51 protein-coding genes (1 of these 51 cut by a window edge) are annotated in these 57329 nt (G+C 63.2%); 24 read left to right on the plus strand and 27 right to left on the minus strand.

The genetic code is table 11. The annotated features are described in order from the left end of the window. Nucleotides 1-308: 308 nt before the first annotated feature. A complete protein-coding gene (locus AC0L2H_RS08065; protein ID WP_473589729.1) occupies nt 309-938 on the minus strand; it encodes a DUF1638 domain-containing protein in 630 nt (209 codons plus the stop codon). A 63-nt stretch (nt 939-1001) separates the two neighbouring features. Here AC0L2H_RS08065 and AC0L2H_RS08070 point away from each other — a divergent pair, with 63 nt between their 5' ends. Continuing rightward, a complete protein-coding gene (locus AC0L2H_RS08070) occupies nt 1002-1142 on the plus strand; it encodes an entericidin A/B family lipoprotein (protein ID WP_097577119.1) in 141 nt (46 codons plus the stop codon). Between the two features lie 82 nt (nt 1143-1224). Here AC0L2H_RS08070 and AC0L2H_RS08075 read toward each other — a convergent pair whose 3' ends face one another. Further along, nucleotides 1225-1923 (minus strand): corrinoid protein, encoded by a 699-nt coding sequence (locus AC0L2H_RS08075; RefSeq protein ID WP_008876431.1) that lies wholly within the window; start codon nt 1921-1923, stop codon nt 1225-1227. 264 nt (nt 1924-2187) lie between these two features. On the opposite strand from AC0L2H_RS08075, the gene AC0L2H_RS08080 reads away from it, so the two are divergent. From AC0L2H_RS08080 to AC0L2H_RS08100, 5 genes are all read left to right on the plus strand, one after another. Next, nucleotides 2188-3762: a trimethylamine methyltransferase family protein gene (locus AC0L2H_RS08080; protein ID WP_473589730.1), complete on the plus strand. Its 1575-nt coding sequence runs from the start codon at nt 2188-2190 to the stop codon at nt 3760-3762. Nucleotides 3763-3858: 96 nt separating this feature from the next. Continuing rightward, nucleotides 3859-4533, plus strand: a complete 675-nt coding sequence (locus AC0L2H_RS08085) for a hypothetical protein (RefSeq protein ID WP_473589731.1) — start codon at nt 3859-3861, stop codon at nt 4531-4533. Between the two features lie 99 nt (nt 4534-4632). After that, entirely contained in the window at nt 4633-5364 is a 732-nt protein-coding gene (locus tag AC0L2H_RS08090) for a dienelactone hydrolase family protein (protein ID WP_473589732.1), read from the plus strand. A gap of 88 nt (nt 5365-5452) precedes the next feature. Further along, a complete protein-coding gene (locus AC0L2H_RS08095) occupies nt 5453-6013 on the plus strand; it encodes an RNA polymerase sigma factor (RefSeq protein WP_473589733.1) in 561 nt (186 codons plus the stop codon). Nucleotides 6014-6015: 2 nt separating this feature from the next. After that, nucleotides 6016-8178 (plus strand): vWA domain-containing protein, encoded by a 2163-nt coding sequence (locus AC0L2H_RS08100; protein ID WP_473589734.1) that lies wholly within the window; start codon nt 6016-6018, stop codon nt 8176-8178. A 120-nt stretch (nt 8179-8298) separates the two neighbouring features. On the opposite strand, the gene bmt is transcribed toward AC0L2H_RS08100, so the two are convergent. Next, entirely contained in the window at nt 8299-9315 is a 1017-nt protein-coding gene (bmt, locus tag AC0L2H_RS08105) for a betaine--homocysteine S-methyltransferase (RefSeq protein WP_473589735.1), read from the minus strand. A gap of 108 nt (nt 9316-9423) precedes the next feature. After that, a complete protein-coding gene (locus AC0L2H_RS08110; RefSeq protein WP_107650272.1) occupies nt 9424-10266 on the minus strand; it encodes a helix-turn-helix domain-containing protein in 843 nt (280 codons plus the stop codon). A gap of 228 nt (nt 10267-10494) precedes the next feature. Here AC0L2H_RS08110 and AC0L2H_RS08115 point away from each other — a divergent pair, with 228 nt between their 5' ends. Together AC0L2H_RS08115 and AC0L2H_RS08120 are read left to right on the plus strand one after the other, a co-directional pair. Next, nucleotides 10495-11505 carry a fatty acid desaturase gene (locus AC0L2H_RS08115; RefSeq protein WP_473589736.1) on the plus strand — a complete coding sequence of 337 codons (1011 nt, stop codon included), beginning with the start codon at nt 10495-10497 and terminating at the stop codon, nt 11503-11505. 95 nt (nt 11506-11600) lie between these two features. Beyond that, a complete protein-coding gene (locus AC0L2H_RS08120) occupies nt 11601-12401 on the plus strand; it encodes a phosphate/phosphite/phosphonate ABC transporter substrate-binding protein (RefSeq protein ID WP_473589737.1) in 801 nt (266 codons plus the stop codon). A 12-nt stretch (nt 12402-12413) separates the two neighbouring features. On the opposite strand, the gene AC0L2H_RS08125 is transcribed toward AC0L2H_RS08120, so the two are convergent. From AC0L2H_RS08125 to AC0L2H_RS08140, 4 genes are all read right to left on the minus strand, one after another. After that, on the minus strand, nt 12414-13781 hold the full coding sequence (locus tag AC0L2H_RS08125) for a M24 family metallopeptidase (RefSeq protein WP_473589738.1): 1368 nt from the start codon (nt 13779-13781) through the stop codon (nt 12414-12416). Continuing rightward, entirely contained in the window at nt 13778-15310 is a 1533-nt protein-coding gene (locus tag AC0L2H_RS08130; RefSeq protein WP_473589739.1) for a glycosyltransferase family 39 protein, read from the minus strand. Before AC0L2H_RS08130 ends, AC0L2H_RS08125 begins: the two co-directional genes overlap by 4 nt. A 70-nt stretch (nt 15311-15380) precedes the next feature. Then, complete coding sequence (locus AC0L2H_RS08135) at nt 15381-17963, minus strand: GcvT family protein (RefSeq protein ID WP_473589740.1); 2583 nt, start codon at nt 17961-17963, stop codon at nt 15381-15383. 95 nt (nt 17964-18058) lie between these two features. Beyond that, nucleotides 18059-19636, minus strand: a complete 1578-nt coding sequence (locus AC0L2H_RS08140) for a trimethylamine methyltransferase family protein (RefSeq protein ID WP_473589741.1) — start codon at nt 19634-19636, stop codon at nt 18059-18061. Nucleotides 19637-19843: 207 nt separating this feature from the next. Here AC0L2H_RS08140 and AC0L2H_RS08145 point away from each other — a divergent pair, with 207 nt between their 5' ends. The 7 genes from AC0L2H_RS08145 to AC0L2H_RS08175 all read left to right on the plus strand — a co-directional run bounded on the left by AC0L2H_RS08145 (nt 19844) and on the right by AC0L2H_RS08175 (nt 28870). Further along, nucleotides 19844-21751, plus strand: a complete 1908-nt coding sequence (locus tag AC0L2H_RS08145; protein ID WP_473589742.1) for a phospholipase D-like domain-containing protein — start codon at nt 19844-19846, stop codon at nt 21749-21751. Between the two features lie 150 nt (nt 21752-21901). After that, the gene (locus tag AC0L2H_RS08150; RefSeq protein WP_473589743.1) at nt 21902-23077 is read left to right on the plus strand and encodes an MFS transporter; all 1176 of its coding nucleotides are present in this window, start codon (nt 21902-21904) and stop codon (nt 23075-23077) included. A 96-nt stretch (nt 23078-23173) separates the two neighbouring features. Continuing rightward, nucleotides 23174-24331 (plus strand): MFS transporter, encoded by a 1158-nt coding sequence (locus AC0L2H_RS08155; RefSeq protein WP_473589744.1) that lies wholly within the window; start codon nt 23174-23176, stop codon nt 24329-24331. Between the two features lie 81 nt (nt 24332-24412). Continuing rightward, nucleotides 24413-26482 (plus strand): prolyl oligopeptidase family serine peptidase, encoded by a 2070-nt coding sequence (locus AC0L2H_RS08160; RefSeq protein ID WP_473589745.1) that lies wholly within the window; start codon nt 24413-24415, stop codon nt 26480-26482. Between the two features lie 32 nt (nt 26483-26514). Further along, nucleotides 26515-26637 (plus strand): capsid protein, encoded by a 123-nt coding sequence (locus AC0L2H_RS08165; protein ID WP_263788696.1) that lies wholly within the window; start codon nt 26515-26517, stop codon nt 26635-26637. A gap of 49 nt (nt 26638-26686) precedes the next feature. Continuing rightward, nucleotides 26687-28066, plus strand: coding sequence for an aspartate aminotransferase family protein (locus AC0L2H_RS08170; RefSeq protein ID WP_473589746.1), 1380 nt, complete (start codon nt 26687-26689; stop codon nt 28064-28066). Between the two features lie 159 nt (nt 28067-28225). Beyond that, entirely contained in the window at nt 28226-28870 is a 645-nt protein-coding gene (locus AC0L2H_RS08175; RefSeq protein ID WP_473589747.1) for a cytochrome c oxidase assembly factor Coa1 family protein, read from the plus strand. Nucleotides 28871-29133: 263 nt separating this feature from the next. Here the strand turns inward: AC0L2H_RS08175 and mmsB are convergent, their stop codons facing one another. Together mmsB and AC0L2H_RS08185 are read right to left on the minus strand one after the other, a co-directional pair. Beyond that, entirely contained in the window at nt 29134-30018 is an 885-nt protein-coding gene (mmsB, locus tag AC0L2H_RS08180) for a 3-hydroxyisobutyrate dehydrogenase (protein ID WP_473589748.1), read from the minus strand. A gap of 179 nt (nt 30019-30197) precedes the next feature. Beyond that, on the minus strand, nt 30198-31364 hold the full coding sequence (locus AC0L2H_RS08185) for an isobutyryl-CoA dehydrogenase (RefSeq protein ID WP_473589749.1): 1167 nt from the start codon (nt 31362-31364) through the stop codon (nt 30198-30200). 135 nt (nt 31365-31499) lie between these two features. Here AC0L2H_RS08185 and AC0L2H_RS08190 point away from each other — a divergent pair, with 135 nt between their 5' ends. Beyond that, on the plus strand, nt 31500-32114 hold the full coding sequence (locus AC0L2H_RS08190; protein WP_473589750.1) for a dimethylsulfonioproprionate lyase family protein: 615 nt from the start codon (nt 31500-31502) through the stop codon (nt 32112-32114). Between the two features lie 3 nt (nt 32115-32117). After that, on the plus strand, nt 32118-33593 hold the full coding sequence (locus tag AC0L2H_RS08195) for a cobyric acid synthase (RefSeq protein ID WP_473589751.1): 1476 nt from the start codon (nt 32118-32120) through the stop codon (nt 33591-33593). 388 nt (nt 33594-33981) lie between these two features. Here AC0L2H_RS08195 and AC0L2H_RS08200 read toward each other — a convergent pair whose 3' ends face one another. The 3 genes from AC0L2H_RS08200 to AC0L2H_RS08210 form a co-directional block, all read right to left on the minus strand. Then, nucleotides 33982-34395: a VOC family protein gene (locus AC0L2H_RS08200; RefSeq protein ID WP_473589752.1), complete on the minus strand. Its 414-nt coding sequence runs from the start codon at nt 34393-34395 to the stop codon at nt 33982-33984. A 71-nt stretch (nt 34396-34466) separates the two neighbouring features. Continuing rightward, nucleotides 34467-35291, minus strand: a complete 825-nt coding sequence (locus AC0L2H_RS08205; protein ID WP_473589753.1) for a helix-turn-helix domain-containing protein — start codon at nt 35289-35291, stop codon at nt 34467-34469. Between the two features lie 201 nt (nt 35292-35492). After that, nucleotides 35493-35663 carry a hypothetical protein gene (locus tag AC0L2H_RS08210; RefSeq protein ID WP_107650412.1) on the minus strand — a complete coding sequence of 57 codons (171 nt, stop codon included), beginning with the start codon at nt 35661-35663 and terminating at the stop codon, nt 35493-35495. A gap of 174 nt (nt 35664-35837) precedes the next feature. Here AC0L2H_RS08210 and AC0L2H_RS08215 point away from each other — a divergent pair, with 174 nt between their 5' ends. Next, nucleotides 35838-36269 (plus strand): TerB family tellurite resistance protein, encoded by a 432-nt coding sequence (locus AC0L2H_RS08215; RefSeq protein WP_473589754.1) that lies wholly within the window; start codon nt 35838-35840, stop codon nt 36267-36269. Nucleotides 36270-36286: 17 nt separating this feature from the next. On the opposite strand, the gene AC0L2H_RS08220 is transcribed toward AC0L2H_RS08215, so the two are convergent. The 5 genes from AC0L2H_RS08220 to AC0L2H_RS08240 form a co-directional block, all read right to left on the minus strand. Next, the gene (locus AC0L2H_RS08220; protein WP_473589755.1) at nt 36287-37909 is read right to left on the minus strand and encodes an ABC transporter ATP-binding protein; all 1623 of its coding nucleotides are present in this window, start codon (nt 37907-37909) and stop codon (nt 36287-36289) included. Further along, on the minus strand, nt 37906-38775 hold the full coding sequence (locus tag AC0L2H_RS08225; RefSeq protein WP_473589756.1) for an ABC transporter permease: 870 nt from the start codon (nt 38773-38775) through the stop codon (nt 37906-37908). The genes AC0L2H_RS08220 and AC0L2H_RS08225 overlap by 4 nt, the downstream gene beginning before the upstream one ends. Beyond that, the gene (locus AC0L2H_RS08230) at nt 38772-39719 is read right to left on the minus strand and encodes an ABC transporter permease (protein WP_473589757.1); all 948 of its coding nucleotides are present in this window, start codon (nt 39717-39719) and stop codon (nt 38772-38774) included. Before AC0L2H_RS08230 ends, AC0L2H_RS08225 begins: the two co-directional genes overlap by 4 nt. Nucleotides 39720-39963: 244 nt before the next feature. Next, on the minus strand, nt 39964-41442 hold the full coding sequence (locus AC0L2H_RS08235; protein ID WP_473589758.1) for an ABC transporter substrate-binding protein: 1479 nt from the start codon (nt 41440-41442) through the stop codon (nt 39964-39966). Between the two features lie 148 nt (nt 41443-41590). Continuing rightward, the gene (locus tag AC0L2H_RS08240) at nt 41591-42871 is read right to left on the minus strand and encodes an acetylornithine deacetylase/succinyl-diaminopimelate desuccinylase family protein (protein ID WP_473589759.1); all 1281 of its coding nucleotides are present in this window, start codon (nt 42869-42871) and stop codon (nt 41591-41593) included. Between the two features lie 222 nt (nt 42872-43093). Here AC0L2H_RS08240 and AC0L2H_RS08245 point away from each other — a divergent pair, with 222 nt between their 5' ends. Continuing rightward, on the plus strand, nt 43094-43522 hold the full coding sequence (locus AC0L2H_RS08245; protein WP_473589760.1) for a L,D-transpeptidase: 429 nt from the start codon (nt 43094-43096) through the stop codon (nt 43520-43522). A 153-nt stretch (nt 43523-43675) separates the two neighbouring features. Here AC0L2H_RS08245 and AC0L2H_RS08250 read toward each other — a convergent pair whose 3' ends face one another. From AC0L2H_RS08250 to AC0L2H_RS08275, 6 genes are all read right to left on the minus strand, one after another. Beyond that, the gene (locus tag AC0L2H_RS08250) at nt 43676-44674 is read right to left on the minus strand and encodes a lipid A biosynthesis lauroyl acyltransferase (RefSeq protein ID WP_473589761.1); all 999 of its coding nucleotides are present in this window, start codon (nt 44672-44674) and stop codon (nt 43676-43678) included. 2 nt (nt 44675-44676) lie between these two features. Further along, on the minus strand, nt 44677-45705 hold the full coding sequence (locus tag AC0L2H_RS08255) for a zinc-binding dehydrogenase (RefSeq protein ID WP_473589762.1): 1029 nt from the start codon (nt 45703-45705) through the stop codon (nt 44677-44679). A 138-nt stretch (nt 45706-45843) separates the two neighbouring features. Further along, nucleotides 45844-47115 carry a beta-ketoacyl-ACP synthase gene (locus AC0L2H_RS08260; RefSeq protein ID WP_473589763.1) on the minus strand — a complete coding sequence of 424 codons (1272 nt, stop codon included), beginning with the start codon at nt 47113-47115 and terminating at the stop codon, nt 45844-45846. An 18-nt stretch (nt 47116-47133) separates the two neighbouring features. Beyond that, on the minus strand, nt 47134-48327 hold the full coding sequence (locus AC0L2H_RS08265) for a beta-ketoacyl-ACP synthase (RefSeq protein ID WP_473589764.1): 1194 nt from the start codon (nt 48325-48327) through the stop codon (nt 47134-47136). Nucleotides 48328-48445: 118 nt separating this feature from the next. Continuing rightward, the gene (locus AC0L2H_RS08270) at nt 48446-48727 is read right to left on the minus strand and encodes an acyl carrier protein (RefSeq protein ID WP_006335407.1); all 282 of its coding nucleotides are present in this window, start codon (nt 48725-48727) and stop codon (nt 48446-48448) included. A 237-nt stretch (nt 48728-48964) separates the two neighbouring features. Next, nucleotides 48965-49513, minus strand: a complete 549-nt coding sequence (locus AC0L2H_RS08275) for a histidine phosphatase family protein (protein ID WP_473589765.1) — start codon at nt 49511-49513, stop codon at nt 48965-48967. 180 nt (nt 49514-49693) lie between these two features. On the opposite strand from AC0L2H_RS08275, the gene AC0L2H_RS08280 reads away from it, so the two are divergent. The 3 genes from AC0L2H_RS08280 to AC0L2H_RS08290 all read left to right on the plus strand — a co-directional run bounded on the left by AC0L2H_RS08280 (nt 49694) and on the right by AC0L2H_RS08290 (nt 53407). Beyond that, nucleotides 49694-50641 carry an AEC family transporter gene (locus AC0L2H_RS08280; protein WP_473589766.1) on the plus strand — a complete coding sequence of 316 codons (948 nt, stop codon included), beginning with the start codon at nt 49694-49696 and terminating at the stop codon, nt 50639-50641. 163 nt (nt 50642-50804) lie between these two features. After that, nucleotides 50805-52262, plus strand: a complete 1458-nt coding sequence (locus AC0L2H_RS08285) for an NAD-dependent succinate-semialdehyde dehydrogenase (protein ID WP_473589767.1) — start codon at nt 50805-50807, stop codon at nt 52260-52262. A 119-nt stretch (nt 52263-52381) separates the two neighbouring features. Continuing rightward, complete coding sequence (locus AC0L2H_RS08290; RefSeq protein ID WP_473589768.1) at nt 52382-53407, plus strand: aldose epimerase family protein; 1026 nt, start codon at nt 52382-52384, stop codon at nt 53405-53407. Between the two features lie 32 nt (nt 53408-53439). Here AC0L2H_RS08290 and AC0L2H_RS08295 read toward each other — a convergent pair whose 3' ends face one another. Further along, on the minus strand, nt 53440-54360 hold the full coding sequence (locus tag AC0L2H_RS08295) for a sugar kinase (protein WP_473589769.1): 921 nt from the start codon (nt 54358-54360) through the stop codon (nt 53440-53442). A gap of 193 nt (nt 54361-54553) precedes the next feature. On the opposite strand from AC0L2H_RS08295, the gene AC0L2H_RS08300 reads away from it, so the two are divergent. Together AC0L2H_RS08300 and AC0L2H_RS08305 are read left to right on the plus strand one after the other, a co-directional pair. Continuing rightward, nucleotides 54554-55003 carry a FixH family protein gene (locus AC0L2H_RS08300; RefSeq protein WP_473589770.1) on the plus strand — a complete coding sequence of 150 codons (450 nt, stop codon included), beginning with the start codon at nt 54554-54556 and terminating at the stop codon, nt 55001-55003. A 32-nt stretch (nt 55004-55035) separates the two neighbouring features. Further along, the gene (locus tag AC0L2H_RS08305; protein ID WP_473589918.1) at nt 55036-56199 is read left to right on the plus strand and encodes a cytochrome-c peroxidase; all 1164 of its coding nucleotides are present in this window, start codon (nt 55036-55038) and stop codon (nt 56197-56199) included. Between the two features lie 215 nt (nt 56200-56414). Here the strand turns inward: AC0L2H_RS08305 and AC0L2H_RS08310 are convergent, their stop codons facing one another. Beyond that, entirely contained in the window at nt 56415-56702 is a 288-nt protein-coding gene (locus tag AC0L2H_RS08310; protein WP_473589771.1) for a GIY-YIG nuclease family protein, read from the minus strand. A gap of 230 nt (nt 56703-56932) precedes the next feature. Then, on the minus strand, nt 56933-57329 hold the 3' portion of the coding sequence (locus tag AC0L2H_RS08315; protein WP_107650411.1) for an Lrp/AsnC family transcriptional regulator. The gene runs 56 nt beyond the window's last position; 397 of the gene's 453 nt are visible here — the last part of the coding sequence; its start codon lies beyond the right edge, outside the window; it ends in the stop codon at nt 56933-56935.

Consider the following 57329-nt stretch of genomic DNA (forward strand, 5'->3'; position numbering starts at 1 on the left):
GGCTTAACAGCGTCAGTCAAAAATCATGGTCTGATCGATGCGGATCTTGCTGACAGGATCGTCGGGCTGGGCAGCGCGCTGGCGCCGCGGCTGCGGGCGCTTGGCCATGACGCGCCGTCGGTCGTTGCGCGCTGCTTTCGGGATTATCCGGCGCTTTACGCCCACAAGGGCTGGACGATGTTTGCCTCGATCGACCGCGTCTATGACGCCACGCGGGTGAAGGACAGGTGTGGCTTCATCTGCAAGACCAGCTTTGCCGATGTGCTTGCTGCGCTCGCGGCGGAGGAGGGAACTGCCTACAACAATCTTCAGGCGTGCACCGCGGCGCCGGCCAGCTCCGCCGTCAGGTCGCCATAGCCGGTCGAGCGGCGCTCATAGGCAAGACCGAGCATCTTCGCGGCTTTCTCGGCGACCTTGTCGAGTTCGGGATCGTCGGTTTGGGCAAGATAGACCAGCTTCTCATAATTGCCGAAATAGTCCTTGATCAGCTCTGGGTGCCTGTCGAGGCCGAGCGGCTTCATGAAGAAGGCGTCGAACTGCCGGCACAGGAAGTCGGTCATGTAGAACGACATCATGTCGTCTTCGGCGACTTTGGCATAGGCATCCATGCCCTGGTAGAAGGCAAAGCAGTGTGGCCCTGCCATGCGCTCGACGCCATGCTTCTCGCAGACGCGGTCGAGCAGGCCGCCAGTGCCGCAATCGGCATAGCCGACGAAGATGTTGACGTAGCCGTTCGCCCTGGCTTTCACGATCGCCTTGTCCATGGCCGGCGCGATGCGGTCGGGATAAAAATGAAACTCCGCCGGCAGGCAGGTCAGCTCGATATGGTCAAGCCCGAGCTGCTGCTTGACGGCCAGAACTTCGCGCGCGATCATCCCGCAGGCGATGACCAGCAGCCTGTCCGCTTGATTCGGTTTCGTTTTCTGCCTCTTGGCCATGGAACCAGTCAAACCGGCCTTCGTTGCTTGGGGCGAATCTATCGAGAGAGGGATAAACCGTCCATGAAACTGTTACGCACTGCGCCGATAGCGATCCTTGCTTGCGCCTTGGCCCTTTCGGCCTGCGCCAACACAGTTCGCGGCGTCGGCAAGGATGTCAAATCCACCGCGAATGCTGTTGAGGATACCGTCAACAACCCCTGAGCCGTTCGCGGCCGCCTCCAACATCTGGTAACAAAAAAGCCGCGCTGCAAGGCGCGGCTTTTGGCAGGCGCCTTGCTAAAGGTCAGGCTGAAGCGCGCACATTGTGCTTGCGCTTCATGAAATCCTTGGCGGTCTCGACCGCCACCGCCGCGTCGCGGCAATAGGCGTCGGCGCCGACCGCCTTGCCGAATTCCTCGTTGAGCGGTGCACCGCCGACCAGCACGACATAGTCGTCGCGGATGCCCTTTTCCTTCATCGTGTCGATGACGACCTTCATGTAGGGCATGGTCGTGGTCAGCAGCGCCGACATGCCGATGATGTCGGGCTGATGCTGCTCGATGGCGTCCAGGTATTTCTCGACCGCATTGTTGATGCCGAGGTCGATGACGTCGAAGCCTGCCCCCTCCATCATCATGCCGACGAGGTTCTTGCCGATGTCGTGGATGTCGCCCTTGACGGTGCCGATCACCATCTTGCCCTGCTTCGGCGCGCCGGTGGCGGCGAGCAGCGGACGCAGGATGAACATGCCGGCCTTCATCGCGTTGGCGGACAATAGCACTTCGGGAACGAACAGGATGCCGTCACGAAAATCCTCGCCGACGATGCGCATGCCCTCGACCAGCGCCTCGGTCAGCACCTTGTAGGGCGCCCAGCCGCGCTCGAGCAGGATTTGCGTTCCCTCCTCGATCTCTTCCTTCAGCCCGTCATAAAGGTCGTCGTGCATCTGCTGCACGAGTTCGTCGTCGGAAAGCTCGGAAAGGATGATCTCGTCGTCGGCCATTTTTTCTCGGGCTCCTTGCCGCGTGGGACAATCACGGCAGCTCAAAAATATTGCGTCAATACCTAACCCGCCGGGGCTGCTTGTCCATAGCTGATTTGCGACTTCCCGCAAAAGGAAAGCGACCGCAAATCTATTGGAATTCTTGTCGATTTTGCGACAGGCGTTGGCGCTGGCGGGCCGTTTCGAATAGGGTGCATGGCTACGATCCGGCCAGAAGCTGCGGTATGCGGCCGCAACGATTTCAGGTTTCAGGGAAGAAACATCATGAGTGAGAACGCGCCAGTCGATCAGGAAGCGTCAAACGCCAGACGTGGCCGCGCTGCCAGTGGTGGCGCTGCTGCCCGGCGGGCGGCGCGCTCGGGCGGCGGCCCCGGCACCCAGCTCACCTACATCAAGCGCAAGATCAACGTCTATGAAGTGCTTGATGAAGAAGGGCTGGCGCTGATCGAGAAGAACACCGACACGGTGCTGGAAGAGATCGGCATCATCTTTCGCGACGACGCCGAGGCGTTGCAGCTCTGGAAAGAGGCGGGCGCCGACGTCAAGGGCGAGCGCGTGCATTTTCCGAAGGGCCTCTGCCGCTCGCTGCTGAAGACCGCGCCGTCCGTCTACACCCAGCATGCGCGCAATGCGGACCGCTCGGTGCAGGTTGGCGGCAACGCCACGGTGTTCGCGCCGGTTTATGGCCCGCCCTTCGTGCGCGATCTCGACGGTGTCAGGCGCTATGCGACGATCGAGGATTTCCGCAATTTCGTGAAGCTCGCCTATATGGCGCCGTCGATCCACCATTCGGGCGGCACGGTGTGCGAACCGGTCGACGTGCCGGTCAACAAGCGCCATCTCGATATGGTCTACAGCCACATCAAATATTCGGACAAGCCGTTCATGGGCTCGGTCACCGCACCCGAGCGGGCCGAAGACACGGTGGCGATGGCCAAGATCGTGTTCGGGGACGATTTCGTCGAAAACAACACGGTGCTGACAAGCCTGATCAACGCCAATTCGCCGATGGTGTTCGACGAGACCATGCTGGGGGCGCTGAAAGTCTATTCGCGGCACAACCAGGCCTGCATCGTCACGCCGTTCATCCTCGCCGGGGCGATGAGTCCGGTGACGGTCGCCGGCACGCTGACGCAGGTTCTGGCAGAAGTGCTGGCTGGCGCGTCTTTCACGCAGCTGATCCGGCCCGGCGCGCCGGTGCTGTTCGGCACCTTCGCCTCGTCGATCTCGATGCAGTCGGGCGCGCCGACCTTCGGCACGCCGGAGCCCTCTCTCGTTTCTTATGGCGCGGCGCAACTCGCGCGCCGGCTTGGCCTGCCGTTCCGTACCGGCGGCTCGCTGTGCGCGTCGAAGATACCGGATGCGCAGGCGGCCTATGAGAGCGCCAACACGCTGAACTCGACGATCCTTGCCGGCGCCAATTTCGTGCTGCACGCGGCTGGCTGGCTCGAGGGCGGGCTCGCCTCCTGCTACGAAAAATTCATGATGGATATCGACCAGCTCGGTATGCAGCAGAAGTTCTCCGAAGGCGTCGACCTGTCGGAGAACGGCCAGGCGATGGATGCCATCCGTCAGGTCGGCCCAGGCAGCCACTATCTCGGCTGCGACCATACCCAGGCCAATTTCCAGACCGCCTTCTACCGCTCCAATATCGCCGACAACAATTCCTATGAGCAGTGGTTGGCCGAGGGCGAGAAGACCGCGCCGCAGCGGGCTAACGAACTCGCCCGCCGCTGGCTGGAAAGCTACGAGGCGCCGCCTCTCGATCCGGGCATCGATGACGGTCTGAAGGACTTCATCGCCAGGAAGAAGGCGTCGATGGCCGACGCCTTCACGTGAAAGGAGCCCGAGTCAGGCGGGGCTAAAGTCGCCAACATCATCCACAAGGAAGTCTGGCGGAGCGCCTTCTCCGACCCGGACAAGAAGGGATGATTTGTGCGCGGCTTGATCGAAAGCATCGCGGCAGCGCTGGCGCGTGACGGGCTGATCCTTCGCGGCGGCTTCAATTTTGCCGATGGAGAGGAGGCAACTCCCGGCCTCTCCGGCGCAAAATCCGTGCTGCTGGTGGGGCAGGCGGGCGCAACCCCTTGGCCGCACTTCCTGCGTTGGCGTGAGCAGCAACCACAGCCGATCGCCAATCCGCTCGATACCTGGTCCCGCGAAGTGATCGGCACGGTGGCGAAGACATTCGGCGCGCGCGCCGTCTCACCTTCGGACAAGCCCTATCTGCCGTTCCAGCAATGGGCGATGCGGGCGGAAGGGCTGAAGCCGTCGCCGCTCGGCATCCTGATGCACCCGCGATACGGGCTTTGGCATGCCTATCGCGGCGCTCTGCTGTTCGAGAACGAGATCGCTTTTTCGAAACCTCGCGAGGCGACTCACCTTTGCGATGCATGCGTCGAAAAACCTTGCATGAAATCCTGCCCGGTCGATGCTTATTCCGCGGATGGCTTCGCTTATGAATCCTGTCTGGGACATGTGCGCGGGACGCCAGGCGAGCCTTGCCGCACTGGCGGGTGTCTTGACCGCAACGCCTGCCCTTATGGCACGGACTACCGCTATCCCCCGGAGATTCAGGTCTTTCACATGGCAGCCTTCGCTGGTCTGTAGCGCGCCGGCCACGAAATGTTGAAGACGAGGCCCGGGAAAGCGCCTTGCCCTGTCGACTCGTGCGGATATGTATCGCACGAGACTTGAACGGAGCGGACCATGGCGAAGCGGGACATTCAGATCAAAACCGGTGACGGCTCGGCAAAAGCCGGCCTGTTTCGCTCGGCGGCCCCGGTCAAGGCCGGGATCATCCTCTACATGGACGCGTTCGGTCCGCGCGCCGCGCTCGATCGGATGGCGGAGCGGCTCGCGGGCGACAATTACGCGGTGCTGGTGCCGGACCTTTTCTACCGCAATGCGCCCTACGGTCCTTTCGATGCCAGGACCGCCTTCAACGAGGAGAAGAGCAAGGCAGCGTTGATGGCGCTTATTGGCGGCACCACGCAGGAGATGACCATTCGCGATAGCGGTGCCTTTCTCGATGCGCTGGCTGCCGAGGGCGTCACCGGCCCGGTCGGCACCGTCGGCTATTGCATGGGCGGCGCAAGGGCGCTGAATGCCGCCGCTTCCTATCCCGACCGCATCGTTGCCGTGGCCAGTTTGCATGGCGGCAATCTCGCCAGCGATGCTCCCGATAGCCCGCATCGCAAGGCGGCGTCGATCAAGGCGCGTGTCTATGTCGGCACGGCGGGTGTGGACAGAAGTTTCCCGCCAGAGCAGTCCGCGCGGCTGGCCGAAGCACTCAGGGTGGCGGAAGTCGACCACACGATCGAGAATTATGTCGGCATGGCGCATGGCTGGTGCGTGCCGGACCACAGCGTCTTCGATGCGACCGGCGCCGAGCGTCACTGGAAGCGGCTGACGACGCTGTTTTCGGAAACTCTAGGCTGAAGCCCTGACGGCCGCCATTCGGCCGGCTGTAAAAAAATCTTCCCATCGCCCAAGGAATCGCCACTAGCCTTCGTCCAACAGGCAAATGATGGCGATGATGCTGGATGAAAGCGAAGCCTCCGACGCCGAGTTGATCGGGCGGGCGAAGGGCGGAGACAGAGGGGCTTTCGGCAAATTGCTCGAAAGGCACTATGGTTTCGTCTATCGCGCCGCCTATCGCTGGTGCGGAAAAAAGGCCGACGCAGAGGACATTGCCCAGGAAGTCTGCGTCCGGCTCGGCCGGGCGATCCGCGACTATCATGGCAGCGGCGCTTTCACGACCTGGCTCTACACCATGACGCTGAACGCGGCGCGCGACATGATGCGCAAGACAGCCCGAGAGACGGTCAAGACCGAAGCCTATGGCGCCTACGCGCTGATCTCGGGAGAGGCGCAGGCTGAGCCGGAAGACCCGGCAGAGGCGCTTTGGGCGGCGGTGCGAAAGCTGCCGGACAAGCAGCGCGACGCGGTGCTTCTGGTCTATGGCGAAGGGCTCAGCCACGCGGCCGCCGCCGAGGCGATGGCGATCTCGGAGACGACGGTTTCCTGGCACATCCATGAAGCGAAGAAACGGCTGAAGACGCTGATGCGTTCAGCCGGGGAAGTGTGACCATGGTCGACGACAACGAACTCAACAGGCTGCGTGGTGCAGCTGTACCGGCGCCGGATGCCGACGCGAAGGCGCGTGCCTTCGAGGCCGCGATGCGCGCCTATGACATGGACGAAAAAACTGACACCGCCGCCCAAGGATCGGCGAGCGGTCTTCGTCTCACAGAGCGAGCACAAAAGCTCTGGAGCGAAATCATGCCAAAGAAACTCTTCGCCACGCCGGCCATTGCCGGGCTCGTTGCCCTGCCGATAGCCGGATACGCCGCCATTTACATGCTGCAGGAGCAGCAATTCCGTTCCGGAGGGAACGAAAGAATCACTGAAACGCTGGCCGACAAACCAGCAACGGTGAAGCCGCTGACGGTGGCCGAGCCGGACAAGCAGAAGAAAACCGACGTCGACAGCGAAAGCCGCGACGCGACCGAGGCGCTTGTCGAGCCGGCTTCCCCGCCGAAATCCGAATCGACCGCCGCCGGCGGCCTGGTGCAGCAGGATCCGTCGGCAGCGCCGGTTTTGTCGCCGAGGTTTGACCTAAAGACGTACAAAAATACCAAAGATATGCAGCACGGCACTTTGCCGGCCGCGCCCGCGCCCAGTGATGAATTTTCCCGGGAGAGTGCCGGGCTCATGCCGAGCGCGCCCAATGCAGCCCGGGTCGGCCGCATGCCCGGCGCCGAATCCAAGCTGATGGTGCAGCCACAGGCCATGCCGGCCGACCAGATGCTGCCGCCGGAGCAAAACCGCGACCGCGTCGAGGATTTCAAGACCAATCCGGTGCGCGCAGCGCTTGAAGACCCGGTCTCGACCTTCTCGATCGACGTCGACACGGCCTCCTATTCCTTCGTGCGGCGCTCGCTGAAGGAAGGTGCTTTGCCGCAGGCCGACACGGTCCGCGTCGAGGAGATGATCAACTACTTCCCCTATGACTGGAAGGGTCCGGACGCTGCCACGACACCGTTCAACTCAACCGTCAGCGTCATGCCGACGCCGTGGAACGAGCACACCAAGCTGATGCATGTCGCCATCAAGGGTTTTGACGTGAAGCCGGCCGAGCAGCCCAAGGCCAATCTGGTGTTCCTGATCGACGTGTCGGGTTCGATGAACGAGCAGGACAAGCTGCCGCTGCTGCAGTCGGCCTTCCGCCTGCTGGTCAGCAAGCTGAAGCCGGACGATACCGTCTCGATCGTCACCTATGCGGGCGATGCCGGCACCGTGCTCGAACCGACCAAGGTCTCGGAGAAGGACAAGATCCTCAATGCCATCGATACTTTGAGGCCTGGCGGCTCGACAGCCGGCGAGGCGGGCATCAGGCAAGCCTACCGGCTGGCGCAAAAGTCCTTCGTCAAGGACGGTGTCAACCGGGTGATGCTGGCCACGGATGGCGACTTCAATGTCGGCCAGACCGATGATGACGATTTGAAGCGGCTGATCGAGCAGGAGCGCAAGACCGGCGTGTTCCTGTCGGTGTTCGGCTTCGGCCGCGGCAATCTGAACGACCAGATGATGCAGACCATTGCCCAGAACGGCAACGGCACGGCCGCCTATATCGACACTTTGGCCGAGGCCGAGAAGGTGCTGGTCGAGGATGCGTCCTCGACACTGTTCACCATCGCCAAGGACGTGAAGATCCAGGTCGAGTTCAACCCGAACAGGGTCTCGGAATACCGGCTGATCGGCTACGAGACCCGTGGCTTGAACCGCGAGGATTTCAACAACGACCGCGTCGATGCCGGCGAGATCGGCTCCGGCCATTCGGTCACCGCGATCTACGAGATCACGCCGAAAGGCAGCGGCGGCGAACAGATCGATCCGCTGCGCTACGGCCAGGCTTCAGTGAACAATGGCGGTGTTGCCAACGCCGACGAATATGCCTTCGTCAAGATCCGCTACAAGCTGCCGAACGAGGATGTCTCCAAGCTGATCACCACGCCGGTGACATCGGCCAACGAAGTGTCGTCCTTCGACCAGGCCAGCACCGATCAGCGCTTCTCCGTCGCGGTCGCGGCCTTTGGCCAGAAACTGCGCGACGAGGATGCGACCGCGAAGTTCGGCTACGACAGGATCATGGAGATTGCCACCGCCGCCCGGGGAGCCGACCCGTTCGGATACAGGTCCGAGTTCCTCTCGCTTGTGCGCCTTGCCTCGGCGCTGGGCGGCAATCGGTAGTGGCGATGACGGCCGGTTTCGTTCAGGTGGATCGTTCTGAATGCCGGCCCACGGGCGGGTGAGGCAGGCCGGCGACGGATTTTTCCCTCGCCGGCCTTTTTCTACGCGCGGGGAACCGCGTCAGGCGCGGCTGCGCCGGCGCTCGCGACGGGCCTCGCTGGTCTCGGCGGTGTTTTCCGTCGCCTGCTTGTTGCGCATCGGGCCGATCCGCTCGACGATCGTCTCGACGGTCGGGCGGTCCGACCTGGTGTGCGCATCGAGCGCCTTGCGCATGGCGGCAAGGTGCTGGAACGAGGTGCCGCAGCAGCCGCCGACGATCCTGGCGCCGGCATCGACGGCGAGCCTGACATAGTCGGCCATCAGTTCGGGCGTGCCGGAATAGTGGATCTCGGTGCCGCGAAATTCCGGAATGCCGCAATTGCCCTTGACGATCACCGTCGCCTCCGGCTTCGGCTCGGTCATGTCGAGCAGCGAGGCGAGAATGTCGGAGGCGCCGACACCGCAATTGGCGCCGACACCGAGCGGTGCCTGCGACAGCCCGTCGACAACGCCGTGGATATCCTTCGGCAGCAGGCCCATCATGGTGCGGCCGGCGGTGTCGAAGGAGCCGGTATAGGTGTAGGGCAGGCCGACGCGGATGGCGGCTTGCGCCGCGGCGCGGATTTCGTCCGGCGCCGACATGGTTTCGATCCATGCGACTTCGGCGCCGCCGGCCTTGAGTCCTTCGATCTGTTCGGCAAAGGCGTCGACCGCCTCGTCATAGGTCATGGCGCCGAGCGGCACCAGCAATTCGCCGGTCGGGCCGACCGAGCCGGCGACGATGACCTTGCGGCCGGCTTTGTCGGCGACGGCGCGGGCGATCTCGGCGGCACGCTGGTTCAGCGCATGCACGCGGTCTTGCGCATGATGCAGCTTCAAGCGATGGCGGGTGCCGCCGAAGGAATTGGTCAGGATGATGTCGGCGCCGGCATCGACAAAGTTCTGGTGCAGGCTGGTGATGGTGTCGGGCGCGGTCTCGTTCAACAACTCGGGAGCCTCGCCGGCCTCCAGCCCCATGGCGAACAGATTGGTGCCGGTGGCGCCATCGGCGAGCAGAACGCCCTTTTCGGCAAGCAGCGCGTCGATCGGGTTGGTCATGGTGAGATACGCCTTCCGGTATTTCTTTGGGCCGGGGGAATTTTCTTTGGATAAGGATATAAAGAACTCTTTATATGGCGTCAATGTCGAGAGGCGTGCTGCCGCCTGTCAAAATCGCATCTCGGCCAGCCTTTGCGTGAAGCTGGCGGCCTCATGCGCGTTGACATCCGCGGCACGGATCAGATTGTCGAAATGGCTGGTCAGGGTGCGGACCGGCTGGGTCGCGTTGAGCACCAGATACATGTCACCGACATAGATGGCGGCGCGATAGGGGCCGAAGATGGTGTAGGGGATCGAATAGCGCATCCGCCCGTCATAGAGAAACAGGCGGAAGGTCGGATAAAGGTCGTCGAGCAGCGTTGCCATGTGGAGAAGCTGCTGGCGGCGTTCGGCCTCCGGGAAACGATCCCACACGCCCAGCCCGCGCGCAAAGATCTCCAGCGTGTGGCGCGGCATACAGACTTCCATGTCGGTTTCCGGCCGCCGATTGTAGTCGATGCGGTACTGCGTCTCGCCGGCCTGCGCCTCGCGGCTCTTGTTGGCGATGCCCGCTTCGTAGTCGACCAACGCCTCGGTGCGCAGGAGGTCGGGAATGCCGGCCGGCACATAGCGGATTTTCGTGCCCGCGGCCTCGGCATGCCATTTGGCCAGCAGCGTGCGGTCGAAGCCGTCGGGCGCCTCCTCGATCTCGAGGCTTTCGCGGATTTCGCCGGTGACGCCCTCGTCCTGGCTGAGGCCGAGCAGCCAGTCGAGCGACACCTTGAATTCGGCGGCGATGTTGAGCAGCGTTTCGGCGCGGGGCAGGCGGGTCGAGGCGCCTGAGAGAAGCTGCGAAAGCGCTGAACGGTCGATGCCCACCGCCATGGCGAAAGCGGACTGGTTCAAGTCCGACCGTGTCAAGAGCATTTTCAGGCGCTCGCGAAAGATCGTCGACAGGTCGCGCTTGTCCATCATTTCCGCTCCGGCTCCTGGAGGAAAAATTTCCGCTGAGACCGACGAGCCCACGCCTCAGGCGTAAATGAATCCTCTGAGTTGTTTACTAAACATAACATGTGCGGCTTTAAATGCGCAATCGCAACATTTTGTGCACTTTGTCGCGTTGCGGCAACCTAACACTCCTGACACAATGTTGTCAGGAATCAGAGGGGTTCCGGCGACTGAGAGGCAGTGGTCGATAACATGACGAACACGGGCAATGGACGACGCAGTGCAACGGCCATCGAATGGCCGACCGTGTTTCTGGCATTTTTCTGCTACGGCATCTGGATCGTCACCGGCTTTCTGATCTGGCCGTCCTACCCGATCCTGGCCCTCGCCTTACTGTCCTTCACCGCCGCGCTGCAATCATCGATCATGCACGAAGTGCTGCACGGTCATCCGACCCGCAACGCGCGGGTCAACGAAGCTTTCGTCTTCCTGCCGATCGGTCTCGTCTGGCCCTACCGCCGTTTCAAGACCATTCACCTGCGTCATCACGCCGACGAACGGCTGACCGACCCGCTCGACGACCCCGAGAGCTACTACAAGGCGCTGTGGCATCATGACGAATTGCCGCCGGCGATGAAGTTCGTGCTCAGGATCAACAACACCATGGTCGGCCGCTTCGTGCTCGGCCCATGGCTTTCCTGCATCGGCTTCTTCATCGACGACGCCAAGCAGATGGTCGCCGGCGACAGGACGATCCGCAAGGCATGGCTGCTGCACGCGATCGGCCTCGCAGTGGTGCTGCCCATCGTGCAGTTCGGCTTCGGCATCCCGCTGTGGCTCTACATCCTGGTGCCGGTGTGGCTCGGCCAGTCACTGATCTCGATCCGCACCTTCGCCGAGCACCAGTGGTCCGAGCATCCGGAAGGCCGCACGGTGATCGTCGAGCGTTCGCCGCTGTCCTTTCTGTTCCTCAACAACAATTTGCATTTCGTCCATCACAAGAGCCCGACAGTGGCCTGGTACCGGCTGCCCAAGCTGTTTGCCGACCGCCGTGACGAATGGCTGCGAATGAACAATGGCTACGCCTATCCGAATTATTTCGCGCTGCTCAGGGCATACGCCTTCAAGGCGAAGGAGCCGATCGTCCATCCTGTGCTCAGGCGTACGCCGGAGCCGGGCAGGGCCTTCAAGCCGCGTGTCAGGGCGCGCAGCCTCAATGGGCTTGGCAGTGCGCCGGTTCCGGCCGAGCCGCCGAAAGAATGAGGTTTGCGACTTTGTCGCGCTGGCGGCTATGGTCGTCACGGGCACCTGGCGTCCAAGATCTCATCAATCCTCTGGCATAACGGTCGATTCCCGGCATGAGCGAATTCGTTGCGGCGTTGCCGATGTATGACTGGCCCGAAATGCGAGGCGAGGTCGATGCCCTGTGGGTGCGGCTGCGCGATGCGTTTCGGCAAGCAGGCATCGATGCGCCGCAGTCCATTGTCCGCCGCAATGGCGACCTGCCGCCGGTCCCGGGAGGTATCCGCGATGCGGAAGGCAAGATCATCGCGCCCGATCCGGCGACGCTTCCGCCGGACGAACTCGATTTTCACCGGCTCTGGCGGCATCCGGCGCTGCTCTTCGCGCAGACCTGCTGGGGGCCGATGGACCTTGGCCTGTCGGCGCATGTCCAGGTGGTCGCCCAGCCAAGCTACGATGCCTATGAAGGTGGCCAGGGCGAACTTTATTCCAGCGCGCTGGTGATGCGGGCGGGCGAGGGGCCGATGGCGCGATCACCTGACGACGGCAGGCCGCTCATCCCGCTCGAACTCATCAGCGGCAAGCGATTCGCTTTCAACAGTGTCGATTCCATGTCGGGCTTCATTGGGCTAACGCGCGACCTGGAAGCGATGGGCGAAAGTCTGGACATATTTTCGGCGCGTAGCGAAAGCGGTGGCCATCGCGCTTCGATCGTCGCCATTGCAGAGGGCACGGCCGATGTCGCGGCCATCGACTGCGAGAGCTGGGCGCTGGCGCAGCGCTTCGAGCCCGCGGCGCAAAAACTGACGGTCGTCGGCTGGATGGGGCGGCGTAAGGGCCTGCCTTTCATCACAGCCAGAACGACGTCCGAAGAGATCGTCGCCGCGTTGCGCGAGGCTGCCGCGGCTGTTCGTTGAAACCCGGATCGATCAGCCGCCGAGCAGCCGCTCGTCGAGCGGATAGATCGAGAGCTGCTGGTTGCCGGTTTCGGTGATCAGGATCTGCTCCTCGATCTTGACGCCCTCGTGGCCGCCAAGCCGGCCGATATAGCTCTCGACGCACAGCACCATGCCGGCTTCGAGAACGCCGTCCGGCGTGTCCTGCGTCCAGTCGCTGGCATGCGGCAGCGTCGGGTATTCGTCGGCCAGGCCGACGCCGTGATAGAGCACGCCATAGCGCGTCGGAAAGCAGTCGCCCGGCGGCGCCGCCGAGCGTTCGACAAGATCGCGGAACGATGTGCCCGGCTGCATCAGGGCTGAATTGTGGGCGATCTGGTCGGCGGCGATGCGGTAGAGGTCACGCTGTTCATTCGACGGCTTGTTGTCGCCGCAGAGCCAGGTGCGCGACAGGTCGGCGCAGAATCCGTAGGGGCCGATCAGGTCGGTGTCGAACGCAACGAGATCGCCGGCTTCGACGATTCGGGACGAGCATTCCTGGAACCACGGATTGGTGCGCGGGCCCGACGATAACAGCCGGGTTTCGATCCATTCGCCGCCGCGCGCAATGTTGCCGCGGTGGAGTTCAGCCCAGACCTCGTTTTCGGAGATGCCTGGCTTCAGCGCCTTTTCCATCTCGCCCATCGCCGCTTCGCAAGCGACGATCGAGCGGCGCATGGCGAGGATCTCGTCGGGCGATTTGATCAGCCGCGCATTCTCCATCACTGCTTCGCCATTGCCGATGGAAACGCCGAGGCGGGCAAGTTGCTCGACGCCTTCGGGGTTGATGTGGTCGACGGCGATGCGGCTGTTGCCGCCGCCATGCTCCCGCACAAGGTCGGCGATGCCATCCGCCCAGCGGCGGACCTTCAGTTCGGTCAGTTCGCCGCTGTAGAGATACATCCACGACACCGCCGGCCGCACCTCGTCGACGACGCCGGAATGGTCGGAAAGGTGCTCGCAGGAGAAATAATCGAACAGCACCACCGGCCCTTCGGTGGCGACGAAGCAATGCCTGGTCGGATTGTGCGCGACCCAGAGCTGCATGTTGGTCGAGTCGGTTGCATAACGGATGTTGATCGGGTCGTAGAGCAGGGCTCCTGCATAGTCGCGGCGCTTGAGTTCGGCGCGGATACGGTCGAGACGGTACTGGCGCATGGCGGGCAGGTCGGGAGCGGCGATGCCGGCGGCCTGCCATTCGGCTTCCGCCAGCGCGCCATAGCCCAGCACATGCTGGTTGAGTTCGGCGGCTTTCTGGCGCGACTTCAGGCGCAGCGCATCGATGGAACCGGCTTCACCCGGCTCGAACGGCATGATCTTGCGGTGGCGGCCGAACCGTCGCTCGGTGCCGTGCTCGCTCATTTTGCGTCCTGCTTCTTCAGCTTGATGACGTTTACAAGCCTGCCGTCGCTGGCGCCGAGAAATTCAGGAATCCTCAGGCTGCGGCTTGCGCCGTCCACGACAAAACCTGCCTGGTGGATGCGCTCCACGATGTCCGGTTGCGGGTTTGGCTTGTCGAGCCAGACCAGCACGGCGGGCTCCTGCAGCAAGGCAGCAAAGCCCGGCACTTCTTTTCCGAGCACGACGAGGTCGGGGTCGGCGAGCCTGAGGTTTCCGACCCAGTGCCAATCCGATGTGACCGTCTTGATCGCGCCATCCGCGGTCAGATCACGGTACAAAGTCTGATAGTCGAGACGGACGACGCGCCCCTGGCCCTTTCCGCCATAGACCTGATAGGCCCACGTCACGGGCAGGATCAGAATGGCCAGTGCGGCTGCGACGGTGATGACGAAGTCTTGTGCGATCCTGCCTTTTTCGCCGAGGGAATCCATACGGACGGCGAAAGCAACAGGAAGAAAAAGCAGGATCGGCAGCAACCAGCGCGCCCTGAACGTGGTGGCGCCGCTGACAATCACCAGCACAACGGTGATACCGAGCCCGAAGCCGAGAATGCGCCACAAGAGCGTTTCCGAACCTGGAAGCGGTTGCCGGAACATCAATGGAGAAACCCGTCCCGCCAGCATCGCCACTGCGAAAATCACGACCGGCAGGATGGTAAAATCCCGTACGGCTTCGCCAAGGTCGACGATGCCTTTCAATGAAGTGAGAAGAGCACTGTCGCCCGCATCGATGCCGAATTTGTAGCTGCGCGCCAGCAATTCGCCCGGATGCGTGGCGGTCCAATACAGTGTCGGCAGGCACACCAGCAGCGCCACGGCGATGCTGACCATGATTTGCGGACGCAGAACGGCTCGGCGGGTTTCGCGCATCGACAAGGTCGCCGCCAGCATCGCGGCAATCAGGATGACGTTGTTGTATTTCGCCAGCACCGCCGCACCGATCGCCAGGCCGAACAAGGCATAGGCCAGCAGCGATTTGCGCCGCAGAAGCTCGACAAGCGCAAGCAGCAGCAGCCCCGAGAAACAAAAAGCGGCAACGGTATGCGACAAGGTGTGCTGCATTTCCCAGATCAGCTGAGGAAACAGCAACAGACCTAGAATGGAGGCAACCGCGGCGCGCTGGGAATAGCCAAGTTTGCACACCGCAACGAAGACCGACGCCAAGGCCACGAAGATCAGCGAATATTTCAGTATTTTAAGCGTGAGGATGTTGGTTCCGAAAACCGAAGATGTCAGCCAGCCGAGCCAGGAATAGAGCGGCGGCTGGGAGCCGCCGTAGCCCGCCCATAAAAACCGCATGTACATCAGCTGTTCGGAGTCGTCGACGCCGCCCCCGGTTCCCGCCCAGAAGCTGGCGAGCGTCATCACGACGATCTGAAGGCAGCAGTAAAGCGCGACCATGACGATCGCCGCGGGGAAGGGGCCGATCCTGGCCTCGCCGAGCCACTCGGCCCATTTCATCGAATACTTCAAGGAATTCTCATCGCCCAAGCCGGCACGATTTGCCGCCGGCTCCGCTAGCATGAGACCTTACCCTGCACAATGTAGCTCCAGCCTGTCCCTATGTCCGCATCTTCTCGCCGCTCGGATCGAAAGGCGGCTCGACATTGATGCGGGCCGGGCGCCGGTGTCCGAGGATCTCGATTTCGAACAGTCCGGTGCTCTCATCCTCGGCAAGTGCCGCAGGCACATAGCCCTGCGCCATCGACTTCTGGACATAATGCGCATAGCCGCCGGAGGTGACCCAGCCGACCACGCGCCAGTCGCCATCGACGATACCGCGCACGGCCGAGGCGCCTCGCGCTGCCTTCGAGCCACGCACCTCCTTGCCAGATGTGTCGAAGCGCGGCGCGCCGTAGCCATGCGGCTTTTCCACCGTGCCATAGTCCTTGCCGACCTTGGCCCAGATCGGCTCGTCGCCCATCACATCGGCATCGGCTGCGTCGACGAAGAAGGAGACGCGGCGCAGTTTAGGTCCTTCCGCCTGTTCCTTGGCTGCTGCCTCGCGGCCGATGAAATCGTTCTTCTCCAGCTTGATGAAGCGGTCCATCGAGCCTTCGAACGGTCCGTAGATCGGGCGCAGTTCGCGGAACCAGGTCGGAAAATTCTTTTCCAGGCGCATCGACAGTAGGGCGCGCATGCCGAAATCGACCAGGCCGAATTCCTCGCCGGCCTCCTTGATCGCCTTGTAGACCAGGCGTTGATAGGCCGGCGCCATCCAGATCTCGTAGCCGAGGTCGCCGGTATAGGTAATGCGGTTGACCATGCAGGGCGCGCCGCCGACCGCCATCTCGCGGAAATCCATAAAGCGGAAGGCCTTGGTCGAAATGTCGACGTCGACCAGCTTCTGCAGCAGGTCGCGGGATTTCGGCCCGGCGATGGAGAGACCGACCAGCGTCTGGTCGAAGCGGTGGATGCGCACCTCTGACGCCCTTGGACCGTCCTTCGGCAGGTGCTTTTCGAACCAGCGCATATGGTATTTCTGCGCGGCGGACGAACCCCAGATCATGAAGCGGTCTTCTCCGGCCTTTGCGATGGTGAAGTCGCCGATCAGCTTGCCGAATTCATTGATCATCGGCGTCAGCACGATGCGGCCGGTCTTCGGCATGCGATTGGTCATCAGCCGGTTGAGGAAGTCTTCCGCTCCCGGCCCCGACACCTCGTATTTGGCGAAGTTGGCGATCTCGGTGACGCCGACCTTGTCGCGGGTGGCGCGCACTTCCTCGCCGATCGGGCCGAAATCGTTGGAGCGGTGGAAGGAGACGATGTCCTTCGGCTCCTTGCCCTTCGGCGCGAACCAGAGCGGGGTTTCGAGACCCCAGCTGTCGCCCATGACGGCATTGTTGGCGAGCATCGTGTCGTAGAGCGGCGTCGTCTGCGCCGGGCGTGCCGCCGGCAGTTCCTCATTGGGGAAGCGGATGGAGAAGCGGCGCGAATAGTTTTCGCGCACCTTGGCGTTGGTGTAGCGCAGGCTCGCCCACTCGCCGAAGCGGGCCACGTCCATGCCCCAGACGTCGAAGCCTGGATCGCCGTGGACCATCCAGTTGGACAGCGCGAGGCCGACGCCGCCGCCCTGGCTGAAACCGGCCATGACGGCGCAGGCGCACCAGAAATTGGTCAGGCCCTGCACCGGGCCGACGAGCGGGTTGCCGTCGAGCGCGAAGGTGAAGGGGCCGTTGATGATCTGCTTGATGCCGGCCTTCTCGATGCCGGGGAAATGCTTGAAGCCGATCTCCAGCGACGGCGCGATGCGGTCGATGTCGGGCTGCAGCAATTCATGGCCGAAATCCCAGGGCGTGTTGACCGGCGACCACGGCTTGCAGGCCTTTTCGTAGGTGCCGAGCAGGATGCCGTTACGCTCCTGGCGGGTGTAGATCTCACCCTTGAAGTCGAGCACGCCGATCATCTCGCGGCCGGTCGATTTGTTGAATTCCTCGACCTCCGGCATCGGCTCGGTGAGCAGATACATGTGCTCCATCGCCAGCACCGGCAATTCGACGCCGACCATGCGGCCGATCTCGCGCGCCCACAGGCCGCCGCAGTTGACGACGTGCTCGGCCTTCACCGTGCCTTGCTCGGTGACGACGTTCCAGGTGCCGTCGACCTCCTGCGTCAGTTCGACGACGCGGTTGCGCAGCACGATCTCGGCGCCGAGTTTCTTTGCCGCCTTGGAATAGGCGATGGTCGTGCCGGACGGGTCGAGATGGCCCTCCACCGGATCCCACATGGCGCCGACGAAATTGCTCTCGTCCATCAGCGGGAACATCGCCTTGGCCTCGGACGGCGTGATCAGCTCGGTGTCCATGCCGAGATAGCGGCCCTTGGCGTGGGCGAGCCGCAGGAAATCCATGCGCTCCGGCGTGTCGGCCATCATCACGCCGCCGGTCAGGTGCAGCGAGCAGGACTGGCCGGAAAGCTCCTCGATCTCCTTGTAGAGCTGCACCGTATAGGCCTGCAGCTTGGCGACGTTGGGGTCGCCGTTCAGCGTGTGAAAGCCGCCCGCCGCATGCCAGGACGAACCGGAGGTGAGCTCCGAGCGTTCGATCAGCATGATGTCGGTCCAGCCGGCCTTGGCCAGGTGATAGAGCACCGAGCAACCGACGACGCCGCCACCGATGACAACCGCTTTGACGTGAGATTTCATAAAGTTAGGTCCGTTTTTGCGTAAACTGAATCAGTTGATCTGTCAGCGATAACTTCGAGCTCCGACGCCGAAGTCGACGTGTTGCCGAGCCTCGGTCAGAAATCGGTTGGTGCGCCGCCTTCGGCGCGGCGCTTTTCGACGAAGGCGTTGAGCTCTTCGCGAATGGCCGGGTCCATGTAAGGCTCGTCATAGGAAGCCAGCCGTTCCTTCCACACCCTGTTGGCCTTTTCGAGTGCCGTCGGTGAGCCTGCTTCCGCCCAGGTCTCGAAATTGCGCCAGTCGGAAAGGATCGGCGAATAGAAGGCGGTCTTGTAGCGGTCCTGCGTGTGCTGGGTGCCGAAGAAATGGCCACCCGGGCCGACCGACTGGATGGCGTCGAAGCCGAGCGCCTCTTCCGAGAGGTCGAGCGGCGTGAGGAATTCGGCCACCATCTGCAACAGGTCGATGTCCAAAATGGTCTTCTCATAGGAGCAGCGCAGTCCGCCTTCGAGCCAGCCGGCCGCATGCATCATCAGATTGCCGCCGCCCTGGATGGCGCCCCACAGCGAAAACACGCTTTCATAGGCCGCCTGCGCGTCGACCGTGTTGGCGGCGCAGGTGTTGGAGGTGCGGTAGGGGATTTGATAGCGGCGGGCGAGCTGGCCGCCAACCAGCTGCGCCTTCATGTATTCGGGCGTGCCGAAGGCCGGCGCGCCGGATTTCATGTCGACGTTGGACGTAAAGCCGCCATAGCCGACCGGAGCGCCCTTGCGGACCATTTGCGCGAAAGCGATGCCGGACAGCGCTTCGGCATTCTGCTGCACGAGCGCGCCGGCGATGGTCACCGGCGCCATTGCACCGGACAGGGTGAACGGCGTGACGATGACGACCTGGCCCTTGCTCGACATCTGGATGATGCCTTCCATCATCGGCACATCGAGCTTGAGCGGCGAATTGGTGTTGATGATGGTGAAAACCGACGGCTCCTCGAGCAACTGCTCGTGGCTGATGCCGCGCGCGATGCGGGTGATCTCGATGCCGTCGACATTGCGCTCCTTGCCGAGCGAATAGATGTGGAACACCTTGTCGGTCAGCGTGGCAAGATCGCGGATGCATTCGAGGTGGCGGACCGAAGGGTGGATGTCGATCGGCTCGACCGGATAACCGCCGGTGCAGTTCAGGATGTTGTGCATCTGCGCCAGCCGCAGGAAATTGCGGTAGTCCTGCTGGTTGCCGGGCCTGCGGCCGCGATCGATATCGGAGCAGTTGGGCGCCGACGCCATCATCGAGAGGATCAGATTGTCGCCGCCAAAGCGCACATTGTGCGCCGGATTGCGGGCATGGATGGTGAATTCCGACGGGCAATGCGAAACGAGTTCGAGGATCATGTCGCTGTCGAAGCGCACCCGCTCGCTGCCTTCGCGGACATCGGCGCCATGCGCCTTCATGATGCGGCGGGCTTCGTCGTGCAGGACGTCGACGCCGATTTCCCTGAGCACCCGCAAGGAGGCAAGGTGGATCGATTCCAGCTCGTCGTCGGAGACCAGCCTGGTCGGCGTCAGCGGGATTTTCAACTGGCGGAACGGTGGCTGCTCGAACGACGCCGAGCCGCCGGCGCGCTTGCCCGCGCGGCCGCCGCGACGGGCGCGATCGGTTGCCAATGGCGGTTCGGCGGGGTGAAGGGCGGCGGTCATGACGGGGCCTCGTACGCTGCGATAATGCGGCGGCATAATGGACCGCCGGCTGTCCAGCCATTGCGGAGGCGGCGACCACTAGGGCGAGGGAAGCGACATGCCGAAAGGGCAGCTGGACGACGCGGGTGCCATAACGTGAAATGCGTTGCAGTTCTGTCTTTTGCTTCTGGCATACTTCCTTGTTGAGCAACTTCGAGGGGGACCGCAATGCCGGACGTCATCAAAGTGCGTGCTGCCACAAACAACGAAGTTGCGTTCCTGTCATGGGATCTCGACGGGATGATCCCGGGCTGTCTCGGCTTCGAGATCGTGCGCCTCTATCCCGACACTGGCGAGGAGCGATGCCTGGCGTCGTGGGTGCCGTTCAAGGGCCAGCGCAATTCAAGGTGGATCCCGCAGGACACCGGCGTATGGCCGGTGCAAAAGACATTCTGGCGCGACCTTACCGTGCGCCGGCGCCGCGACAGCCTCGGCGTCAGGCCGCAGGGCGAGATGATCGCCTACCGCGTGCGCCCGGTCGGCGACATGAAGCCGGGCCTCGATCCGGTGCCGGTGCGCCCGGATCAGGTCGTCGACGGCAAACCCGCCTATACCGGACCGGTGCGGCCGCTTGGCTATCTCGGCCAGGGCGCCGTCAGCCCGCCGATCTTTCTCGGGCAGATGTTCGGCAAGGCGCGGGTCGCCTTCACCAATGGCGTGCTGTCGACGCAATGGATGTCGCGCGCCCTGAAGGATGCCGGGATCAAGGTCGGGCAGCGCGACAAGATCAGGGCCGAGCTCGAGCGTCCCGGCAGCGAGATACGCGCCTATCTGCATGGCGACGTGCCGGATGTGCTCACCAGCCTGATGAAACGGGCCAAGGACGAGGGCGGCACTGTCAGGCTTGCGCTTTACGAACTTGGCGACGACGAGCTCTGCGACGCCATCATCGACGCCAAGGATGTCGTCGACGTCATCCTCTCGAATTCGGGCAGGGATACCCAGACAAAGGCCTGGGACGCCGGCAACGCACCTTTCAGAAAGCGGTTGCGCGACGCCGGCGTCACGCTGACCGATCGTCTGTTCAACAACAACCATATCGGCCACAACAAATTTGCCGTCTACCGCGATGCGCAAGGCGATGCGCAGGCGGTCATGACCGGCAGCACCAACTGGACCTCGACCGGCATTTGCGGGCAGACCAACAACGCCTTCATCCGTGACGACCCTGCGATGGCCAAGGTGTTCGATGCCTATTGGGAGCGCATGAAGGCCGACGTGTTCCCGCCGCCGGCCAGCAAAAGCGCGGCCGGTCGGGTCGCGCAGACGCAAGGCGTGCCGTTTCGCAGGGAAAACCGCATACCAAACCCGCTGAACGGCGCCTCGGCAAACCTGGATGGCATGACGGTATGGTTTTCGCCGAACGATCCCGACCGCAACAAGAAGGACATCTCGGTGCGGCCGGTCGACCTTGCGGATGTTTTCGCCAGGATCAAGGCGGCGAAGCGCGCTGTGCTCTTCCTGGTGTTCAATCCTTCACGGCTTGGCGAAAATTCGATCGTCGACCAGGCCGTCGCGGCGGCCAAGGCGGATCCTAAGCTGATCGTGCAGGGCGCGATCAGCGACCCTGCCGCCATGCCGAACTACGTCGCCCCGACCAGGGATCCGGTCACCCACAAATCGAACAAGGACGGCAAGACGCCATTCGTCTTTCCCGAAAAAGTCTGGGAGGCGCCGAACGTGTCCATCGTCAGGGCGGCAAATCTCACCGGAGCCACGGTTGCGCGCGACTTCCAGGCAGAGGTGCTGACCGTCGGCCACGCGATCGTCCACGACAAGATCGTGATCATCGATCCGATGGAAGACAACGCCACCGTCATCACCGGCAGCCACAATCTCGGTTACAAGGCGTCCTACGAGAATGACGAGAATTTGGTGATCGTCGAAGGCGACAAGACGTTTGCCGCAGCCTATGCGGTCCACATGCTCGATGTGTTCGACCACTACAAGTTTCGCGCCTGGCGCCGGACCATCGGGAAAGGGCCTTCCGATAACGACGGGCTCTCCATCGACGACAAGTGGCTGAAGCCTTACGCGGACGGCAAGAAGGGAGCCATTGCCCGCTATTTTCCGTAGTCACTGATTGCAGGGCACGCACAATTCGTCGTGCAAGCGATGGTCCTTTGGCGCAAGCGGATTTCGTGTGCCGGCCCTTTCTTTCGCGAAATCGAACCGCTAGCTGGGTGATTTGCCGATCGGATGGTCTGCAATTCACAGGGATGGCGGATGGTCGCGACCAGTTCGAGCGATGGCGAGGCGGGAACGCAGTGGGCGGCACTTGCCGGCGTTACTGCCGCCCTGGCCATGTTCGGCGCCGCGCAAGGGCTGAGCTATCCGCTGTTCACGCTGCTGATGCAGCGGCAAGGCATGTCGCCGGCGCTGATCGGCCTTTCCGCGGCGATGATGCCGGTTGGCCTCATCCTGTCGGCTTCGTTCGTGCCGGCAGCCGTCCGGTGTTTTGGTGCGCGCAATCTCGCCGTCGGCTGCTCGCTGGCCGGCGCGCTCTGCTTCCTGGGCATCGGTTATCTGCAGGATTGGGTCGCCTGGTTCATCATCCGCTTCCTCGTCGGCGTGGTCATCAATCCGCTCTATGTGCTTGGCGAGGTGTGGGCGCTGTCGCTGGCGCCACCGTCGCGCCGTGGCAGGGTGATGGGTGTGTTCAATACGCTGCTGGGCGCCGGCTACGCGGCGGGGCCGCTGATCCTGATCACGGTCGGCACATCGGGATGGCCCCCCTTCGTCGCGGCGATATCGGGCTTTGCGCTCTGCGCACTGATCCTGCGCGCCGTCTCGTCCAAATTGGCCGGTTTCGAGGATGACGACCAGATCCAGGGCGGCATCGTCGGCTTCGCCAGGCTCGCGCCGGCGCTGCTGCTGGCGGTCCTGGTTGCGGCCGCGGTGCAGCAGAGCACCTATGCGCTGATCCCGGTCTTCGGCACAGGCTACGGCTTGCCGGAGGCGAGGCTGGCGGCGCTGGTGACGGCGCTGTCGGCCGGCAACATTCTGCTGCAGATCCCGCTTGGGCTGATGGCCGAGCGCTTTGGCGGCCGAGCGATGATCGTGTTTTGCGCTTTGGCGACGGCCGCTTGCGCGCTGTTGCTGCCGCTCGTGATCACGACGCCGCTGGTCTGGCCCGTGCTGGTGGTGATGGGCGCGGTCGGCTACGGCGTCTATACGATGGCGCTGGTAGAACTCGGCAGCCGGTTCAAGGGGACCGCGCTTGTCGCCGGCAACGCCGCCTTCGCCCTGATGTGGGGCGCCGGCGGCATTGTCGGCCCGCCCGGCGCCGGCGCGCTGATGCAGGTGATCGGTCCGCTTGGGCTGCCAGCGGTGATTGCCGGCCTCGATGTGCTGCTGATCGCGTTCGCGCTCTATCGCTCCGCCAGGCGCAAGAACTCCTGACAGGCTTTGGCGGGAGCAAGCGGTTTTTCCCCCGGTGGGTCTTACTCCGATCGGACAGAGCCGCTAGTCCTGAAGACCCTTATTTAGGTGCAAATGATGGACCTGGCGGAAACGGACAGCGATAAAATGCAGTGGGCAGCGATCACCGGCGTGATCGCGACCGTTTCGGTGTTCGCCATCGCGCAAGGGCTCTCCTATCCGCTGCTGAGCTTCATCCTGCAGCGGCAGGGTGTCTCGCCAGCCATGATCGGGCTGTCGGCGGCAATGACGCCAATTGGCTTCATCGTCTCCTCGCCGCTGATCCCGGCCTTGGCGCGCCGGTTCGGGGCAGGGCGCACAGCGCTCACCTGCGCGGCGCTTTCGGCGATCGTGCTGGCGCTGATCGGCTGGACGCAGAACGTCTATCTGTGGTTTCCGCTGCGCTTCCTGATCGGCGCGGTGACCAACCCGCTCTACGTCTTGAGCGAAATCTGGGTGATCGCGCTGGCGCCGCCGGCACGCCGCGGCCGTGTCATGGGCGTCTATTCCACGATCATTTCGGCAGGTTTCGCCGCTGGGCCGCTTTGCCTGCTCGCCGTCGGCACCGAGGGATGGCCGCCCTTCCTTGTCGGGATCACTGCTTTCGTCTTCTGCGGTGCCTGCCTCGCGACGGTGCTGCCACGGCTGCCCAAGGTCGACGAGGCCGGGCACCGGGTTTCGGTCATGGGGTTCATGCCGTTGGCCTGGCTGCTGTTGTCGGCGGTCGTCGTGGCCGCCGGCTTTGAGCAGGCGGTGCTGGCGCTGCTGCCTGTCTACGGAACGCATTATGGCATCACCGAGACCCGCATGTCGGCGCTGCTGTCGGTGATGATCGCCGGCAACATCGCCATGCAGGTGCCGCTCGGCCTGCTGGCGGAACGGTTGACGGCGCGTCTGGTGCGCTTCGTCTGCGTATCGATGACCGTGCTCGGATGCGCGTTGCTGCCGCTGCTCATCGACACGCCCCTGATCTGGCCATGCGTCTTCATCTGGGGCGCGGTTTCCTACGGCATCTATACGATGTCGATCATCGAGCTTGGCGAGCGCTTCACCGGCTCGGCGCTTGTCGCCGGCAATGCCGCTTTTTCCCTGATGTGGGGGGTGGGTGGCATTCTCGTCCCACCGCTCACCGGCGGGGGCATGGACGTCATCGGTGCGTCCGGCCTGCCGATTACGCTCGGCGCGATTTGCCTGGCGCTGGCGGTCATGACCGTCGTGCGGCGGCGGATCGTGTAGCGCGAAAAACGGCGCGTCGTCTTGAATATCGGAGCCGGCATGTCGATGTTGGCGACGCTAGATCACATATTCGGAGATCATATGACCAAGCCGATCAAACAGGCGCAGTCGAATTCGGCGGCCGACGACCCCTTCCTCTGGCTGGAAGATCGAACCAGCGAGCAAGCGCTCGACTGGGTGCATCGCCAGAATGAAATAACCGTCGGAGAATTGCAGGGCGATCCGTCCTACCAGGCAACGTTCCAGACCGCGCTGGACCTTATGACGGCCGAGGACAATATCGCCGTAGGTGCCGCGCTCAACGGTTATGTCTACAATTTCTGGCAGGACAAGACCAATGTTCTCGGCCTCTGGCGGCGCACGACGGTCGCGTCCTACAAGACCGAGAAGCCGGCGTGGGAGACGATCATCGACTTCGACGTGCTATCGGCGAAAGAGGGTGTGAAGTGGGTGTTCGGCGGCGCCAGCCGGCTTTACCCGGACTTTAATCGCTGCCTGCTCTCGATGTCGCCCGATGGCGGCGACGCCAGCGAGATGCGCGAATTCGACATCGAAACCAAGTCGTTTGTCGAGGGTGGCTTTCGGGCCCCCGCCTCTAAATCGGGTTTTTCCTGGCTGGACAAGGACACGGTCATCGTCTCGGCAGCCTTCGAGGAGGCGGACAAGACGCAGTCCGGCTATCCGCGCGTGGTCAAGCTCTGGAAGCGCGGCACCGCGCTGGAAAACGCGACGCCGATCTTCGAAGCTGAGAAAGAGGACCTCGCCGCAGGGGCTGCTCTCGAGTTCGATGGCGACAGACGCTATCTGGTCCTGGCCCGGACGCTGAATTTCTTCGCCTCGCACATCTTTCTGCGATTGCCTTCAGGCGAGAACAGACGCCTTCCCTTGCCTGACGACATGACCGACAGCGCGATCTTTCGCGATCAGCTTGTCTTTGGCGTGCGCAGCCCATGGACGGCGCCGGACGGCGTGGTGTGCAAACCGGACGGCCTTTATTCGCTGGATCTGGCGCGCTGGGTCGAAACTGGCGCCTTGGGTCCGGTAGAGACCGTGCTTGAGCCGGCGCATCGTGTTTCCATCGCCGGTATCGCCCGCACGCAGGACCGATTGTTCATCAGCCTGATGGACAATGTGCGCGGCAAGGTCGTCGTCTGCGAACGCAACAACGGTACCTGGTCCCTGAAGCCTGTGGCGCTGCCGGAGAATGGCAATGTCGGCATCGCCCACGCCGAACATTTCGGCGCCAGTGTCTCTTTCTCCTTCACCGACTTCCTGACGCCGAGTTCGATCGTCTGGTCGGACGACGATGGCGCGACGCTTGCCACGGTGAAATCCCAGCCGGCGCGTTTCGACGCTTCGCCTTTCATCTCGGAACAGTTCGAGGCGCGCTCGAAGGACGGCACCATGATCCCTTACTTCGTCGTCAGGCGACGCGACCAGGATGGGCCGGTGCCGACGCTGCTTTACGGCTATGGCGGCTTCGAAGTGCCGCTGTTGCCGGGCTATGCCGGCGTGCGCGGCCGGCTGTGGCTGGAGAAGGGCAATGCCTATGTCCAGGCCAATATCCGGGGCGGCGGCGAGTTCGGCCCGAACTGGCACCAGGCGGCGCTCAAGGCCAACCGGCAGAATGCCTTCGACGATTTCGCCGCGGTCGCGCGGGATGTGGTGAAACGCGGCATCGCCACCGCAAGCTCGCTCGGCATCCAAGGCGGTTCGAATGGCGGCCTGCTGACGGGCGTTTCGCTGACGCAGCATCCCGAGCTGTTCGGGGCCGTGATCATCGAGGTGCCGTTGCTCGACATGCTGCGCTACACCGAACTGCCGCCCGGCGCCTCCTGGACGGCCGAGTATGGCGATCCGGCGAAACCGGACGAAGCGGCATGGCTCGCCGCCTATTCGCCCTATCAGCATGTCTCGGCCGATGCCGCCTATCCGCCGGTGCTGCTGACGACATCGACCGCCGATGATCGCGTCCATCCCGGCCATGCGCGCAAGATGGCGGCGCGGCTGCAGGCCGCCGGCCATGCCAAGACGTTGTTCTTCGAGGAGACCGAGGGTGGCCATGGCGGCCGCGGCGACCGTCGGCCGCAAGCCGCCCAGGCCGCGATGAAATATGTCTTCCTGCAAAGGGCACTAAGCGGGACGGCTTGAATCCCGGGCCTGAGGCAGCCTAAGGTGCGAGCATGGCTCGTACGAAGACATCTGGCGCCTTCGGGGTCGCGGTGACGCCGTCACCGCGCACGCTTCGTGCCGAGCTGCTCCGCCTGTGCGCCCGCATCGGCTATTCGCCGCCTGCTTTCCTCTGACGAATCCGCCCCGGCTGTGCCGGATTGATTCAAAGAGGAATGACCTGAGATGACTTACCAGAATTACTCGCTGAAGCAGCTTCAGCAGATCGACGCCGCGCATCATCTGCATCCGTTCACCGACCACAAGGAATTGCGTGAGACCGGCTCGCGCATCATCACCCACGCCAATGGGCCGTTCATCTACGATGCCGACGGGACGGAAATCCTCGACGGCATGGCCGGGCTGTGGTGCGTCAATGTCGGTTACGGCCGCGACGAGCTGGCCGATGCCGCCTGTGCCCAGATGAAGGAACTGCCCTACTACAATTCCTTCTTCAAATGCTCGACGCCGACGCCGGTGCTGCTCTCCAAGAAGCTGGCGGAACTGGCGCCCAAGGGCGTCAGCCAGGTCTTCTATGGCTCCTCCGGCTCGGAGGCCAATGACACGGCGCTAAGGCTCGTGCGCCACTACTGGGCGCTGGAGGGCAAGCCGCAGAAGAACCGCATCATCGCGCGCAAGATGGGCTATCACGGCTCGACGATCGCCGGCACCTCGCTTGGCGGCATGGACCTGATGCACAAGCAGCTCGGCGGCGCGGTTCCCAACATCGTCCATGTGATGATGCCTTATGCCTATGAGTTGGCGCTGCCCGGCGAAAGCGATCATGATTTCGGCCTGCGCGCCGCCAAGGCCGTCGAGGACGCCATCCTCGAAGCCGGCGCCGACAAGGTCGCCGCCTTCATCGGCGAGCCGGTGATGGGCGCGGGCGGGGTCAAGATCCCGCCGATGAGCTACTGGCCGGAAGTGCAGCGGATCTGCCGCAAATACGATGTGCTGCTGATGCTGGACGAGGTCATCACCGGCTATGGCCGCACCGGCGAATGGTTCGCGGCGCAAACCTTCGGCATCGAACCGGACACGATCACCACAGCCAAGGCGTTGACCTCCGGCTACCAGCCGCTGTCGGCGCTGCTGGTCGGCGACCGCATCGCGGCGACGCTGGTCGAGAAGGGCGGCGAGTTCTATCACGGCTACACCTATTCGGGTCACCCCGTGGCCTGCGCCGTGGCGCTGAAGAACCTCGAGATCATGGAACGGGAAGGCCTGGTCGACCGCGTCAAGAACGACACCGGCCCATATTTCGCAACAGCGCTGCAGGAGCGTATCGGTGGCCACGACCTGGTCGGCGAGGTGCGTTCGATCGGGCTGATGGGCGCGATCGAGATCGTCAGGGACAAGGCGACCAAGGAGCGCTTCCTTCCCGCGGGCAGTGCTGCGGTAACCGTTCGCGACCATGCGATCGCCCAAGGCATGATGCTGCGCGCCACCGGCGACACGATGATCCTGTCGCCGCCGCTGATCTGGACGTGCGAGACGATCGACATGGCCTGCGAGCGCATCGCCAGGGCGCTGGATCTGGCGCAAGCGGATCTGCGCAGCCGGTGAGGTATTGGCGGGCGCCTCCAGGGTCGAAGGCGCCCGCCGTCGGCCTCGCGGCTCAAGCCTTTTGCGCGGGGCCGGTTGTCCCGACGCAGGCGGACCAGGGGTTCCGGTTGTCGGGGCTATCGGTTAAAACCCGTCTGGCGTTTGCCGAGGGGAGACAGCATGACAGGACAGCCGCTCAATGAGCCCGCCGAAATTCCGGCCGAGCTCGACCGCTGGAACTGGGGGGCGTTCTTCCTCAACTGGATCTGGGGCATCGGCAACAGCACCTTCATCGCGCTGCTGGCGCTGGTCCCGTTCGTCAACATCATAATGATCTTCGTGCTCGGCGCGCGCGGCAGCCGCTGGGCTTGGCGGAACCGGGCATGGCGCGATGCTGAACAGTTTCGCAAGACGCAGCGCAACTGGGCGATCGCCGGGCTTGCCCTCTGGGTGGTCGGGATCGGCGGCTGCGCGACGATGGTCGGCAGCATTCCCTACGTCCTGAAAGGCAGCGACGCCTATCACATGACCATGGATGCCGTCCGCTCCGACGCTCGTGTGAAAGCTGCGATCGGCGACGACGTGACCGACAATTTCTGGGTTGGCGGCAACCTTGACGTCAACGCGAACGGGGCGGGTGACGCCCAGTTCAGCATTCCGGTGCATGGCGCCAAGGGCAAGGGCACCGTGTTTTCCCGCCTGACCCGCAAGGCCGGCACATGGAGCATGCGGCTGCTCGTCGTCAGGGTGGATGGGGTCGATGCGCCTATCGTGCTGACCAATGAAGATCACGTGCCAATTCCGGACGCCGCAATCGGCATATAGACAGGACTTCAAAACGCAAAAACCGCGTCCCATCGGGAACGCGGCTTTTGCCAGATACGCATGGCGTTTCGCTACAAATGCACTTGCGAAACTTACGGGCTCCGGTACGCGAGACCTGATCCGGAGCGCCGGGCGGATGCATCCGCCTCGCAATCCGTTTTACAGGCACATCGTTACCACCGGGTTATCGAGAGCTTAAGCAAATCTAAATTCGCGGTGCCTTGTCGACCAGAAAATCCAAAAAGCCTTGTGAAGCCAGAGGTTTACGCAGGGGCACCCCTGAGGAAATTTATGATGCCGGAAAAATCCGCGCCGGCATGCCCTTGTGCATTGAACAACGCGTAAAGTTGCGCGGCTTCGGCGCCAAGCGGCGTCACTGCGCCGCTGCTTTGCGCGGCTTCCTGCGACAGTTTCAGGTCTTTCAGCATAAGGGCCGCCGCAAACCCCGGCCTGTAGCCGTTGTTGGCTGGCGATGTCGGCACCGGGCCGGGCACCGGGCAATAGGTGGTGAGCGACCAGCATTGGCCCGATGAGGTCGAGGCGACGTCGAACAGCGCCTGATTCGACAGGCCGAGTTTTTCGGCCAGCACGAAGGCCTCGGCGACGCCGATCATCGAAATGCCGAGGATCATGTTGTTGCAGATCTTTGCCGCCTGTCCGGCGCCACCGTCGCCGCAATGGACGATGCGGCCGGCCATCGGCTTGAGGATCGGCTCGGCTTTGGCGAAGGCATCCTTCGAGCCACCGGCCATGAATGTCAGCGTGCCGGCGGTGGCGCCTACGGTACCGCCGGAAACCGGCGCGTCGATCGAGAGAAGGCCGTGCTTGCCGGCGATGGCATGGGCCTTTCGCGCCGACTCGACATCGATGGTCGAGGAATCGATGAACAATGTGCCCTTCTTCGCCTTGGGCGCGATGTCCTCGTAGACCGAGAGCACATGCTTGCCGGCCGGCAGCATGGTGATGACCACATCGGCATCCGTCACCGCGGCGACGGCATTGGCCATGATGATGACGCCATGGTCACGCGCAACCGTCAGGTTTTCCGGCATCAGGTCGAAGCCATGCACCGCATGTCCCGCCTTGACCAGATTGGCGGCCATCGGATTGCCCATGTTGCCGAGGCCGATGAAGGCGATGGTGGTCATGATGGCGCTCCGTGCGGTTGTGCGGTGAATGGTGAATGGTGAATGGTGAATGGTGAATAGTGAATAGTCAGTAGTTAATGGTTAGTGGTTAGTAGTTATTAGATGTTATGGAGTATATGTAAGCATATCTTATGCACCATTCACCATTCACCATTCACCATTCACCATTCACCAATTCTCTATCGTCCAATCAGCGCGCGTGCGACGATGACGCGCATGATCTCGTTGGTCCCTTCGAGGATCTGGTGGACGCGCAGATCCCGCACCAGCTTCTCGATGCCGTAATCGTGCAGATAGCCATAACCGCCATGCAGTTGCAGCGCATCGTTGGCGACGTTGAAGCCGATGTCGGTGACGAACCGCTTGGCCATTGCCGACCATTTCCCGGCGTCCGGCGCCTTGCGGTCGAGTTTCGCGGCCGCGGCGTAGAGGAAGATGCGCGCGGCCTGCAGCTCGGTCTCCATGTCGGCAAGCTTGAACTGCAGCGCCTGGAACTGGTTGATCTTGGAGCCGAAAGCCTTGCGCTCGGCCGTGTAGGAAAGCGCCTTGTCGAGTGCCGATTGCGCGCCGCCCAGCGAACAGGCGGCGATGTTGAGGCGGCCGCCGTCGAGCCCGGCCATGGCTATGGAAAACCCGGCGCCCTCTGCCGAAAGCAGGTTCTGCGCCGGCACCTTGCAGTCCTCGAAGATGACCTGCCGGGTCGATTGCATGTGCCAGCCCATCTTGTGCTCATTGGCGCCGAAGGAGAGGCCCGGCGCATCCTTCGGTACGACGAAGGTGGAAATGCCCTTCGGCCCGTCGGCGCCAGTGCGCGCCATGACGACATAGAGGTCGCTGTCGCCGGCGCCGGAGATGAACTGCTTGGCGCCGTTCAGCACATAGTCGCTGCCGTTCTTCACCGCGCGCGTCTTCAACGCAGCCGCATCCGACCCCGAGCCCGGTTCGGTCAGGCAATAGCTCGCCAGCCATTCCATCGAGGTCAGCTTCGGCAGAAAATGCTGGCGCTGCTCGTCGCTGCCGAAGCGGTCGATCATCGAGGCCACCATATTGTGGATCGAGATGAAGGAGGAAAAAGCCGGATCGGCGCGAGAAAGCGCTTCGAAGATCAGCACCGCGTCCAGCCGGCCGAGCGCCGAGCCGCCGACATCGTCCCTGACATAGATGCCGCCGAAGCCGAGCGGGCCGGTCTCGCGGATCACATCCGCCGGGAAATGCTTGTTGCGGTCCCAGTCGAGCGCATTGGGCGCGACACGGTCTGCTGCGAAAGCCCCGGCCATCTCCTGGATGGCGCGCTGGTCCTCGTTGAGTTCGAACTGGCTGGTGCTCGCATCGACCGCGGCGTCCATGGCGTGCTCCCTTGGGTTGGCTTGCTGGCCTGTTGTTTTTGGCTTTGCGCGCGCACCAATCTAGACCAATGATGCCGCCGCGCAACCCGACGCTTCGCGGAACGGCTGTGCGCGAATGCCTGTCCGGAGCGAGTTGTGTCGACGAATTCAAATGAACTGCTTGAGCATTTCCGAACCTATCTCGAAACGTTCGAGGAGGCGCTGGTGCGCGATGCGGTGGCCGGGATCGGCTGGGATATGCCCGCTCGTCCGCTCGAGCCGCACGGCCTGCCTTGCCTTGGCTATCTCGATCGCGTCGCCGAACTTGTGCCGCCGAATGCCCGACCCCTGGCGCGGTTTCTCGCGGTGCATCGCAATGAGCTGCACTGGGGCCAGACCTACAACGCGGCCGATTTCGGCGCGGAATTCCTGACCAGGTATGGCTGGCTGGAGGTCTTCGGCACGCGCGGTCCCTTCGTCAACGACGAGGTCGCGGCCGGCCTGCTGATCCTTGGGCCCGGCATCGTCTATCCCGACCATCATCACATTGCCGAGGAGATCTACATTCCGCTGACTGGCGGGACGGAATGGCACAAGGGCGACAGCGGCTTTCATCTTCGCGAAGCGGGCGAGGTGATCCACCATGCCTCCAACGTCAATCACGCCATGCGTACGGCAGAGGAGCCGCTGCTGGCGCTGTACATTTGGCGCGGCGGACCGCTGGCGCAGAAATCGACCATCCCCGGCACAGTCGCGCAGGGCAGGGGCTGAGCCATGGCCAAAGCGATCATGCTGCAAGGTACGGGCTCCGATGTCGGCAAGACGGTGCTGGTCGCGGGCCTGTGCCGTGCAGCGAAGAAACGCGGCCTGAAGGTGCGGCCGTTCAAGCCGCAGAACATGTCGAACAATGCCGCCGTCGCCGACATTCCTGGCGACAACAATGCCGGCGGCGGCGAGATCGGCCGGGCGCAATGGCTGCAGGCGATCGCCTGCGGTGTCGCGCCAAGCGTGCACATGAACCCGGTGCTGCTCAAGCCGCAGACCGATGTCGGCGCGCAAGTGGTGTTGCAGGGCAAGGTGTTCGGCGAGGCGAGGGCGCGTGACTACCAGGCGCTGAAGGGCCGGCTGATGGATGCCGTGCTGGACTCCTGGGCGAAGGTCGGCGAGGGCGCCGACCTCGTCATCGTCGAGGGCGCGGGATCGCCGGCCGAGATCAATCTCAGGAACCGCGACATTGCCAATATGGGCTTTGCCACGCGCGCCAACGTGCCGGTGGTGCTGGTTGGCGATATCGATCGCGGCGGCGTCATCGCCTCGGTCGCCGGCACGCATCTGATCCTGCCGGAGGAGGACCGGCGCATGATCGCCGGCTATCTCATCAACAAATTCCGCGGCGATGTCTCGCTGTTCGAGGACGGCATCAAGGCGATCGAAAAATTCACGGGATGGCGCTGCTTCGGCGTCGTGCCTTGGCTCAAGGCGGCGTCGCGCTTACCGTCAGAGGATTCAGTCGTGCTCGAACGGCTGGCCTCTGGCGAGAAACGGGCGCTGAAGGTAGCGGTGCCGATGCTCGGCCGCATCGCCAATTTTGACGATCTCGACCCGCTCAAGGCCGAACCGCAGGTCGAGGTGGTCTTCGTGCCGCCGGGAAAGCCACTGCCGCAGGATGCCGGGCTGGTGGTTATTCCCGGCTCGAAATCGACGATCGCCGATCTCCTGAAATTCCGCGAGAACGGCTGGGATCGCGACCTTGTCGCGCATCGCAAGCGCGGCGGCCACATTGTCGGCATCTGCGGCGGCTTCCAGATGCTGGGCAAGATCGTGCGCGATCCCGACGGCATCGAAGGCAGCGTCACCGAGGCGGAAGGGCTTGGCCTGCTCGACATCGAAACGGCGATGGAGCCAGAAAAGACAGTGCGCAATGTCAGCGCGCATTCCGTGCCATTCGACCTGCCGCTTGAGGGCTACGAGATCCATCTCGGCCGCACCACCGGTCCGGACACGTTGCGGCCATCGGCTGTTATCAACGGCATCGACGACGGCGCGATGTCCGCCGACGGCAAGGTATCAGGCACCTATATGCATGGGCTGTTTTCCGCCGATGCCTTCCGGGCAAAATTCTTGGAGAGCCTCGGCGTCTTGGGCGGCGGCATCGACTATCGCGCCGAGGTCGAACGGGCGCTGGACGAGGTCGCGGCCGAGCTGGAAACCCATCTCGACTGCGACGCGATTTTTGGTTTGGCGCGGTAGAGCTCATGTTCCTCAGCGCAGAAGCTTGGGCAGGCCGGATGTGCTTGCGTTGGCGGATCGCGTGGCTTGGAGATTAGCCGAAACGCCCATCGCTTCGTCATCCCTGGGCGAAGCAGGAGCGAAGCTCCGTCGCGGAGACCCTGGGATCCATGCCGTAACCTTAACCGAAGATTGCAGCGGAGCAGAATTCTACACCGCAGCAGCACTCTGAAGTCACGGCATGGATCCTGGGGTCTGCGCCGCGTCGCTTCGCTCCTTGCTCCGCCCCAGGATGACGAAGCGATGGGCGTTTCGGCTAATCTCGAATGTCGGCGATGGTCCAAGGAACGAACAGTGGATTCCTGCCGCTAGCAGGCCTACAACCTGTCCTCTGTGCAGCGCTACCAGTTCAAGCCTTCTCGCCGGCCTTCGGCCAGTAGGTGCCGAACGACCAGACATTGCCCTCGGGATCGCGGCAGATGAATTCGCGGCTGCCATAATCGCGGTCGACAAGTTCCTCCAGGATTTCGGCGCCGGCGTTCTTGGCACGCTCATAAGCGGCGTCGGCATTGTCGACGGCGACATAGATCGACTTGCCGCCGCCCGAACCCGGTTCGCCGACCATCTTGCCGTAGTCGTCGTCACGCGCCGTGCCGAGCATGATCATCGAGGAACCGAAAACGAGCTCGGCATGGTGCACGATTTCGCCTTCGCCGTAGCGGGCACGGACGCTGAAGCCAAAGGCCTCGCCCAGCCAGTCGATCATCCTGGCCGCGTTCCTGTAGCGCAGCGCGGGATAGAGCCGGGGCGCTTCGATGGGCATGACGGTCTCCTTCAATCGGGTTGTCGATGACCCACTTTGTTCGAAAGGTCGTTCGCCGTCTTGAAGAAATGTTACCTCAGCGCCGTCGGCGTTTGTCCGGCAAGGTCGCGGAATTCGCGCACCAGATGCGACTGGTCGGCGTAGCCGCAATCGGCGGCGATGTCGGCCCAATCGCTTTTTTCCTGCCGCGAAAGACCGAGCGCCCGGTTGAAGCGGACGATGCGCGACAGCGTCTTGGGGCCGACGCCGATGGCGTCGGAGAATTTTGCCGAGAGATGCTTGCGGCTCCAGCCCAGCCTGCCGGCAAGAGAGGAGACGCGAAACCGGCCGCCCGACATGATGATCCGGTCGTAGGCCCAGGCGATTTCGGCCGGCGTTTCCCGGGCCTCAGCCAGCCGTGCGACGACGAAGGCTTCCGCCATGTCGAATCGGCTGCTCCGGTCCTGGGCGTTGCCGAGCTTTTCGCGCAGGGCGATGCCTTCGACGCCGAGCACATCGTCGAGGCCGACCATGCGGTCGGTCAGTTCGCTCATCGGCTGGCCGAAGAAGCGGCGGGCGCCGAGCGGTGTGAAATTGATCTGGACACAGCAGGCGCCGCCGAAGGACTCGATCACCACCGGACCGGCGTAGAGGCCGGCGGCGAAACTGGCGAAGCGGTCATTGTCACCGGGGTTCCTGCCCAGACCGATGGCGAAGGGTTCGGCGAAGCTGATGACCAGCGGCACGGTCAGCGAGGCATATTCGACATTGCGGAAACGGCCGGGCATGGTTTCGCGGTAGAAGCAGATGTCGCTCACCATACCCCGAAGCGAAGGGCCTGGCACACGCCGCGCCATCTCGAACGGACCGGGATCGGGGCTGGGATGGCGGTGGCCGTCTTTGGGCTGGGAGGGCATTGGCTTTCCTTCCGCCCAGCGACTTTAACAGACCGTCGCGTATAATCAAAAGCGCCTGGCTTTTGACCGGACGCTTCGAGTTGCCTGAGATTTTGTGCTTGAAGCGCGTCGTGCCTGAACAGGCTCATGCGATGCGCTTCAAGCTTTTGTTTTATGCATGCCGTTGTCCCAAAACCGCTGCGCACTTTTGGGCGACATGCATCAGGCGCCGCGCATCAAGCAACCGGCGGCGAGCACAATGTAGGCGATGAGGACAATCCACACCGCGGCCAAAGGAATGAACGCAAGAACGCCAAGAGCGGCGAGAAGGCCGATGATGGCGATAACAAGAGAAATGATGAAAATTAACTGAGTAGGTGCACTGAGATTCATGTGTGGCTCCTCCAACATGATTCGTACACCCGCAGTCTATCAGGCCCGCAACCATACACCAGTCAGCCTCGCCATGGGTTCCGCCGGCAGATCCACCACGATTGGCACCTACTAACCCGTTTGCACAAAACCGATTCCGCGCTACCTATTCGCGACGAACCGAAGGGGAAATCGATGGCATTCGCTTTGCTTGACCAGATACGCTCGATCTTTGATGGCGACCCCGGCGTGCGCAAGGTCGCCGACGATCCCGTTCTGTCGGCGGAATTGCTCATGCTGTTCCGCATGATCCTTGCCGACGGATCGGTCAGCGAGAGCGAGATGGTCGCCTTCAGGCGCATCTGCCGGGATGCCTTCGGCATTCCGGAATCGAGCGTCGACCGGGTCATCGAATATCTCAACGAGTTCGGTTACGAGACCAACGGCTCGCAGGCCATCGCGCAGTTTCGCGACCTCGACATCGAGCGGCGCAAGCTGCTCGCGCGGCACATGGCGGAGATCGCCAAGGCCGATTCGCAATTGGCCGAGACCGAGGTGCGCTTGTTGCGCCGTACGCTCGATTTGCTCGACATCAGTCCGGTCGATGTGGTGAAGCCGGCAGACTAAGTCGAACGTTTGGCAGATCACCCCTGTTCCCGCAGCCGATGCGCGATTGCCCGGTGCAGGTCGGGAGCCGCGGTGACCAATGCCCTCGCAGCTTCGGATTGCGGGTGGTCAAGCACCTCGCTCGTCTTGCCGCGCTCGACGATCCGGCCGTCATGCATGACCATCACTTCGTCTGATATGGCGCGTGCGACGGTCAGATCGTGAGTGATGAACAGATAGGCGATGCCGAGCTTCTGGTTTAGTTCGGCGAAGAGGTCGAGGATCTGGGCGCGGATCGAGACATCGAGCGCCGAGACCGGCTCGTCGGCGACGACCAGTTTCGGGCGGGTGATGATGGCGCGGGCGATCGACAGGCGCTGGCGCTGGCCGCCCGAAAACTCATGCGGGTATTTGTCCATGTCGCGCGGGCTGAGGCCGACCTCGTGCAAGGCGTTTGCCACCATCTCGCGCCGTTCGGCATTGTCCGGCTTCTTCTCCAGCACATGCAGCGGCTCGGCGATCAGCCTTTCGACCCTCTGGCGCGGATCGAACGAACCGTAAGGATCCTGGAACACCACCTGCATATCGCGCCGCGCCGATTTCAGCTCGGCCTCGCTCTTGCCGGTGATCTCTTGCCCGCGAAACCGGATTGCGCCCGAGGTCGGCCCGTCCAGCGCCAGGATCATGCGGGCAAGCGTGGACTTGCCGCAGCCGGAGCGCCCGACCAGCGCCACCGACTGGCCTGAGGTCATGGAGAACGAGACGTTGTCGACGGCACGGGTCGGGGCGGAGCGTTTGAAGAGCGATGTGCGCCGCCCGGGATAATCGCGCGTCACACCTTCGACCTGGAGCAAAGGCTTGCCTTGACCTAACTCATGTGTCCTGGCCCGCGCGGGTACATGCATCGAGGCCTGCGCCAGTTGGCGCGTGTAGGGGTGGAGCTGTTCGGACAGCGTGCGGGCGGTGTCGCCGGCCTCCATCACCTCACCATGGCGCAGGATGGTGATGCGGTCGGCCATCTCGGTGACCACCGCCAGGTCGTGCGAGATCAAGAGCAGGCCCATGCGGTTTTCCGCGACCAGATCGCGCAGAAGATCGAGGATCTGTGCCTGCAGCACGACGTCGAGCGCCGTCGTCGGCTCGTCGGCGATCAGCAGTTTGGGTTTCAGCGCACAGGCGATGGCGATGACGACGCGCTGGCGCTGGCCGCCGGACAGTTCGTGCGGATAGCGCGACAGCGGGAATTGCGCTGAGGGCAGGCCGACACGGTCGAGCATTTTTCGCGCGCGCTCCTCGGCGTCGGCGCGGCTTGCCTTGGTATGCCAGCGGATGCCCTCGGCGACCTGCTCGCCAATGGTCTTGACCGGGTTGAGCGCCGTCATCGGCTCCTGGAACACCATGCCGATGTCGTCGCCGCGCAGGGCGCACATCTGGTCTTCGCTGGCCGCGAGTATATCGATGCCGTCGAAGGCGACGCGGCCGGTGGCGCGTGCCGCATAAGGCAGAAGCTGCATCACGGTGAGCGCCGTGATCGACTTGCCCGAGCCGGATTCGCCGACCAGCCCCATTACCTCGCCAGGCGCGACGGACAACTCGATGTTCCTTAGGATCGGCGTGTCGCCGATGGTCAGCGACAGGCCCTCGATTTCGAGCAGGTTCATCGCCGCCGCCGTGACCGTGGATCGAGGATATCGGCGATGCCGTCGCCGAGCAGGTTGAGGCCGAGCACGGTGATGACGATTGCCATGCCCGGGAAGATCGCCATCCACGGCGCCACCACCATGCGGGTCTGCGCATCGAATAGCATGCGGCCCCAGCTCGGCATCGGTGGCTGCGTGCCCAGCCCGACATAGGAAAGCCCGGCCTCGGCCAGGATGCCGAGCGCAAACTGGATGGTGCCTTGCACCAGCAGCAGAGTGACGATGTTGGGCAGGACATGTTCCAGCGTGATCAGTGTCTTGCCCTTGCCGGCGGCACGCGCGGCGAGGATGAATTCGCGCGGCCAGATGGCGAGTGCGCCGGCCCGGGCAACCCTGGCGAAGACCGGAATGTTGAAGATGCCGATGGCGATGATGGCGTTGATGGCGCCCGGCCCGAAGATGGCGGTGATCATGATCGCCGAGAGCAGAGCGGGGAAGGCGAAGACGAGATCGTTGAGCCGCATCAGCGCTTCGTCGACGAGGCCGCCGCGCGCCGCGGCAAAGGCGCCGAGCGGCACACCGATGCCCATGCCGATGCCGACCGCTACAAGTGCCACGGCGATCGAGTTGCGGGCGCCGACCATGATCATCGACAGGATGTCGCGGCCGAAATGGTCGGTGCCGAACCAGTGCGCCAGCGAAGGGGCTTGCGTCTTGTCGGCGATGACCAGCCTGGTGACGTCGTAGGGCGTCCACAAGAATGAGACGAGCGCGACCGCCGCCACCAGCGCCGTGATGGCGAAGCCGGCGAGGAACGAACGATTGCCAAAGGCCTTGCCCAGGATGCTGGCAAGGTTCTCTTCCGGCATGTCGAGGCGCAGCGTCATGGCCGGCTTCTCAGGCGTGGATCGACAACCGCATAGGAGAGATCGACGAGAAGGTTGACGGCGATGACGGCGGCGACCAGCAGCATGACGACGCTTTCGACGACGATCAGGTCGCGCTGGGTGATCGCCTGGAACACCAGCCGGCCGAGGCCGGGAAGATAAAAGACGTTCTCGATGATGATGGTGCCGGCGAGCAGGAAGGCGAACTGCAGGCCGAGAATCGTCACCACCGGGATCATGGCGTTGCGCAGCGCGTGGCGCCATAGCACGGCACGATAGGGCAGGCCCTTGGCGCGCGCGGTGCGGATGTAGTCCTCGTGCAGCACGTCGATCAGCGCCGAGCGGGTGACGCGGGCGAGGATCGCTGCCTGCGGCAGGGCGAGCGCGATCGCCGGCAGGACCAGCGCCTTGAGCGCCGGCCAGATGCCGGCGCCCCAGCCCGGAAATCCACCCGCCGGCACCAGCCGCAGCCAGACGGCAAAGAGATAGATCAGCATCAGCGCGAACCAGAAGTTCGGCACGGCGACGCCAAGCTGCGCGGCGCCCATGGCAATCGTGTCGCCGGCCCGTCCGCGTCGGCCGGCGGAAAACAGCCCGACCGGAATGGCAATGAGGGTGGAGAGCGCCAGCGCGATCAGCGCCAGCGGCAGCGATACGACGACGCGCTCGCGGACAAGATCGATGACCGGCACCGAATAGGTGTAGGAACGGCCGAAATCGAGGCTCAGCAAGCCACCCGCCCAATGCAGATAGCGCAAGGCGAGGGGTGCGTTGAGGCCCATCTGGTTGCGCAGCAACTCGACCTGATCGGCGCTGGCATTCATGCCCAGCATCAGCCGCGCCGGGTCGCCCGGGATGATCTCCAGCACGGCAAAGACCACCATGGAGGCCAGGACCAGCGTGGCGATGGCGATGGCGAGGCGTTTTAGGAGATAGGCGGTCACGGGAGGAGGGGGACCGCTGTTGCAACCGGGCGAAGGTCGAGTTCCCGCCAACCCCCCTCTGTCCTGCCGGACATCTCCCCCTCAAGGGGGGAGATTGAGCCCTCATTGCTGCTTTCGCTAACCACCAGCGTTGCAAGGATAGCGCTGGCGCGGAAACTGCCAATCTCCCCCCTTGCGCGGGAGATGCCCGGCAGGGCAGAGGGGGGTGGGACGGAGCGCAAGCGTCGCTTTTTGGCCAACAGCCTCAATCCGTCCACTTCACCTTGGTCAGATCGTTGGCCTGGATCGGCGCGTTTTCCCACAGGCCTTGCAGCTTGGCGTCCCAGACACCGACTTTCGGTAGCTCGTAGAGGAAGCCGACCACCGCATCGTCGGCCAGGATCTTCTGCGCCTCGCCAAGCAGCGTCTTGCGCTTGGCCTCGTCGGAGGTGAGGTTCAACTCGGCGATGATCTTGTCGAAGGCCGGATTGTCGTAATTGAAGTAATAGTCCTTGCGCGAATAGATATCGATGTCGTTGGGCTCGGTGTGGGAGACGATGGTCAGGTCGTAATCCTTCTTGGTGAACACCTGATCCAGCCATTGCGCCCATTCGACCGGGATGATCTCCAGATCGATGCCGACGTCGCGAAGCTGCGAGGCGATGATCTCGCCGCCAAGCCGCGCATAGGAAGGCGGCGGCAGCTTCAGCGTCGCCTTGAAGCCGTTCTCCAGGCCGGCCTCCTTCAACAGTTCCTTGGCCTTGTCGACATTATGCGGATAGAGGCCGGTGAGGTCGACATAGTCCTTGCTGGCGGGGGACATGTGCGAGCCGATCGGCACACCGAGACCGGCCGAGGCGCCGTCGATGATCGCCTTGCGGTCGAGCGCAAAGGAAATCGCCTGCCGGACCTGCAGCTTGTCGAAAGGCGGCTTCTTGTTGTTGATCGCAAGGATGGTCTCACCCTCCGTGGCGCCGATCACCACCTTGAAGCGGGGGTCGCCCTGGACCTGAGCGACGCTATCGGGATCGAAGAAAGGGAAGGCCTGGACATCGCCGGAAAGCAAGGCTGGCACGGCGGCGGCGGCATCCGGAACGACACGGAATTCAGCCTTGTCGAGCGCTACGGGCGCGCCCCAGTAATTGTCTGATTTGACCAGCGTGATCGACGAACCCTTGGCCCAGCTCTGGAACTTGAACGGCCCGGTTCCGATCGGCTTCTCCTTGTTGGTGTCGGCGGATTCCGGCGCCACGATCACCGCGTCGCCCCAGCCCATATTGTAGAGGAAGGAGCCTTGCGGGTTCTTCAGCGTGACCTTGACCGTTGCGGGGTCGATCGCCTCGACCTTGTCGATGGAGGCGAACAAGCCCTTTTGCGCGTTGACCGAATTGTCGGCGCGAGCGCGGTCGAGCGAGAATTTCACGTCGTCGGCGTTGAAATCGGTGCCGTCGTGGAATTTCACGCCGGTGTGCAGCTTGAAAACATAGACCTTGCCGTCATCGGAAATGGTCCAGCTTTCGGCGAGATCGGGCAGCACTTCGCCGTTGGGGCCGATGCGGGTCAGGCCCTCGAAGACGTTGGCGTAAAGCACTTCGTCGATCGCCGCGGCGGCGCCGGCGGTCGGATCGAGATGCGGCGGTTCGAGCGTGATGCCGACGACGAGGTCGGTTCGCGCGGCAAACGCCGAGGTTCCGGTGGCCAGTGCCAGCGCCGCGGCGGCCAGAATGGTTTTCCACAATTTCATCGCGCAAACTCCCCGTAGGCTCGAATGTGCTCAAAAAACCCAGGCGGATAGAAGCGTGATTTCGCCGAGGAGTAAATCGCGTTTCATGCTGCCCGGCAGTGCCGGAAGGAATGTTTTTCTTCGAACCGCATGCTTAATCGGTTGGCCGCTACCCGGCGGCGGTACCTCTCAGCAGCACGTTGAGCCCGATCGCCATCACCTTCGCCGATTCCACCATGTCCGATATCCCGACCCATTCGTCGGGCCGATGGGCGAGGTCGAGAATGCCCGGGCCGTAGGCTATGCAGTCGTAGATATGGCCGATACGGGCTATGTGCTTCTGGTCATAAGTACCCGGTGAGATGACATAGTCCGGTTCCCGGTCGAAAATCTCCATGATGCCTTGCGCCACCGCCTTGACGACAGGCGCGTCGCGCTCGGTCATCAGCGGCAGCACTTCCATGAGGTCGCGGATCTCGTAGTCGAATTTCCTGCGCTCGCGCTTCAGCCGGTCGAGGATATCGGTGACCTCGCTTTTGACCGTGGCCAAATCCTCTTCGAGCAGGAAACGGCGGTCGATGGTCAGCCGGCACGAATCAGGCACGTTGGGCGAGGGCAAGCCGGGCCGGAAATCCTCGGTCTGGCCACCATGGATCGAGTTGATGTTCATGGTCGAGCGTTTTGCGCCCTCGGGCACGACCGGCATGCGCGTCATCTTGCGGTCGAGCGCCGGGAACAACTCGTCCTCGAAAGCCCTTAGCACGGCGCCCATGTGGCGTACCGCATTGTCGCCGAGGAACGGCATCGAGCCATGCGCGATCTCGCCCTTGGTCTCGATCTCGGCCCACCAGACACCGCGGTGGCCGAGGCAGATGCGATCCTTGTTCAACGGCTCGGGGATGATGACGTGGTCGACCTTGGGCGCTGAGAAATAGCCTGATTTGGCCAGATGGGCGACGCCGCCGAAGCCGCCGGACTCCTCGTCGACCGTGCCTGAAATCTCGATGGCGCCGGGAAAGTCCGGAAAGACCTCCATGAAGGCTTCGGCGGCGATGATGGAAGCGGCCAACCCGCCCTTCATGTCGCAGGCGCCACGGCCATAGACCTTGCCGTCCCTGACGATGCCGGCGAAGGGATCGACGGTCCAGCCTTCGCCTGCCTCGACCACGTCGATATGCGAGTTGAAATGCACGCAGGCGCCGGCCGAGCGGCCATCAAAACGGGCAACGACGTTGACGCGCGGATAGCGGTCGGTGTCGCCGGGCGTGCCTTCGGCACGGATGAACTCGATCTCGAAACCGTGCTTCTTCAGGTGTGTGCCGACATATTCGGCGCATGGCCGATAGGCCTCGCCAGGCGGATTGATGGTGGGAAAGCGGATCAGGTCCGCGGTCAGCGCGACCAGGTCGTCGACCCGGTCATCCACCGCCTTCAGGAGTCGTTCGTTCATCCGGCGAGTTGAGCAGGCAAGCACGCGATTTGGCAAGCCTGTTGGCGGACGGCGCCAAAGTTGCGTGTGGCTGCGGCAACTATGGCGGGAGATCGTTCAAATTCGCTGCTTTGGATTGGTGAATTCGTCAAGGACTGCGTGTTACCTCGTTCACATACCATTAAAAAGACGAAGAATAGCGTGAAGGCAAGCAGGCAAGGGCAATCAAAGGGGTTTGGTTCCATGAAAAAAATAGTTCTCGTGGCAGCGGTACTGGCAACGATGCTGTTCGGTTCTTCGGTCGAAGGCCAGGCAGCCAGGCTGGTTGCAAACATCGACATATCTTCGCAGACGATGACGGTAAGATACGGCGCGGCGGTTTACCGGTGGAGCGTTTCTACTGCCCGCAAAGGTTATGTCACGCCACGCGGCAGCTATCGGCCGCAACGGACCGCCCGGATGTGGTATTCGCGCAAATACGACATGTCGCCGATGCCTCATTCGGTGTTTTTTCGCGGCGGCTACGCCATCCACGGCACGGGCGCGGTGAAGTCTCTCGGGCGTCCGGCCTCGCATGGCTGCGTCCGGCTGCATCCCTCCAATGCCGCCGCCTTCTATTCGATGGTGAAGCAAGCCGGCTTTCGCAACACAAGGATCGTCGTCACCAATTAGGGCCTGCCCTGCGGAAGCCAAATAGAAACAGCCTCGGCGGGCGGGTCGTTGGCGCAAATCAACACCATGAATAAATTCCTAGCATAACTGCCCTCACAAAGCAACGGATCGGGGGCGCAAAGCCCGAAGCGATTGCCCTGATGCGGTCCCTGCTCAGGCGGCTTCGCCGTGCTCTCTCGCCTGCTTACGCCGCTTTTTGCGCTTGTTGCTGATTTCCCACCTTTTGTGGAACCACATCCACTGGCCGGGATCCTCGCGTACCCAGCGCTCGACGACATCGTTGAGAAGCTGGGTGGTGCCATGGACGTCGACACTGCCGGAGGCGGTGCGCGGCAAGATCAGCCTGTCCTCGATCTCGAGCCGGAAGCGGTTGCCCGGCAAGCGCATGCAACGCGCCGGATAGACATCGCAGTCATAGTGCCGGGCCAGGGTGGCGAGGATCCGGTTGCTCTCGCATGGGCGGCCGAAGAAGGTCGTTTCGAGCCCGCCCGAGAATTTCTGGTCGACGAGGACGCCGATGTTGCCGCTCTTCTCCAGGATGCCTGCCAGCGCGAATGAGGCGCCGGTCGAGGAGGGCAGCAGGGAACCCATGGTCGAGCGGCGTGTCGAGAGGATATAGTCGGCAAGATAAGGATTGTTGGGCGGGCGAAACAGCGCCGTGATGTTCATGCCGAAGGTGGCGGCTGCCACCGGCAGCAGCTCGAAATTACCGAGATGCCCGGTGAAGATGATATGCGGCTTTTCCTCGCCCGCGATCTCCAAGAAATGGTCAATTCCCTTGACCTCGACGCGGCCTGGCTTCGACGCCGCCGGATCAAAGTCGAACAAGGCGTCGAGAAAGACGTATTCTGCCGCCAGACGCGCCATGTTGCCCCACATGTCGGAAGCGATGGCCTGGATTTCCATTTCGCTCTTTTCCGGATAGGCCTTGCGCAAATTGTCGATGGCGACGTCATGGCGTCCGACCCAGGGACCAATGCGGCGGGCGACGCGGTCGGCGAAGTTCAGCGCGCTGTCGACCGGCAGCAGACGCAGCACCGAGATAATCGCCATTGCGGCGCGCGCCACCAGCCAGTAGTTGAATTGGCGAAGCCGCCTGCCGTGGCGAAACGCCAGGTCGCGGCGGACCTTCCTGAAAGCGCTGCCGAGCATTCTCAGCCGACACGCAAGATGATCTTGCCGAACACGTCGCGGCCCTCCATGCGCTTCAGCGCGGCATCGATACCGTCGAAGCCGACCTCGGTGTCGATGACCGGCGCAACGAGCCCCGCCGCCATTTTCTGCATGGCATCGGCCATGTTTCCCATGCGGCAGCCAAAGGAGCCGAGCAGCTTCAGCTGCTGCTGGAACAATTGCATCAGATTGATCTGCGTCGACACGCCCGAGGTGGAACCGCAGGTCACCAGGCGGCCGCCGCGCTTCAGGCACAGCATCGAAGCGGCAAAGGTGTCGGCGCCGACATGCTCGAAGACGACGTCGACCCCCTTCTTCTTGGTCAGCTTGCGCACGACGCCTTCGAAACGGTCTTCGCGATAGTTGATGACGTGGTCGGCGCCAAGCGCTTTCGCCTTGTCGATCTTTTCGTTGGAACCGACCGTGGTGATCACGGTGCAGCCCATTTTCCTGGCGAGCTGGATCGCGGCGGAACCGATGCCCGAGCCGCCGGCATGGATGAGGATGGTCTCGCCGGGCTGCAGCCTGGCATTGTCGAACAGCATGTGCTCGACCGTGCCGAAGGTTACGGGTGCGACGGCCGCGCCGATGTCGGTTACGCCGGGCGGGGCAGGGACCAGCAGGCGCGCCGGCAGGTTTATCTTTTCCTGCGCAAAACCGTCGAGATGGAAGCCGTGAACGCCCGAAACATGCTCGCAGAGATTGTCGCGGCCTTCGCGGCAGGCGCGGCAAAGCCCGCAGGTGCGCGCGCCATAGATCGACACCAATTGCCCCGGCACCAGGCTGGAGACGCCAGGGCCGACGGCCTCGACCTCGCCGGAAGCTTCGGCGCCGACGACCAGCGGCAGCTTGCGCTTGGCGAAGGCCATGCCGCGCCAGCCCCAGACGTCGATGTGGTTCAAGGCCACCGCCTTGATACGCAGCGTCACTTCGCCGAGCGAGGGCGGAGGGGGAAGTGGCAGATCCACCGTCTCAAGACGGCGATCCTCGATAAGTTGCAATGCGCGCATGGGGCCTGTCGGGTTCTGTCCGGCGAAAAAGGCGACTAAAACGCGTCGCGTCGAAAGGATTCAGGCGACGCTGTTTAAGTCTTTGTTTTTATGCGTGTCGTTGTCCCAAAACCGCTTCGTACTTTTGGGCGACATGCATTAGACCGGTTCCCGCGCCATGACAAGGCAGGTGTTCTGGCCGCCGAAGCCGAAGGAATTGGACAAAACGGTGCCGACCTCGGCGTTGCGCTTCTGGTTCGGCACCACATCGAGCACGATCGCCGGATCCGGATTGTCGTAGTTGATGGTCGGCGGAATGACGCTTTCGCGCATGGTCATCAGCGAAAACGCCGCTTCGACCGCGCCGGCCGCCGACAGTGTGTGGCCGATCATCGACTTGTTCGACGAGATCGGCATCGAGCCGATCCGCTGGCCGAACACCGTCGACAGCGACAGATGCTCCATCTTGTCGTTTTCCGGTGTCGAGGTGCCATGCGCGTTGACATAGTCGATCTCGTCTTCGCCAAGTCCGGCGTCGGCGAGCGCAGCGCGCACAGCGGCGATCGCCGGCGAACCGTCCGGCTTGGAGCGGGTGCGATGGAAATCGTCGGCCTTCTCGCCGCAGCCGCGCATGATGCCGAGAATGGTCGCACCACGGGCAAGTGCGGCCTCCAGCGATTCCAGCACCAGCGCGCCGGAACCTTCGGCGAGGACAAAACCGTCGCGATCCTTGGAGAAGGGCTTCGAGGCCTTCTCGGGAAGGTCGTTGTGGGTGGAAAGCGCCGACAGCAGCGAAAAACGGATGAGCGCCTCGGCGGTCGCCGATCCGTCGGCGCCGATCGACAACGCCCTGTCGCATTCGCCGCGGCGGATCGCCTCGACGCCGAGCTGGATGGCGGTGGCGCCGGAGGCACATGCCGTCGACAGCGTGATCGGCAAGCCACGGGTGCCGAAACGGTCGGCCAGGCGATCGGCGATCGAACCGAACTGGGTGGTCTCGAAGATGTCGAGTTCCTTCAGGCCCCGCGCCACGCGCAGCAGCCGTTCGGCGCCGGCATCCTCACTGTCGGAATTGTAGAGCGAAAAGCGCTCGCTCCAGTCGAGCTCGACCGGCGGCGAGGCAAGAAAAAGCGGTCCGCCGAAATCGCCGGAATCAAGGCCGGATTCGGCCACGGCCTCCCGCGCCGCGGTTTCGGCCAGTTCGTAGGTGAGCAGGCTCGCGCCTTTCGAACTTGATTCCAGAAAGTCGACCATGCCGGAAATGCGGGTGTTCAGGTGATCGACCGGAAAGCGGGTGATCGGATGGATGCCGGACTTTCCTGAGGTAAGTGCCGCCCAATTGTCGGTCTTGCCGACGCCAAGCGAGGTCACCACGCCGATGCCGGTGACGGCGACGATTGGCCTGCCCATGTGGTCTTTCAGATTGGCCATCTTTTTTCCTGAGACGGTTTAATCGGCGGCGCTGACCAGCGCCATGCCCTCGAATTGGTGATAGCCGATCGCCGTTGCAAGGACGGTCCTGGGAATACCGCCGAAAGGCTTCTCGTTGGCGGCGTCAAAGACGGGATAGGCCGCCTTGCGCTCGACGGCGAGCGCCGCCAGAGCCACGGCGAAGGGGAACTGCGCTTCCTTCATGTGGCCGGTCAGCGTCGAAAATGCGCGAGCGGCAATCGCCGGATTGGCATCGAGCGCCGATTTCTCGGCAGCGGTCGCGGCGTGGGCGCCCGACGCCCCAGAAATCGCAAGCAGCTCACCGTTCGGCAATGCGGCCTGCTTGAGCAGTGAGGCGATCTCGGCATCGAGTTCGCCTCGCCGGCGCCTGGCGCGTCCGGATACGATCGGGCCGAGCTCCGCGTAGATCTTGCGTCCACGCTTCACCGCATGCTCGCGCTGCTCCAGAACGAGGAATGCGCCGCCGGATCCGGTCACCACGCCGCCGCCTTCGCCGCCCTGCCTTTGCCAGACCGGTTTCCAGGCGCCGCGATGCAGGTAGCCGGCCAGCTCATAACCGAGCAGCATGTCGGAATGTTCGGTCTGGAAGGCGCCGCCGACGAGAATATGCGTCGACTGGCCGGAGCGGATGCGGGCGGCGGCCGTCTCGACCGCGGCGACGCCGGCACCTTCCTCGCCCATGAAGGTGCGCGACGATCCCGTCACCTTGTGGACGATGGAGATGTTGCCGGCGAGCAGATTGGAAAGTTGCGCCAGGAACAGCGTCGGCCGCAATTCGGTGGTCAGCTTCTCGTTGAGGAGCACGTCGCGGTCGTTGCGGCTTTCCGAAGCGGCGAGGATCGCGGCGTCGACCGCCTCGTCGCGCTCGCCGCCGCCTGCCGCCACCACCATGTCCATGGTCGTGCAGAGCTCGTCATTGCCCTTGATGCCGGCATCGTCCAGCGCCAGGCCTGCGGCGTAGGTGCCGAGCCGCTGCCAGGTTTCCATCTGCCGCTGGTCACCGCGCTTGGCGATCTGCAGGTTCCAGTCGATCGCCGGTAGCGGATGAACGGTGTAGGGCGCGAAGCGCGAGGCATCGAGCACCGGCTCGAGCCCCGGCTGGGTGAGCTTTTGCCAGTGCGCATCCGGACCTTCTCCCTGCGAAGAAACAAGGCCGATACCAGTGATGACGACGTCGTGGGGACTGCTCATGCGCGGCTTTGTGGGTCAGGCGATTTCTTGTTGTTCTGCGCATGATCCCTATCCGAAAATCGATGCCGATTTTCGGGGTCATGCGCCAAGCGCGTCAAGGTCACGCGGCCTGCTTCCATCAGGCGTTCTTGGCCGCGACCAGTGCGTCGATCTTGGCGCACAGATTCTTCATCACGAAGTAATCGTCGGTCGAGGCCTTGCCGTCATTGACTTCTTGCGTCCACTTTTCCAGCGGCACCTTGATGCCGAATTCCTTGTCGATGGCAAAGACGATGTCGAGGAAGTCGAGGCTGTCGATGCCGAGATCGTCGATGGTGTGGCTTTCAGGGGTGATCGTGTCGATATCGATCTCACTGGTGTCGGCGATGATCTTGGCGACTTTGTCGAACGTGGTGGACAAGGGCTTTTCCTTCGGTTGCGGGCGGAATCTGTCCGCATGGTCAGCGCGCTGTCTAATCGGTTTTTCAGGGCAGGAAAAGGCCTGATACGCCGGGCGCGGATGGGATGCGGGTCTGGAAAAGACAAGAAGGGCCGCCGGATGGCCTGGTGGCCCTTCCATTTGACGTGGCGTCAGCTCCCAGAGCATCGAACTCCGACGGTGGCATTTTTGCGAGGTTCGGCAAAGATGGCGGTCCTGTCAGAACGTAACGCGGCCAAGCACGCGCAGGCCATCGCCCTGCGGCTCGACCACCACGGCTTCGCCTTCGCGCGGAGAGACGCCGGTTAGCGCCATAATGTCTTCCAGATGGGTGACCATGACCAGATTGTCGGAGCCGGAATAACCGCGGATCTCGGTCATGATCGCGGCAAGCTGGGCAGCTTTCTCGTCCGGGTCGGTCTTCAGCAGGTCGAGCGGCGCGAAGGGCTCGGGCTCCGTCTCGAAAGCGATGCGGGCGGTGTCGAGGCAGCGGCAGTAGCGGCTGGACAGAACGCGCTCGATGGGGGCGGCGCGAGCACCGAACAACGCGCCGATCTTACTGGCCTGCTGCTTGCCGCGGGCGGACAGGTTGAGCTGGGTGGCGCATTTTTCGATGTCGAAATTCGCTGGGTCGGTCGTGCCGGTGATCATCGCGTGGCGAAGCAGCACGACATGGCCGCCGTCGCGCAGCAGCGCCCAACCGGCATCCGTGGCATGGGCTGCGGTGGAAACGACTAGCAGAAACAGCGCCATGGCAAATCGAAGCATTGGACGTCCCTTTCACGGGTCGCCGGAGGTGGGTTCCGGTGACGGGCATATAAGGGATGGCAAAGCCGGCTGAAAGACAAGCGAGCGGCAGGGTAGCCCATTTCTTGGCTATCCAGATCGAGGACCGTTTCCTGGGGCGGGCGATTGCGCGGCAATCGCGGCTCGCCTATCACGGGAAAAATGTCTCCGCTCATCGAAACCGTCCTTTTTGTCTTCGGCCTTGTCGCGCTCGGCTATCTGGCCGGGCTCACCGGCTATCTGAAGGCCGAGGCGGGCGAGGCGATCGCCGAATTCGCCGTCGGGGTGGCTATGCCGCTGCTTCTGTTTCGCACCATGGTCAACGCCGATTTCCATGGCTCCGCGCCCTGGCCGTTCTGGGGAGCTTATTTCGCGGCGGCGGCGGTCACATGGACCGCGGGCCATCTGGTCATCACGCGGTGGTTCGGGCGCGACTCCCGCGCGGGCGTCGTCGGCGGCGTGTCGTCGGCTTTTTCCAATCTGGTCCTGCTCGGCATCCCGTTCGTCCTCGGCACATTCGGGCCAAGTGGATTCGAAGTGCTGTCGCTGCTGATTTCCGTGCATCTGCCGACGATGATCATGGCGTCGATCATCCTGTTTGAGATTTTCGGCCGCGGCGACGAGCAGATGCATCCGCTGCGCATCATCCGAAGCTTCTTTCGCAAGATGTTCTCCAATCCGCTGATCATCGGCATCCTGGCCGGATGGGTGTGGCGTTTCACCGGCCTGCCATTGCCGACGCTGGCCGTGCGGCTGGTCGACGCGCTGGCCGACATCGCCGGACCGGTCGCGCTGTTTGCCATGGGGCTTGGCCTGTGCCGCTTCGGCATCTCCGGCAACGTGCGGCCGGCGCTGGCGCTGTCGGCGCTGAAGCTGGTCCTGATGCCCGCCGTTGCGCTCGGCCTGGTCTGGCTGGTTGGCCTGCCGCCGCTGTCGGCGAAGGTGGCGGTCGTGGCGGCCGCACTGCCGTCCGGGGTCAATTCCTACCTGATTGCCTCGCAGTTCAACACCGGCCAGGCGTTGGCGTCGAACCAGATGACCATCGCCACCGCCTGTGCGGTCGTCACCACCGCCTTCTGGCTGGCGGTGGTTGTGCAGATTTTCGGCTAGTTTTGACTGGCCCAAACCCTATATGCCATCTTGCGATTGCTTGCAGAGCTTGCCCTAGGTAAAGAGCAGTGGCTCCAGCGTGCCGGGCATCCACGCCATTGCGCACGCTCACCCGAGGAAATCCAGCGACCGGCCCGTCAGTGCGCCGAACGGAGGCTAGACCATGCTTCAGAAAACCAGCCATTTCATGCGCCAGGCCAATCTCATCAACGGCGAATGGGTGCAGGCCGACAGCGGCCAGACGGTCGATGTCAACAACCCGGCCACGGGCCTGAAGATCGGCACGGTGCCGAAGTCGGGCAAGGCGGAGACCCGCCGCGCCATCGAAGCCGCCGAGGAAGCCTTCAAGACGTGGCGCAAGACCACCGCGCTCGAGCGCTCGAAGCTGCTGCGCAAGCTGCATGACGCGATGATGGACAATCAGGACGTGCTGGCCGAACTCCTGACCATCGAGCAGGGCAAGTCGCTGTTCGAGTCCAAGGGCGAGATCGGCTCGGCCGCGTCCTACGTATTGTGGTTCGCCGAAGAGGGCCGCCGCACCTATGGCGATGTGGTGCCTTCGCCGTGGGCGGACCGCCGCATCCTGGTGACCAAGGAGCCGGTCGGCGTCATCGCCGCCATCACGCCGTGGAATTTCCCGTCCTCGATGCTGGCCCGCAAGCTCGGCCCGGCGCTTGCCGCCGGCTGCACCGCGGTGGTCAAGCCTGCTTCGCAGACGCCCTATTCCGGTCTCGCCTGGGGCGCGCTGGCCGAGGAAGTCGGCTTCCCCAAGGGTGTCATCAACATCCTTACCGGTGCCGCCGGCGAGATCGGCGACGAGATCTGCGCCAACCCGCTGGTCAAGAAGATCACCTTCACCGGCTCGACAGAGGTCGGCAAGATCCTGATCCAGAAATCGTCCGTCACCGTCAAGAAAGTGTCGATGGAGCTGGGCGGCAATGCGCCGTTCATCGTCTTCGACGACGCCGACATCGACCGGGCCGTTGCGGGCGCGATCACCGCGAAGTACCGCAATTCCGGCCAGACCTGCGTCTGCACCAACCGTTTCTTCGTGCAGGCGAAGATCTATGACAAGTTCGTCGAGAAGCTCGCCGCCGCCAGCAACGGACTGAAGGTCGGTTCCGGCCTTGAAGAGGGCGTCCAGCAGGGTCCGTTGATCGACGAGAAGGCGGTCGAAAAGGTCGAGGAGCTGATCGCCGACGCCGCCGCCAAGGGCGGCAAGGTCGTCGCCGGCGGCAAGCGCCATGCGCTTGGCGGCTCGTTCTTCCAGCCGACGGTGATCGCCAATGCGACGCCGAAGATGCGGTTCATGAAGGAAGAGATCTTTGGTCCGGTCGCCCCCGTGTTCAAGTTCGAAACCGAGGACGAGGTGGTAGCGCTCGCCAACGACACCGATTTCGGCCTGGCCTGTTATTTCTACACGGGCGATCTCGGCCGCGCCTTCCGGGTGATGGAAGGGCTGAAATATGGCATGGTCGGGGTCAATGAAGGCCTCATCACCACGCCGGAGGCGCCGTTCGGCGGCGTCAAGGAATCGGGCCTCGGCAAGGAAGGCGGACATCAGGGCATCGAGGACTATCTCGACACCAAATATGTCTGCATCGGTGGGCTCGGCCTCTGATTTTCTTGGCCCCTGATTATCTTGGGCCTCTGACTATCTTGGGGGTCTGTTGATTACAGCAGACCCCACCAAGCCCGGAAGCTCAGGCGGGCATCGATCAACCAACCGGCATTTCGGACATGGCGATGAAGGACGGCGAGGTCTTCGGCACGACGCAGGCGGGCGACCAGGTCCGCCGCTTCACCATTCGGGGCGGCGGCCTCACCGCCAACATCATCGGGCTCGGCGCCATCATCCAGGATCTGCGCCTGGCTGGGCACGACGCGCCGCTGGTGCTGGGATATGACCGTTTCGAGCCCTATGAGACCGACAGGGCCTTCTTCGGCGCCGTCGTCGGGCGCTTTGCCAACCGCATCCGCGACGGCCGCTTCACCATCGCCGGAAAGCGCTACCAGGGCGAGCGCAATTTCCTCGACAAGCATACGCTGCATGGCGGCTCGGAAGGTTTCTTCCACCGGCCGTGGACCGTTTCACTGCACGGCCGGGATTTCGTCACGCTTACTCTGCATGATCCCGACGGCACGATGGGCTTTCCCGGCGCGCTCGACGTGACTTGCACCTACCGGCTGAAGATCCCCGGCACGCTGAGCATCGAGATGACCGCGACCTGCGAGGAGCCGACGCTCTGCAATCTCGCCCAGCATTCCTATTTCAACCTCGACGATGGCGGCGCCGGCGACATCCTCGACCACCGATTGATGCTGAATGCCGGCGCCTATACGCCGGTCGACAGCGAGATGATCCCGACCGGCGCGGTCAAGCCCGTCGACGGCACGCCCTTCGACTTCCGCCAGGCGCGGCCGCTGCGCATGGAGACCGAGGGCGAACAGCTTGCCTACGATCTCAATTTCTGCCTCGCTCCGACGCGCGGGCCGCTCAAGCAGGCGTCGTGGGCGCAAGGTGCGAGTTCCGGCGTCGAGATGGAAGTGTGGACCACGGAGCCGGGTCTCCAGCTCTATTCGGGCCAGTATCTGCAGCCGTCTTCTTCAGGGCTGGACGGACGCCATTACAAGGCTTTCTCAGGCTTCTGCCTGGAAGCGCAGGTCTGGCCGGACGCGCCGAACCGGCCGTATTTCCCGCAGGCGACGCTGTGGCCGGGCCAGATTTATCATCAGGTCACGGAGTACCGGTTCCGGCTGCCTTAGATCTGCGAACGGCGGTTTGAATCTCGACAGACCTAATCGTCGAACGCTTTCCTGAGCGTCTCGAACGGCGCCAGCGCGCCGCGCACCTGGACGACGGCGGCGGCGACGCGGTGGGCGCGCAGCGCCGCCGCTGCCGGGGCGTGGCCGGCAAGCCGGGCGGCGAGATAGCCGCCATTGAAGGAATCGCCGGCGCCGGTGGTGTCGACCGGGGCGGCGACATGCACGGCCGGAACGGATTGCAAGGTGTCGTTTTCGGCAATCAGCGCCGGTTCCTCACCATTCTTGACCACGACTTCGCCGACCAGCTTTCCCAGTCGTTGCGCCGTCGCTTGCGGCGTTGCATCGCCAAACAGCATCTGCTCGTCGGGATAAGTCGGCAGCGCGATGTCGGTGACGGCAAGGGCATCAAGGATCGCGGCTTGCGCTTCCTCACGGCTGCGCCACAGTCGCGGCCGGTAGTTGGGATCGAAGGCGACAAGCGAACCGGCCGCGCGCGCCTTGGCTACGGCCTTCAGCAACGTCTTGCGCGCGGCATCGTCCAGAATTGCCAAAGTGATTCCGGAAAAGTAGACAAGCGCTTGGTTTTCCAGGCTTTTTGCCAGTGCGACCGGATCGGAGGCGAGCTGCCGCGCGGCCGCGTCGCCACGCCAGTAGGTGAAGGAGCGTTCCGCGCCGGTCAGCGTGATCGCATAGAGGCCGGGCCGAGCGCCCGGTATGACCGGACTTCCGCCGATGCCGATGCCGTTTTCGGCGAAGAAGGTGATCTGGCCTTGCGAGAACGGATCGTCGCCGAAGGCCGACACATAGGTTGCCGGGCGATCGCCGCTCAGCGCATGCAGCGCCCACAGCGTGTTGAAGGTGTCGCCGGCAAAGCCCATGCGCCAGTTCGGCCCCGCCTGGCCTGAAAGTTCGATCATGCACTCACCGATCGAGACGACACCGTTTCCTGCCATGAATCTCCCTCCTGATGCGTATCGCCCCAAAAAGGCGTAACGACATGCATAAACCAAAGACCCGGTGCTGTAGCTTTTTGCAGCCGGCAGCGCCATGCTTGGCGACGGCGGATTTTTGCACCAGAACCGTTTTCCCGCAGGCGGCTGGACGCTACCTGCCCACCAAGACGTTAATGGCTGAAAAGGAACCGGTTTGGCATTGATATGGCGTTATGTTCTGGCGGGTCTCGGTCTGGCTGCCTTGCTGGCTGGCATTCTTTCCGTCGTCTACCTGACGACGCGGCATGCGCCTCAGCTTGCCGGGACGGACATTTCCCGTTCGAAAACGACGGCGCACGGGCTGTTTGTGGCAAGTTTCGAGCCCGAAAAGGGTGTCATCCGCCAAGGCGAGCTGCAATCCTGGCTGCTGACGCTGAAGACAGTTGCGGGCGCGCCTGTGCAAGGGGCGGCGATCTCGGTTTCTGGCGGCATGCCGCAGCACAATCACGGCCTGCCGACCAGCCCGCAGGCGACCGACTATCTGGGCGACGGGCGCTATCGCATCGAGGGGCTGAAATTCACGATGAGCGGATTGTGGCAGTTGCATTTCGCCATTTCCGCGGCAGCCGGTTCGGACACGGTCGTCTTCAACGTGCTGCTGTGAGCTGGTTTTCGCGTCTTCTCCTGCTGACGGCGATGACCGTGCTTGCCGGCTGCGGCAAGCCGGAATTCTCCGATGCCGAGAAGAAGACCATCGCCTCGCTGGCGCTCAACACCTTGCCGCCGCTGAAGACCGACACCACCAACCGCTTCGCCGACGTGCCGGCCGCGGCTGCTCTGGGTTCGACGCTGTTCTTCGACACGGGGATGAGCGGCGATGGCATGGTTTCCTGCTCGACCTGCCACAAGATCGACCGGCAGTTCCAGGACGACCTGCCGCAGGCGGTCGGTGTCGGCCGCACCAACCGGCGCACAATGCCGCTGGCCGGCGTCGCGCATGATTCCTGGTTCTTCTGGGACGGGCGGCGCGACAGCCTTTGGGCGCAGGCGCTGATGCCGCTGGAAAATCCGCTGGAACAGGCCGGCAACCGCGCCGCCTTCGCGCATTACATCAAGGCGCGCTTTGGCGAGCGCTATGAACGCATCTTCGGACCGCTGCCCGACCTATCCACTGTGCCGGCCAATGCCAGCCCGCTCGGCACCGATGCCGAAAAGGCGGCGTGGAGCGCCATGTCCGATCAACAGACCGAGGACGTCAATCGCGTCTTTGCCAATATCGGCAAGGCGATCGCCGCCTTCGAACGGTCGATCGCGCCGCCGCAGACCCGCTTCGATCGCTTTGCCATCGATCTGGCCACCGGTGCCAAGCCAAAAGACGACGATGCCTTTTCGCCCGAGGAGGTCCTTGGTTTGAAGCTGTTCGTCGGCAAGGCGAATTGCGTGACATGCCACACCGGCCCGCGCTTCACCGACAACAGTTTCCACAATACCGGCGTGCCGCCGGTCAAGGGTTTGCCGCCGGATCGCGGCCGCGTGGATGCGGTACGCCAGGTCGAGGCCGACCCGTTCAACTGTTTCGGCGCCTTTCGCGACGGCGATGCCAGCGCCTGCGGCGAGCTGCGCTTCATGGTCAAGGCCGGACCGGAACTCATCCGCGCCTACAAGACGCCGTCATTGCGCGGTGCGGCCAGCCGTGCGCCCTACATGCATGCCGGGCAGTTCGCGTCGCTCGACGAGGTGGTGGCGCATTATTCCAGGGCGCCGGCAAGTGTCGAAGGTGTGTCCGAGCTGCATCCGCTCCAACTTTCGGACCGCGAGCGCACGGCGCTGGTGGCGTTTTTGAAGACGCTGGCGGAGTGAGTTTGCCGGCGACGTTGCGAAGCGAGGTCGAGTTGGCTTTGAAGCGTCGATCATCCGCGGCTAACCTCAGCGGCAAATCGCAAACCTTGGAAATTGGTCGAGACATCCCTCTTTTCGTCATCCCAGGGCGGAGCAAGGAGCGAAGCGACGCGGCTCAGACCCTGGGATCCATGCCGTTACCTGGCAGCAGTGCTCCTGCGGACCAGAACAGAGCGCTACCACCCCGTCCCGCGAAAAAGCTCGAACCACTCCGGATTGGTCTTTTCGATCAGGTCGATCTTCCATTGGCGCGGCCAGCGCTTCAGCGACTTCTCGCGCTGGATGGCGTCACGAATGTCGAAATGTTCCTCGTACCAGACCAGCCGCTGCACGCCGTAGCGGCTGGTGAAGCGTGAGCCCTGGCCGGTTTTGTGCTCCGGCAGGCGACGGCCGAGATCGTTGGTGACGCTGATGTAGATCGTCCCGCGCTTCTGGCTTGCGGTCATATAGGCATAGCCGGTCATGGCTGAAGGGTAGCTGGCGCCGTTGCGGATGCAAGCGCCGTTCTGGGCCGTTGCATTCTTCGGCCGATGTCACGGCATGGATCCTGGGGTCTGCGCCGCGTCGCTTCGCTCCTTGCTTCGCCCCAGGATGACGAAGGCGTGGTGGGATTTGGCCAATCGCCAGCGCTGGCGATTGGAGGCTGCAGGCCAATTGGGCTCAGTCAATCAGCCAATCCTCTGCGACAGAGGCGCTACCGATCCTTCACCGTCTCCATCGCCACGAAGGTCGAGGTCTGGGCGACATGGGGCAGGGCGGAGATGCGCTCGCCGAGCACGCGGCGATAGGCGGCGATGTCGGTGGTGCGGACTTTCAGGAGATAGTCGAAGCTCGACGCCATCATGTGGCACTGCTCGATCTCCGGCACCGCCTGGACGGCGCGGTTGAAGGCGTCGAGAGCGGCGGAACGGGTATCGGACAGTTTGACCTGGACGAAGGCGACATGACCTTCGCCCATGCGCTCGCGGTCGATGATCGCCTGGTAGCCCCTGATGTAGCCGTCCTTCTCCAGCCGCTTGACCCGCGCCTGCACCGGCGTCTTCGACAGGCCGACCTTGGCGGCGAGCTCCGACATGGAAAGCCGCCCATCG

The organism is Mesorhizobium sp. WSM4871 (genome assembly GCF_055811295.1).

Coding starts and splice junctions, on each gene's coding strand:
- AC0L2H_RS08075 (WP_008876431.1), bottom strand. CDS start 1,923: ATGGCCGACGACGAGATCATCCTTTCCGAGCTTTCCGACGACGAACTC.
- AC0L2H_RS08240 (WP_473589759.1), bottom strand. CDS start 42,871: ATGAACGAACGACTCCTGAAGGCGGTGGATGACCGGGTCGACGACCTG.
- AC0L2H_RS08090 (WP_473589732.1), top strand. CDS start 4,633: ATGGCGAAGCGGGACATTCAGATCAAAACCGGTGACGGCTCGGCAAAA.
- AC0L2H_RS08225 (WP_473589756.1), bottom strand. CDS start 38,775: ATGACGCTGCGCCTCGACATGCCGGAAGAGAACCTTGCCAGCATCCTG.
- AC0L2H_RS08275 (WP_473589765.1), bottom strand. CDS start 49,513: ATGCTTCGATTTGCCATGGCGCTGTTTCTGCTAGTCGTTTCCACCGCA.
- AC0L2H_RS08150 (WP_473589743.1), top strand. CDS start 21,902: ATGGTCGCGACCAGTTCGAGCGATGGCGAGGCGGGAACGCAGTGGGCG.
- AC0L2H_RS08260 (WP_473589763.1), bottom strand. CDS start 47,115: ATGGCCAATCTGAAAGACCACATGGGCAGGCCAATCGTCGCCGTCACC.
- AC0L2H_RS08135 (WP_473589740.1), bottom strand. CDS start 17,963: ATGAAATCTCACGTCAAAGCGGTTGTCATCGGTGGCGGCGTCGTCGGT.
- AC0L2H_RS08310 (WP_473589771.1), bottom strand. CDS start 56,702: ATGACCGGCTATGCCTATATGACCGCAAGCCAGAAGCGCGGGACGATC.
- AC0L2H_RS08140 (WP_473589741.1), bottom strand. CDS start 19,636: ATGACCGCCGCCCTTCACCCCGCCGAACCGCCATTGGCAACCGATCGC.
- AC0L2H_RS08305 (WP_473589918.1), top strand. CDS start 55,036: ATGACCGTGCTTGCCGGCTGCGGCAAGCCGGAATTCTCCGATGCCGAG.
- AC0L2H_RS08290 (WP_473589768.1), top strand. CDS start 52,382: ATGGCGATGAAGGACGGCGAGGTCTTCGGCACGACGCAGGCGGGCGAC.
- AC0L2H_RS08205 (WP_473589753.1), bottom strand. CDS start 35,291: ATGCCCTCCCAGCCCAAAGACGGCCACCGCCATCCCAGCCCCGATCCC.
- AC0L2H_RS08235 (WP_473589758.1), bottom strand. CDS start 41,442: ATGAAATTGTGGAAAACCATTCTGGCCGCCGCGGCGCTGGCACTGGCC.
- AC0L2H_RS08250 (WP_473589761.1), bottom strand. CDS start 44,674: ATGCTCGGCAGCGCTTTCAGGAAGGTCCGCCGCGACCTGGCGTTTCGC.
- AC0L2H_RS08080 (WP_473589730.1), top strand. CDS start 2,188: ATGAGTGAGAACGCGCCAGTCGATCAGGAAGCGTCAAACGCCAGACGT.
- AC0L2H_RS08265 (WP_473589764.1), bottom strand. CDS start 48,327: ATGAGCAGTCCCCACGACGTCGTCATCACTGGTATCGGCCTTGTTTCT.
- AC0L2H_RS08245 (WP_473589760.1), top strand. CDS start 43,094: ATGAAAAAAATAGTTCTCGTGGCAGCGGTACTGGCAACGATGCTGTTC.
- AC0L2H_RS08215 (WP_473589754.1), top strand. CDS start 35,838: ATGGCATTCGCTTTGCTTGACCAGATACGCTCGATCTTTGATGGCGAC.
- AC0L2H_RS08280 (WP_473589766.1), top strand. CDS start 49,694: ATGTCTCCGCTCATCGAAACCGTCCTTTTTGTCTTCGGCCTTGTCGCG.
- AC0L2H_RS08220 (WP_473589755.1), bottom strand. CDS start 37,909: ATGAACCTGCTCGAAATCGAGGGCCTGTCGCTGACCATCGGCGACACG.
- bmt (WP_473589735.1), bottom strand. CDS start 9,315: ATGACCAACCCGATCGACGCGCTGCTTGCCGAAAAGGGCGTTCTGCTC.
- AC0L2H_RS08185 (WP_473589749.1), bottom strand. CDS start 31,364: ATGGACGCCGCGGTCGATGCGAGCACCAGCCAGTTCGAACTCAACGAG.
- AC0L2H_RS08070 (WP_097577119.1), top strand. CDS start 1,002: ATGAAACTGTTACGCACTGCGCCGATAGCGATCCTTGCTTGCGCCTTG.
- AC0L2H_RS08065 (WP_473589729.1), bottom strand. CDS start 938: ATGGCCAAGAGGCAGAAAACGAAACCGAATCAAGCGGACAGGCTGCTG.
- AC0L2H_RS08200 (WP_473589752.1), bottom strand. CDS start 34,395: ATGCCCATCGAAGCGCCCCGGCTCTATCCCGCGCTGCGCTACAGGAAC.
- AC0L2H_RS08125 (WP_473589738.1), bottom strand. CDS start 13,781: ATGAGCGAGCACGGCACCGAGCGACGGTTCGGCCGCCACCGCAAGATC.
- AC0L2H_RS08295 (WP_473589769.1), bottom strand. CDS start 54,360: ATGGCAGGAAACGGTGTCGTCTCGATCGGTGAGTGCATGATCGAACTT.
- AC0L2H_RS08160 (WP_473589745.1), top strand. CDS start 24,413: ATGACCAAGCCGATCAAACAGGCGCAGTCGAATTCGGCGGCCGACGAC.
- AC0L2H_RS08120 (WP_473589737.1), top strand. CDS start 11,601: ATGAGCGAATTCGTTGCGGCGTTGCCGATGTATGACTGGCCCGAAATG.
- AC0L2H_RS08145 (WP_473589742.1), top strand. CDS start 19,844: ATGCCGGACGTCATCAAAGTGCGTGCTGCCACAAACAACGAAGTTGCG.
- AC0L2H_RS08255 (WP_473589762.1), bottom strand. CDS start 45,705: ATGCGCGCATTGCAACTTATCGAGGATCGCCGTCTTGAGACGGTGGAT.
- AC0L2H_RS08095 (WP_473589733.1), top strand. CDS start 5,453: ATGGCGATGATGCTGGATGAAAGCGAAGCCTCCGACGCCGAGTTGATC.
- AC0L2H_RS08115 (WP_473589736.1), top strand. CDS start 10,495: ATGACGAACACGGGCAATGGACGACGCAGTGCAACGGCCATCGAATGG.
- AC0L2H_RS08175 (WP_473589747.1), top strand. CDS start 28,226: ATGACAGGACAGCCGCTCAATGAGCCCGCCGAAATTCCGGCCGAGCTC.
- mmsB (WP_473589748.1), bottom strand. CDS start 30,018: ATGACCACCATCGCCTTCATCGGCCTCGGCAACATGGGCAATCCGATG.
- AC0L2H_RS08210 (WP_107650412.1), bottom strand. CDS start 35,663: ATGAATCTCAGTGCACCTACTCAGTTAATTTTCATCATTTCTCTTGTT.
- AC0L2H_RS08100 (WP_473589734.1), top strand. CDS start 6,016: ATGGTCGACGACAACGAACTCAACAGGCTGCGTGGTGCAGCTGTACCG.
- AC0L2H_RS08110 (WP_107650272.1), bottom strand. CDS start 10,266: ATGGACAAGCGCGACCTGTCGACGATCTTTCGCGAGCGCCTGAAAATG.
- AC0L2H_RS08285 (WP_473589767.1), top strand. CDS start 50,805: ATGCTTCAGAAAACCAGCCATTTCATGCGCCAGGCCAATCTCATCAAC.
- AC0L2H_RS08170 (WP_473589746.1), top strand. CDS start 26,687: ATGACTTACCAGAATTACTCGCTGAAGCAGCTTCAGCAGATCGACGCC.
- AC0L2H_RS08155 (WP_473589744.1), top strand. CDS start 23,174: ATGGACCTGGCGGAAACGGACAGCGATAAAATGCAGTGGGCAGCGATC.
- AC0L2H_RS08195 (WP_473589751.1), top strand. CDS start 32,118: ATGGCCAAAGCGATCATGCTGCAAGGTACGGGCTCCGATGTCGGCAAG.
- AC0L2H_RS08165 (WP_263788696.1), top strand. CDS start 26,515: ATGGCTCGTACGAAGACATCTGGCGCCTTCGGGGTCGCGGTGACGCCG.